General features: G+C 71.7%; 54 protein-coding genes, 1 tRNA gene and 2 pseudogenes (1 of these 57 cut by a window edge). 39 read left to right on the top strand and 18 right to left on the bottom strand.

Annotated features, from left to right (window positions below):
- The 15 genes from J7E93_RS11510 to J7E93_RS11440 all read left to right on the top strand — a co-directional run.
- Positions 1-283 carry the 3' end of a spermidine synthase gene (locus J7E93_RS11510; RefSeq protein WP_251066401.1) on the top strand. 1,469 nt of this gene lie to the left of the window's left edge, so the window shows 283 of its 1,752 coding nt (coding positions 1,470-1,752); its start codon lies beyond the left edge, outside the window; the stop codon is at positions 281-283.
- A gap of 197 nt (positions 284-480) precedes the next feature.
- Complete coding sequence (locus J7E93_RS11505; protein WP_215068108.1) at positions 481-1,542, top strand: SRPBCC domain-containing protein; 1,062 nt, start codon at positions 481-483, stop codon at positions 1,540-1,542.
- A 20-nt stretch (positions 1,543-1,562) separates the two neighbouring features.
- Entirely contained in the window at positions 1,563-2,354 is a 792-nt protein-coding gene (locus tag J7E93_RS11500) for an aldose 1-epimerase (RefSeq protein WP_215068107.1), read from the top strand.
- 24 nt (positions 2,355-2,378) lie between these two features.
- Positions 2,379-2,927, top strand: a complete 549-nt coding sequence (gene pyrE / locus J7E93_RS11495) for an orotate phosphoribosyltransferase (RefSeq protein ID WP_215068105.1) — start codon at positions 2,379-2,381, stop codon at positions 2,925-2,927.
- Positions 2,928-3,142: 215 nt separating this feature from the next.
- A complete protein-coding gene (fbaA, locus tag J7E93_RS11490) occupies positions 3,143-4,165 on the top strand; it encodes a class II fructose-bisphosphate aldolase (protein ID WP_215068103.1) in 1,023 nt (340 codons plus the stop codon).
- A 76-nt stretch (positions 4,166-4,241) separates the two neighbouring features.
- Positions 4,242-5,408: a MalY/PatB family protein gene (locus J7E93_RS11485; protein ID WP_308368349.1), complete on the top strand. Its 1,167-nt coding sequence runs from the start codon at positions 4,242-4,244 to the stop codon at positions 5,406-5,408.
- Positions 5,409-5,668: 260 nt separating this feature from the next.
- Complete coding sequence (locus J7E93_RS11480; RefSeq protein WP_215068098.1) at positions 5,669-7,159, top strand: MFS transporter; 1,491 nt, start codon at positions 5,669-5,671, stop codon at positions 7,157-7,159.
- 25 nt (positions 7,160-7,184) lie between these two features.
- Entirely contained in the window at positions 7,185-7,598 is a 414-nt protein-coding gene (locus J7E93_RS11475) for a DUF3151 domain-containing protein (RefSeq protein WP_215068096.1), read from the top strand.
- Between the two features lie 354 nt (positions 7,599-7,952).
- Positions 7,953-8,756, top strand: coding sequence for a DUF3152 domain-containing protein (locus tag J7E93_RS11470; protein WP_308368346.1), 804 nt, complete (start codon positions 7,953-7,955; stop codon positions 8,754-8,756).
- A 107-nt stretch (positions 8,757-8,863) separates the two neighbouring features.
- On the top strand, positions 8,864-9,712 hold the full coding sequence (locus J7E93_RS11465; RefSeq protein ID WP_215068092.1) for a tryptophan 2,3-dioxygenase: 849 nt from the start codon (positions 8,864-8,866) through the stop codon (positions 9,710-9,712).
- Positions 9,705-10,904, top strand: coding sequence for a kynureninase (gene kynU / locus J7E93_RS11460; protein ID WP_215068090.1), 1,200 nt, complete (start codon positions 9,705-9,707; stop codon positions 10,902-10,904). The genes J7E93_RS11465 and kynU overlap by 8 nt, the downstream gene beginning before the upstream one ends.
- A gap of 108 nt (positions 10,905-11,012) precedes the next feature.
- On the top strand, positions 11,013-11,882 hold the full coding sequence (locus J7E93_RS11455) for an alpha/beta hydrolase (RefSeq protein ID WP_215068088.1): 870 nt from the start codon (positions 11,013-11,015) through the stop codon (positions 11,880-11,882).
- A 175-nt stretch (positions 11,883-12,057) separates the two neighbouring features.
- Positions 12,058-13,383, top strand: coding sequence for a sensor histidine kinase (locus tag J7E93_RS11450; RefSeq protein ID WP_215068086.1), 1,326 nt, complete (start codon positions 12,058-12,060; stop codon positions 13,381-13,383).
- On the top strand, positions 13,380-14,039 hold the full coding sequence (locus J7E93_RS11445) for a response regulator transcription factor (protein WP_215068084.1): 660 nt from the start codon (positions 13,380-13,382) through the stop codon (positions 14,037-14,039). The genes J7E93_RS11450 and J7E93_RS11445 overlap by 4 nt, the downstream gene beginning before the upstream one ends.
- A gap of 95 nt (positions 14,040-14,134) precedes the next feature.
- Complete coding sequence (locus J7E93_RS11440) at positions 14,135-15,349, top strand: cytochrome P450 (RefSeq protein ID WP_215068082.1); 1,215 nt, start codon at positions 14,135-14,137, stop codon at positions 15,347-15,349.
- Positions 15,350-15,370: 21 nt separating this feature from the next.
- Here J7E93_RS11440 and J7E93_RS11435 read toward each other — a convergent pair.
- Together J7E93_RS11435 and J7E93_RS11430 are read right to left on the bottom strand one after the other, a co-directional pair.
- Positions 15,371-15,708, bottom strand: a pseudogene (locus tag J7E93_RS11435) (ABC transporter permease); the annotation flags it as partial.
- Positions 15,709-15,793: 85 nt separating this feature from the next.
- Complete coding sequence (locus J7E93_RS11430) at positions 15,794-16,591, bottom strand: diacylglycerol kinase (RefSeq protein WP_215068080.1); 798 nt, start codon at positions 16,589-16,591, stop codon at positions 15,794-15,796.
- A 142-nt stretch (positions 16,592-16,733) separates the two neighbouring features.
- Here J7E93_RS11430 and J7E93_RS11425 point away from each other — a divergent pair, with 142 nt between their 5' ends.
- Positions 16,734-18,017, top strand: coding sequence for an adenylosuccinate synthase (locus tag J7E93_RS11425; protein ID WP_215068078.1), 1,284 nt, complete (start codon positions 16,734-16,736; stop codon positions 18,015-18,017).
- A gap of 79 nt (positions 18,018-18,096) precedes the next feature.
- Here J7E93_RS11425 and J7E93_RS11420 read toward each other — a convergent pair whose 3' ends face one another.
- Entirely contained in the window at positions 18,097-18,927 is an 831-nt protein-coding gene (locus J7E93_RS11420) for an oxidoreductase (RefSeq protein WP_215068076.1), read from the bottom strand.
- An 87-nt stretch (positions 18,928-19,014) separates the two neighbouring features.
- Here J7E93_RS11420 and J7E93_RS11415 point away from each other — a divergent pair, with 87 nt between their 5' ends.
- The 3 genes from J7E93_RS11415 to J7E93_RS11405 all read left to right on the top strand — a co-directional run bounded on the left by J7E93_RS11415 (position 19,015) and on the right by J7E93_RS11405 (position 20,947).
- Positions 19,015-19,911: a LysR family transcriptional regulator gene (locus J7E93_RS11415; RefSeq protein WP_215068074.1), complete on the top strand. Its 897-nt coding sequence runs from the start codon at positions 19,015-19,017 to the stop codon at positions 19,909-19,911.
- A gap of 167 nt (positions 19,912-20,078) precedes the next feature.
- Positions 20,079-20,615 carry a DUF6232 family protein gene (locus J7E93_RS11410; RefSeq protein WP_215068071.1) on the top strand — a complete coding sequence of 179 codons (537 nt, stop codon included), beginning with the start codon at positions 20,079-20,081 and terminating at the stop codon, positions 20,613-20,615.
- A complete protein-coding gene (locus J7E93_RS11405; RefSeq protein ID WP_215068069.1) occupies positions 20,612-20,947 on the top strand; it encodes a hypothetical protein in 336 nt (111 codons plus the stop codon). Before J7E93_RS11410 ends, J7E93_RS11405 begins: the two co-directional genes overlap by 4 nt.
- Positions 20,948-21,008: 61 nt before the next feature.
- Here J7E93_RS11405 and J7E93_RS11400 read toward each other — a convergent pair whose 3' ends face one another.
- Positions 21,009-22,862 (bottom strand): serine/threonine-protein kinase, encoded by a 1,854-nt coding sequence (locus J7E93_RS11400; protein ID WP_215068067.1) that lies wholly within the window; start codon positions 22,860-22,862, stop codon positions 21,009-21,011.
- Positions 22,863-23,125: 263 nt separating this feature from the next.
- On the opposite strand from J7E93_RS11400, the gene J7E93_RS11395 reads away from it, so the two are divergent.
- Positions 23,126-24,070, top strand: coding sequence for an NADP-dependent oxidoreductase (locus tag J7E93_RS11395; RefSeq protein ID WP_215068065.1), 945 nt, complete (start codon positions 23,126-23,128; stop codon positions 24,068-24,070).
- A 265-nt stretch (positions 24,071-24,335) separates the two neighbouring features.
- Positions 24,336-25,223: a glycoside hydrolase family 19 protein gene (locus J7E93_RS11390; protein ID WP_215068063.1), complete on the top strand. Its 888-nt coding sequence runs from the start codon at positions 24,336-24,338 to the stop codon at positions 25,221-25,223.
- A 75-nt stretch (positions 25,224-25,298) separates the two neighbouring features.
- Here the strand turns inward: J7E93_RS11390 and J7E93_RS11385 are convergent, their stop codons facing one another.
- From J7E93_RS11385 to J7E93_RS11375, 3 genes are all read right to left on the bottom strand, one after another.
- Positions 25,299-25,613 carry a hypothetical protein gene (locus J7E93_RS11385; protein ID WP_215068061.1) on the bottom strand — a complete coding sequence of 105 codons (315 nt, stop codon included), beginning with the start codon at positions 25,611-25,613 and terminating at the stop codon, positions 25,299-25,301.
- A gap of 261 nt (positions 25,614-25,874) precedes the next feature.
- Positions 25,875-26,336: a MarR family winged helix-turn-helix transcriptional regulator gene (locus tag J7E93_RS11380; protein WP_215068059.1), complete on the bottom strand. Its 462-nt coding sequence runs from the start codon at positions 26,334-26,336 to the stop codon at positions 25,875-25,877.
- Positions 26,333-26,959, bottom strand: a complete 627-nt coding sequence (locus J7E93_RS11375; protein WP_215068057.1) for a DJ-1/PfpI family protein — start codon at positions 26,957-26,959, stop codon at positions 26,333-26,335. The genes J7E93_RS11380 and J7E93_RS11375 overlap by 4 nt, the downstream gene beginning before the upstream one ends.
- 226 nt (positions 26,960-27,185) lie before the next feature.
- Here J7E93_RS11375 and J7E93_RS11370 point away from each other — a divergent pair, with 226 nt between their 5' ends.
- From J7E93_RS11370 to J7E93_RS11360, 3 genes are all read left to right on the top strand, one after another.
- Positions 27,186-28,547 (top strand): aspartate aminotransferase family protein, encoded by a 1,362-nt coding sequence (locus J7E93_RS11370; RefSeq protein ID WP_215068055.1) that lies wholly within the window; start codon positions 27,186-27,188, stop codon positions 28,545-28,547.
- A 69-nt stretch (positions 28,548-28,616) separates the two neighbouring features.
- The gene (locus tag J7E93_RS11365; RefSeq protein WP_215068053.1) at positions 28,617-29,318 is read left to right on the top strand and encodes a GntR family transcriptional regulator; all 702 of its coding nucleotides are present in this window, start codon (positions 28,617-28,619) and stop codon (positions 29,316-29,318) included.
- Between the two features lie 135 nt (positions 29,319-29,453).
- Positions 29,454-30,104 carry a hypothetical protein gene (locus tag J7E93_RS11360; protein WP_215068051.1) on the top strand — a complete coding sequence of 217 codons (651 nt, stop codon included), beginning with the start codon at positions 29,454-29,456 and terminating at the stop codon, positions 30,102-30,104.
- 106 nt (positions 30,105-30,210) lie between these two features.
- Here J7E93_RS11360 and J7E93_RS11355 read toward each other — a convergent pair whose 3' ends face one another.
- Positions 30,211-30,933, bottom strand: coding sequence for an SLATT domain-containing protein (locus J7E93_RS11355; RefSeq protein ID WP_251066414.1), 723 nt, complete (start codon positions 30,931-30,933; stop codon positions 30,211-30,213).
- A gap of 271 nt (positions 30,934-31,204) precedes the next feature.
- On the opposite strand from J7E93_RS11355, the gene J7E93_RS11350 reads away from it, so the two are divergent.
- From J7E93_RS11350 to J7E93_RS11320, 7 genes are all read left to right on the top strand, one after another.
- On the top strand, positions 31,205-31,540 hold the full coding sequence (locus tag J7E93_RS11350) for a YbaB/EbfC family nucleoid-associated protein (RefSeq protein ID WP_215068248.1): 336 nt from the start codon (positions 31,205-31,207) through the stop codon (positions 31,538-31,540).
- A gap of 55 nt (positions 31,541-31,595) precedes the next feature.
- Entirely contained in the window at positions 31,596-32,195 is a 600-nt protein-coding gene (recR, locus tag J7E93_RS11345) for a recombination mediator RecR (protein WP_215068047.1), read from the top strand.
- 56 nt (positions 32,196-32,251) lie between these two features.
- A complete protein-coding gene (locus J7E93_RS11340) occupies positions 32,252-32,929 on the top strand; it encodes a DUF5063 domain-containing protein (RefSeq protein WP_215068046.1) in 678 nt (225 codons plus the stop codon).
- A 244-nt stretch (positions 32,930-33,173) separates the two neighbouring features.
- The gene (locus J7E93_RS11335) at positions 33,174-34,445 is read left to right on the top strand and encodes an aspartate kinase (RefSeq protein WP_215068044.1); all 1,272 of its coding nucleotides are present in this window, start codon (positions 33,174-33,176) and stop codon (positions 34,443-34,445) included.
- Positions 34,446-34,455: 10 nt separating this feature from the next.
- Positions 34,456-35,544, top strand: a complete 1,089-nt coding sequence (locus J7E93_RS11330) for an aspartate-semialdehyde dehydrogenase (protein WP_215068042.1) — start codon at positions 34,456-34,458, stop codon at positions 35,542-35,544.
- A gap of 278 nt (positions 35,545-35,822) precedes the next feature.
- Entirely contained in the window at positions 35,823-36,509 is a 687-nt protein-coding gene (locus tag J7E93_RS11325) for a SigE family RNA polymerase sigma factor (RefSeq protein ID WP_215068035.1), read from the top strand.
- Positions 36,506-37,726 carry a hypothetical protein gene (locus tag J7E93_RS11320; protein ID WP_251066397.1) on the top strand — a complete coding sequence of 407 codons (1,221 nt, stop codon included), beginning with the start codon at positions 36,506-36,508 and terminating at the stop codon, positions 37,724-37,726. Before J7E93_RS11325 ends, J7E93_RS11320 begins: the two co-directional genes overlap by 4 nt.
- A gap of 147 nt (positions 37,727-37,873) precedes the next feature.
- On the opposite strand, the gene J7E93_RS11315 is transcribed toward J7E93_RS11320, so the two are convergent.
- A complete protein-coding gene (locus J7E93_RS11315; RefSeq protein WP_215068033.1) occupies positions 37,874-38,614 on the bottom strand; it encodes an SURF1 family protein in 741 nt (246 codons plus the stop codon).
- A 23-nt stretch (positions 38,615-38,637) separates the two neighbouring features.
- Positions 38,638-40,470, bottom strand: a complete 1,833-nt coding sequence (locus J7E93_RS11310) for a prolyl oligopeptidase family serine peptidase (RefSeq protein WP_215068031.1) — start codon at positions 40,468-40,470, stop codon at positions 38,638-38,640.
- A 62-nt stretch (positions 40,471-40,532) separates the two neighbouring features.
- Here J7E93_RS11310 and J7E93_RS11305 point away from each other — a divergent pair, with 62 nt between their 5' ends.
- Complete coding sequence (locus tag J7E93_RS11305; RefSeq protein ID WP_215068029.1) at positions 40,533-41,366, top strand: bifunctional 2-polyprenyl-6-hydroxyphenol methylase/3-demethylubiquinol 3-O-methyltransferase UbiG; 834 nt, start codon at positions 40,533-40,535, stop codon at positions 41,364-41,366.
- 49 nt (positions 41,367-41,415) lie between these two features.
- Here J7E93_RS11305 and J7E93_RS11300 read toward each other — a convergent pair whose 3' ends face one another.
- Complete coding sequence (locus J7E93_RS11300) at positions 41,416-41,679, bottom strand: hypothetical protein (RefSeq protein ID WP_215068027.1); 264 nt, start codon at positions 41,677-41,679, stop codon at positions 41,416-41,418.
- A 117-nt stretch (positions 41,680-41,796) separates the two neighbouring features.
- The gene (locus J7E93_RS11295) at positions 41,797-43,098 is read right to left on the bottom strand and encodes a serine/threonine-protein kinase (RefSeq protein ID WP_215068244.1); all 1,302 of its coding nucleotides are present in this window, start codon (positions 43,096-43,098) and stop codon (positions 41,797-41,799) included.
- Between the two features lie 303 nt (positions 43,099-43,401).
- Here J7E93_RS11295 and J7E93_RS11290 point away from each other — a divergent pair, with 303 nt between their 5' ends.
- A complete protein-coding gene (locus J7E93_RS11290; RefSeq protein WP_215068025.1) occupies positions 43,402-43,911 on the top strand; it encodes a hypothetical protein in 510 nt (169 codons plus the stop codon).
- A gap of 63 nt (positions 43,912-43,974) precedes the next feature.
- Positions 43,975-45,561 carry a flotillin family protein gene (locus J7E93_RS11285; RefSeq protein ID WP_215068023.1) on the top strand — a complete coding sequence of 529 codons (1,587 nt, stop codon included), beginning with the start codon at positions 43,975-43,977 and terminating at the stop codon, positions 45,559-45,561.
- A 47-nt stretch (positions 45,562-45,608) separates the two neighbouring features.
- Here the strand turns inward: J7E93_RS11285 and J7E93_RS11280 are convergent.
- From J7E93_RS11280 to J7E93_RS11270, 3 genes and pseudogenes are all read right to left on the bottom strand, one after another.
- Positions 45,609-46,857 (bottom strand): annotated as a pseudogene (locus J7E93_RS11280) (SulP family inorganic anion transporter).
- A 166-nt stretch (positions 46,858-47,023) separates the two neighbouring features.
- Positions 47,024-47,097, bottom strand: a tRNA-Pro gene (locus tag J7E93_RS11275).
- 126 nt (positions 47,098-47,223) lie between these two features.
- Complete coding sequence (locus J7E93_RS11270; RefSeq protein ID WP_215068021.1) at positions 47,224-48,162, bottom strand: metallophosphoesterase; 939 nt, start codon at positions 48,160-48,162, stop codon at positions 47,224-47,226.
- Between the two features lie 162 nt (positions 48,163-48,324).
- Here J7E93_RS11270 and J7E93_RS11265 point away from each other — a divergent pair, with 162 nt between their 5' ends.
- On the top strand, positions 48,325-48,789 hold the full coding sequence (locus tag J7E93_RS11265; RefSeq protein WP_215068019.1) for a GatB/YqeY domain-containing protein: 465 nt from the start codon (positions 48,325-48,327) through the stop codon (positions 48,787-48,789).
- An 82-nt stretch (positions 48,790-48,871) separates the two neighbouring features.
- Here the strand turns inward: J7E93_RS11265 and J7E93_RS11260 are convergent, their stop codons facing one another.
- Positions 48,872-51,121, bottom strand: coding sequence for a transglycosylase domain-containing protein (locus tag J7E93_RS11260; protein WP_215068017.1), 2,250 nt, complete (start codon positions 51,119-51,121; stop codon positions 48,872-48,874).
- Between the two features lie 416 nt (positions 51,122-51,537).
- Here J7E93_RS11260 and J7E93_RS11255 point away from each other — a divergent pair, with 416 nt between their 5' ends.
- Positions 51,538-51,882 (top strand): WhiB family transcriptional regulator, encoded by a 345-nt coding sequence (locus tag J7E93_RS11255; RefSeq protein ID WP_026058363.1) that lies wholly within the window; start codon positions 51,538-51,540, stop codon positions 51,880-51,882.
- A 26-nt stretch (positions 51,883-51,908) separates the two neighbouring features.
- Here the strand turns inward: J7E93_RS11255 and J7E93_RS11250 are convergent, their stop codons facing one another.
- Positions 51,909-53,240, bottom strand: coding sequence for an ArsA family ATPase (locus J7E93_RS11250; protein WP_308368369.1), 1,332 nt, complete (start codon positions 53,238-53,240; stop codon positions 51,909-51,911).
- Positions 53,241-53,593: 353 nt separating this feature from the next.
- Complete coding sequence (locus J7E93_RS11245) at positions 53,594-54,556, bottom strand: ArsA-related P-loop ATPase (RefSeq protein ID WP_215068015.1); 963 nt, start codon at positions 54,554-54,556, stop codon at positions 53,594-53,596.
- Between the two features lie 71 nt (positions 54,557-54,627).
- On the opposite strand from J7E93_RS11245, the gene J7E93_RS11240 reads away from it, so the two are divergent.
- From J7E93_RS11240 to J7E93_RS11230, 3 genes are all read left to right on the top strand, one after another.
- Positions 54,628-54,786, top strand: coding sequence for a DUF4177 domain-containing protein (locus J7E93_RS11240; protein ID WP_003967454.1), 159 nt, complete (start codon positions 54,628-54,630; stop codon positions 54,784-54,786).
- A complete protein-coding gene (locus J7E93_RS11235) occupies positions 54,783-55,250 on the top strand; it encodes a RidA family protein (RefSeq protein ID WP_215068014.1) in 468 nt (155 codons plus the stop codon). Before J7E93_RS11240 ends, J7E93_RS11235 begins: the two co-directional genes overlap by 4 nt.
- A gap of 231 nt (positions 55,251-55,481) precedes the next feature.
- A partial coding sequence (locus tag J7E93_RS11230) for a hypothetical protein (RefSeq protein WP_251066395.1) occupies positions 55,482-56,413 on the top strand: 932 nt, incomplete at its 3' end.

The raw sequence follows: 56,413 nt of genomic DNA, 5'->3' as shown, positions 1-56,413 counted from the left end.
TCGCCCCTACAGCGCGAGCGGCAGCGGGGCGGCGCGCGCCGCGGGACCCGAGCGTGCCCAGGGCTCCGGCGGTACGGACACGGGGCGGGGGGACTGGGGCTTCCTCCTGGCGGTCCGCGGGCCCTACCCTCCCGCGCTGGGTCTCGCCTTCGACGCGCCGCGCCTGTGGTCGCTCACGGAGGAGGGCCTGATGGCCGGGGCGTACGCCGCGGAGCGCACGCGGGCCGCGCTGGCGGCCGAACCGCCGCCGTCGACACTGGTCCACCCCCGGTACAGCGGCTGACGGAAGAGGCGGTCGGGCGGCGGGCACGATCGGTCACGGTGGCCCGTCACGGTGGCCCGTCACGGCGGCCGGTGACGTCGGTCGGTGACGGCGGCCCGTGACGGCGGCCCGTGATGGCGGTGCCTTCGGGGGGTCGAGGTGGCCGGAGGCGCACAAACAGGCGACGCGGGGGCCGGGTCTGAGTAGGCTCGGCTTCCATGGAGCATGAGGTGTTCGTTCCGGTTCCGGCCGAGGTCCTGCGCGAGACGCTGACGGACCCCGCACAGGTGGCGCGCTGCGTCCCCGGTCTCCAGCAGGACGCCGACGTGGCGGCGGGCCCCCTCTCCGGCCGTCTGAGGCTCCGGGTCGGCGGCCACACCATCACCTACCGGGGGGCCCTGCGGCTGACCGATCGCGAGGGTGTCGTCGCCGTCGAGGGCAACGGCGACGAGGTCCGTGGCAAGGGGTCGGTCACGCTGTCCCTGGCGATCGAGCTCACCCCCGTGGCGGACGGTACGACCCTCGCCTTCAGCGGTGCGCTGACATCGGTGGGCCGTCTCACCGAGCTCTCCGAGGAGGCGCGGGAGTCGGCGGCCGTGCGGCTGCTGGAGAAGTTCGCGGAAGGGGTCGCCTCCCTCGCCGGCGGCGACGCCGGGCCGGAGACCAGGACGGACGCCGGGGCCGGGACCGAGGCGGACACCGGGGCCGGGGCCGGGGCCGGGACCGAGGCGGACACCCGAGCCGAGGCGGACACCGGGGTCGGGACCGAGGCGACCGGCGAGACCGAGTCCGCCGCCACCGGGACGAAGGACGAGACGGCCCTCGACGCGGACGCCGGCACCGCCATGGCCGACCAGGCCGACCAGGGGGACCACGTCGACGAAGCCGACGAAGCCGATGAAGCCGACGAAGCCGACAGCGACAGCGACGGGGTCGACGACGGCGTCGAGGAACCTCACCGCCCGTCGGTCTTCGACACGCCCGTCCCTCCGCCCTCCCTCGACCCCGCGATCGACCCCTTCCCCGGCAGCGAATTCGACGACGCGCCGGTGGAGTACCCCGCCGAGCCGCCCGCCGCCGAAGCCGCCCACGCCCGGCGGACCATGATCGGGCGGAGCGCCGAGGAGGTCGACCACGCCCCGCCGCGCGGGCGGTACGCCCCCGTCCCGGCACCCGAGTCCTCCACCGCGGGCGCCACCCTGCGCTGGATCGCTCCCGCCGCCGCGCTCGCGCTCGCCTCCGCGGTCGTCGTCGGCCGTGCCCTGCGCCGTCGGCGCTGATCCCGTCTAGGGTCGGGGACGTGAGCAAGAAGACGCGACTGACGGCGGGCGACGCCGAGTTGACCATCAACCCCGACAACGGCTGCCGGATCGAGAGCCTGCGCATCGGCTCCACCGAGCTGCTGCGCCAGGGCGAGCGATACGGATGCTTCCCGATGGTGCCCTGGTGCGGGCGCACCGCGAACGGGCGCTTCCAGGACGGCGCGACCAGCCATCAGCTGCCGCTCAACTCGCCCCCGCACGCCATCCACGGAACCGGCCGTGACACCGCGTGGAAGACCGTCCGCGCCGACGCGCGCGAGGCCGCCTTCACCTACGACCTCGCGGCGCCCTGGCCGTACACCGGCCGGGTCACGCAGACCTTCGCCCTCGCCGAGGACTCGCTCACCCTCCAGCTGGGGGTCGAAGCCGACGCCGACTCCTTCCCGGCGCAGGCCGGCTGGCACCCCTGGTTCCAGCGGAACCTGGGAGACGGCGGTAAGGACGTGCTCATCGACTTCACCGCCGACTGGCAGGAGGAGCGCGGCGCCGACCACCTCCCCACCGGCCGCAGGATCGGCCCCACCCCCGGCCCGTGGGACGACTGCTTCGGGATGCCCGACGGCGTCGACGTCACCCTCACCTGGCCGGAGCAGCTGGAGCTGAAGGTGACCAGCCGCGCCCCCTGGGTGGTGATCTACGACGAGCAGGAGGCGGCCGTGTGCGTGGAGCCGCAGTCCGGCCCGCCGAACGGTCTCAACACCGCGCCGCGTTATGTCACGCCCATCGACCCTCTGGAGATCACGGCGACCTTCGCCTGGCGCAGGCTCTGAGCGGGCGGCTTTAAGCTCGTGTCCATGACTGACGTACGCGCTGACCTGCTCCAGCAGATCAAGGACAAGGCCGTGGTGCACGGCAAGGTGACCCTCTCCTCGGGTCTGGAGGCCGACTACTACGTCGATCTGCGCCGGATCACGCTGGACGGCGCCGCCTCGCCGCTGGTCGGCCAGGTCATGCTCGACCTCACCGCCGACCTGGACTTCGACGCGGTGGGCGGTCTGACGCTCGGCGCCGACCCGGTCGCGACCGCGATGCTGCACGCCTCCGCCGCGCAGGGCAAGCGCCTGGACGCCTTCGTCGTCCGCAAGGCCGCCAAGGCGCACGGCATGCAGCGCCAGGTCGAGGGCCCGGACATCAAGGGCCGCCGTGTCCTGATCGTCGAGGACACCTCCACCACCGGCGGTTCCCCGCTGACCGCCGTCGAGGCGGCGCGGGCGGCCGGTGCCGAGGTCGTCGCGGTCGCCACGATCGTGGACCGTGCCACGGGCGCGGGCGAAAAGATCAGCACCACGGCGGGCGTGCCGTACCTCTACGCCTTCGCGCTGGACGAGCTGGGTCTCGCCTGACCGACGCGAAGTCGTGACGTAGCTCCCGGGCGGTTCGCGAATCGCCTGTGACCTGCGGCTTTGGTGGGGGGCGGAGTGCTTCACGTGAAACGCTCCGCCCCTCCGTCATGGTGTCCGCAGAAGAGTCTGGAAAGATGGGGCCCGACGATGACGTCGCCCCAGGTCAGGGTTCAAGCAACGCCACGCACACACCGCACATCACAAGGAGCGGACGAATGCCCATCGCAACCCCCGAGGTCTACAACGAGATGCTCGACCGGGCGAAGGCAGGCAAGTTCGCCTACCCGGCCATCAACGTCACCTCGTCCCAGACCTTGCACGCTGCGCTGCGCGGCTTCGCGGAGGCCGAGAGCGACGGCATCATCCAGATCTCGACCGGTGGCGCCGAGTTCCTCGGCGGCCAGTACAGCAAGGACATGGTCACCGGCGCTGTCGCCCTGGCCGAGTTCGCGCACATCGTCGCCGCCAAGTACGACATCACGGTCGCGCTGCACACCGACCACTGCCCGAAGGACAAGCTGGACGGCTATGTCCGCCCGCTGCTCGACATCTCCGCCGAGCGCGTCAAGGCCGGTCGCAACCCGCTGTTCCAGTCGCACATGTGGGACGGCTCCGCCGAGACCCTCGCCGACAACCTGGCCATCGGCCAGGAGCTGCTGGCCAAGGCCGTCGCCGCCAAGATCATCCTTGAGGTCGAGATCACCCCGACCGGCGGCGAGGAGGACGGCGTCACCCACGAGATCAACGACGAGCTCTACACGACCGTCGACGACGCGATCCGTACCGCCGAGGCCCTGGGCCTGGGCGAGAAGGGCCGTTACCTGCTGGCCGCCTCCTTCGGCAACGTGCACGGCGTCTACAAGCCGGGCAACGTCGTGCTCCGTCCCGAGCTGCTGAAGGACCTGCAGGCGGGCGTCGCCGAGAAGTTCGGCAAGGCCTCCCCGTTCGACTTCGTCTTCCACGGCGGCTCCGGCTCCACGGCCGAGGAGATCGCCACCGCGCTGGAGAACGGCGTCGTGAAGATGAACCTGGACACCGACACCCAGTACGCCTTCACGCGTCCGGTCGCCGACCACATGTTCAAGAACTACGACGGCGTCCTCAAGGTCGACGGCGAGGTCGGCAAGAAGTCGACCTACGACCCGCGCACCTGGGGCAAGCTGGCCGAGGCGGGCATGGCCACGCGTGTGACCGAGGCGTGCGCGGCGCTGCGCTCGACCGGTACGAAGCTGAAGTAAGCGCGTTTCGCGGAACGGGCCCGGCACCATCGCCATCGCGATGGTGCCGGGCCCTTCGAATGTCTGGAGGCTGCGAGTGACGACGTACGACTTCGACCGGGAGACCGACCGGCGCGGCACCTGGTCGGTCCAGTGGGACGACATCGCGGACCGCTTCGGCGTCGGTGATCTGTTGCCCTTCACCATCTCCGACATGGACATCGCCTCCCCGCCGGAGGTCCTGGCCGCGCTCCGCGAGCGCGTGGAGCACGGCGTGTTCGGCTACACGGACTGGCGGCTCGGAGAGTTCCGGGAGGCGATACGGCACTGGTACGCAACCCGGCACGACACCGCGCTCGACGTCTCGGCCCTGGTGTACGCCCCCTCGGTGCTGAGCCAGCTCTCGCAGCTGCTCCAGATGTGGACGGAGCCCGGCGACGGGGTGGTCGTGCACACCCCGACGTACGACGGCTTCCGCAAGGCCGTCACCGGCCTGGGGCGGGAGCTGCGCGGCGTGCCGATCGGGGACACCGAGGCGCTGGAGGCGGAGCTGGCGCGTCCGGACGCGGCGATGCTGCTGCTCTGCTCGCCGCACAATCCCACGGGCCGGGTCTGGCGGGAGGACGAGCTGGCGGAGTTCGCCCGGCTGGCCGAGCGCCACGGTGTCGCGGTCGTCAGCGACGAGATCCACGCCGACCTGGTGACGGACGGCCACCGCCATCTGCCGTTCAGCCGTTTCGCCGGGACGGGGCGCGGCCGGCAGTGGGCGCTGATCACGTCGGGCACGAAGTCCTTCAACTTCCCGGCGCTCACCGGCTCGTACGGGATCATCGGCGACCCCGACGAGCGCGAGACGTTCGTCCGGCGGATGGAGACGGGTGAGGGCCTCGCCTCTCCTGCGGTGCTCTCGCTGACCGCGCACATCACCGCGTACCGGCAGGGCGGGCCGTGGCTGGACGAGCTGCGGGCGTATGTGGCGGGGACGATGCGGCTGCTGGCGGAGCGGTTGGCCGACGGCCTTCCGGGCGTCGAGTGGACGCCTCCGCAGGCCGGTTATCTCGCCTGGATCGACCTGCGGCCGCTGGGCATCGACGAGGCGGCGCTCCAGCGGGAGCTGGTGGAGACCGAGAAGGTCGCGATCATGCCGGGCGGGGTGTACGGCTCGCCGGGGTTCGTCCGGCTGAACGTCGGATGTCCCCGGAAGAAGGCGGAACGGGGCGTGGAGGCGCTGGTGCGGGCGGCCGGCAGACTCCGGACGACCTGACGGTCCCGCCCGGTCCCGCCCGGCCCGAGCGAACGGCCGGGCTCGGCGCACGCCCGTTCCCGACTGACGCCCGGCCGGTGACGCCCGGCCCCGTACGCCCGGTGACGCCCGGCCGGTGACGCCCGGCCCCGTACGCCCGGTGACACCCGGTCCCGTACGCCCGGTCCCGCACGCCCGGTGACGCCCGCCCGGTCCCGCCCGGCCGGTTCCGGTAGCGCTTCGCGTGTGCACGGGGGCGTTCGGCGGGGACGATGGCAGGCATGGACATCAGGCTCGCCTCGGGGACGGGGCGGTGGATCCTGTTCACCACCGTCCTCGGTTCCGGGATGGCGCTGCTGGACTCCACCGTCGTCAACGTCGCCCTGCCCCACATCGGGGAGGACCTCGGAGCCGACCTGGCCGCCCTTCAGTGGACCGTCAACGGCTACATGCTCACCCTGGCCGGTCTCATCCTGCTCGGCGGGGCGCTGGGCGACCGCTACGGGCGGCGGCGGGTGTTCGTGGTCGGGGTGGTGTGGTTCGCCGCCGCGTCGCTGCTGTGCGGGCTCGCGCCGAACGCCGGTGTCCTGATCGCAGCCCGCGCGCTCCAGGGCGTCGGCGGTGCGCTGCTCACCCCGGGGTCGCTCGCGCTGATCCAGGCGAGCTTCCATCCGGACGACCGGGCCAGGGCCGTCGGTCTGTGGTCCGGGTTCGGCGGGGTCGGCGCGGCGATCGGGCCGTTCGTCGGCGGCTGGCTGGTCGACGGGCCCGGCTGGCGCTGGGTGTTCTGGCTGAACGTGCCGCTGGCCCTGCTGTGCGTGCCGGTGGCGCTGTGGCACGTCCCGGAGTCGCGGGACGAGGCCGCCCACGGCCGGTTCGACGTCCTCGGCGCCGTGCTCGGGGCGGCGGCGCTCGCGCTCGTCACCTATGCGCTGATCGGGGAGGCGTGGTGGGCGGGGGCGCTGGGGATCCTGGTCGGCGCGGGGTTCGTCGCCGTGGAGCGGCGTCGGCGGGCGGGCGCCATGATGCCGCCGTCGATCTTCGCGTCCCGGCAGTTCACGGCGGTCAACCTGGTCACCCTCTGCGTGTACGCGGCGTTCAGCGGTTTCTTCTTCCTTGCCGCGCTCCAGCTCCAGGTGGTCTCCGGCTACTCGGCGCTGGGCGCGGGAACGGCGCTGCTGCCCACGACGGGGCTGATGCTGCTGCTGTCGGCCCGGGCGGGAGAGCTGGGGGAGCGGATCGGACCGCGGATCCCGCTGACCGTGGGGCCACTGCTGTGCGCCGCCGGGATGCTGCTGATGCTGCGGGTGGAGGAGAACGCCTCGTACGTACGGGATGTGCTGCCGGCGCTGCTCGTGCTGGGTCTGGGGATGACGGCTCTGGTCGCGCCGCTGACCTCGACCGTGCTGGCGTCGGTGGAGGTGTCCAGGGCGGGGCTGGCGAGCGGGATCAACAACGCGGCGGCGCGGGCGGCCGGGCTCCTCGCGGTGGCGGCGCTGCCGATGCTGGCGGGGATGGGGCCGGAGGCGTACCGGTCGGCGGGCGAGTTCGGGGAGACGTTCCGGCGGGCGATGCCGATGTGTGCGGGCCTGCTGGTCGCGGGCGCGGTCCTCGCCTGGGCGACGGTACGGGCGCAGGCCACGCCGGCGTCCTGCCATCCCGGGTGCCGGGTGCACTGCGGGGTGACGTCGCCGCCGCTGGACCCCGGCGAGCGGGACCGGCTCGCCGGCCGGCCGGAGGGGATCCACCCGCCCGGCCCGGGCGATCGGTGAGTCGCCGCTGAGGCAGACTGGCCCCATGGCCATCCACGAGAACCTGCTGGGGGGACCGCCCCCCACCCACCTCCCCGACGATCCCGAGCCGCGTGAGCTGCTCGCCAACGGCACGGCGCCGGCGAACGTCGCCGCGAAGTACCCGACCTCCTCGCTGGCCTGGGCCCAGCTCGCCGACGAGGCGTACGAGGGCGGCCGGGTCATCGAGTCGTACGCCTACGCCCGTACCGGCTACCACCGCGGCCTGGACGCGCTGCGCCGCAGCGGCTGGAAGGGCCACGGCCCGGTGCCGTGGGAGCACGAGCCGAACCGGGGCTTCCTGCGGGCGCTGCACGCGCTGGCGCGGGCGGCGGGGGACATCGGCGAGAAGGACGAGTACGAGCGCTGCTCGACGTTCCTGCGCGACTCCTCCGAGACGGCCGCGCAGACCCTCGGCTGACGCACGACCGGCATGCGGTCGGCTCACGCACGACCGGCACGCGGTCGGCAGACGCCCGGCCGCCACGCCGCGCCGACACGGTCGGCACGCGGTTCCACTCCCCGGGGCGCGACGGCTCCCGGGGGTGGAAACCGGTCATAGTTCGGCGGGTGTTCGAGGGCGTTCGAAGCGGCGGTTACGATCCTCCGGACCGTTTGTTGTATCGAATCCGCCGGCACAGAGGCCCCACCCTCTCCCCCCACACCGGCCGACGCAGGGGAGAAGTCTGTCTTGGGCAAGCGTGCCGCCGCACCCACAGGACGGCGCCGACCGCAGAGCCGTCGACGCGGAAGGGGCCGGTCCCGACGGCGTCCCGTGGCCCGCCTCGCACTGCCGGTGCTCGCGCTGATCGCGCTCTCCCTCGGTGGCGGCGCCGCCCTCGCCCACTTCCACGGCGGCGGGGACACCGGTTCCGCCGAAGCGGCGGTCCCCACGGCCGATCCGGTCACCGTGGCCCCCGCCCCCAGCCCCAGTGCCACGACACCCAGGCCGAAGCCGACGCCGAAGCCGCCGAGGCCCACGTCGAAGCCCACCCCGAAGAAGACCACCGTCCCCGCCTCCGGCGCCGGGACGTTCACCACGGCCCAGTCCTCCGGCGACGCCGTCGGCACCGGTGGCTCCCTGCGCCGTTACCGCGTCCAGGTCGAGGACGGCATCGACCTCTCCGCCCGCCAGGCCGCCGCCGAGATCCAGCAGATACTGGCCCACCCCCGGGGCTGGGCCGCCCACGGCCGCGGCCGCTTCCAGCTGGTCTCGGAGAACGCCGACTTCGTCATCCGTATCGCGACCCCCACCACCGCCGACAGGCTCTGCCTCGCCAACGGCCTCAACACCCACGGCGAGCTGAACTGCGAGACCACCTCCGGCGTCGTGGTGAACCTCAAGCGGTGGATGGTCGGCTCCCCGACGTTCGCCGGAACGCCCGCCGAGTACCGGCATCTGATCATCAACCACGAGGTCGGCCACGAGATCGGCATCCGGCAGCACATGGGCTGCCCCGGCCCGGGCATGCTCGCGCCCGTGATGATGCAGCAGATCAAGGGACTCAACGGCTGTCGCTCGAACGCGTATCCGTATGACGAAGACGGTAGCTACATCAGCGGTCCGATCGTGTCATGATGCGGTTGGGTCATGCGTGACGAAGCGCGGGCCCGAGGGGACCGGGGCTCCACTGCCACACGGAAGGAGCGGACCGCTACCCGGTAGTACGTATCGAGGAGACAGCGATGTCCACCTTCCCCGATGCCTCCGGAGCCGGTTCGGTCGATGACCCGAACCTCGACTTCGCGGGCACGACGCCGTACGAGGACTACGTACAGGCGGACGTTCTCACCCACCTCCAGCACCTGCGCTCCGACGATCCGGGCGAGATGGTCTTCCTGGTCACCACCCAGGTCATGGAGCTGTGGTTCACCGTCATCGTCCACGAGTGGGAGACCGCGAGCCGCGCGCTGCGCGAGGACCGCGTCCCCGTCGCGATGGACGCGCTCAAGCGGTCCGTGCGCGAGCTGGAGGCCCTGAACCACTCCTGGCGGCCGCTCGCCCAGCTCACCCCCGCGCAGTTCAACGCCTACCGCGGCGCCCTCGGTGAGGGCTCCGGCTTCCAGTCGGCGATGTACCGGCGGATGGAGTTCCTGCTCGGCGAGAAGTCCGCGTCGATGCTGGTGCCGCACCGGGGCGCGCCCCGGGTCCACGCGGAGCTGGAGAAGGCGCTCCAGGAGCCGAGCCTGTACGACGAGGTGCTGCGGCTCCTCGCCCGGCGCGGTCTGCCCGTACCGGCCGCCGTGCTCGACCGGGACCTGGCGAAGAAGTACGAGCCCTCGCCCGAGATCGAGGAGATCTGGGCCGGCATCTACGCCGAGCCCGACCAGAACGGCGAACTCGTCCGCCTGGGCGAGGCGTTGAGCGATGTCGCCGAGCTGGTCTGGCGCTGGCGCAACGACCACCTCGTCGCCACCCGGCGGGCCATGGGCTCCAAGACGGGCACCGGCGGCTCGGCGGGCGTGGCCTGGCTGGAGAAGCGGGCGCAGAAGAACGTGTTCCCCGAGCTGTGGACGGCCCGTAGCCATGTCTGAGACCGTACGCGAGAAAGCGCTCCGGCTGGACGCGGACGACCGACTGGCCAAGCTGCGTGAGCGGTTCGCCCTCGACGAGGCCGTCTACCTCGACGGGAACTCGCTCGGCGCGCTGCCGGCTCATGTGCCCGCCCGCATGGCCGATGTCATCACCCGTGAGTGGGGCGAGCTGCGCATCCGTTCCTGGGACGAGAGCGGCTGGTGGACCGCGCCGGAGCGGATCGGCGACCGGATCGCCCCGCTCGTCGGCGCCGCCCCCGGGCAGGTCGTGGTCTCCGACTCCACCAGCGTGAACGTCTTCAAGGCCGTCGTCGGCGCCGCGCGGCTGGCCGGTGACGACCGGGACGAGATACTCGTCGACGCGACGACCTTTCCCACGGACGGGTACATCGCCGAGTCCGCGGCCCGGATGACCGGCCGCCGGATCGTGCCGGTCGCCCCCGCCGACGTGCCGGACGCCGTGGGTCCGCGCACGGCCGTCGCGCTGGTCAACCACGTCGACTACCGCACCGGCCGGCTGCACGACCTGCCCGGCATCACGGCGGCGGTCCGCGCGGCGGGCGCGCTCGCCGTCTGGGACCTGTGCCACAGCGCGGGCGCGCTGCCGGTCGGACTGGACGCGCACGGTGTCGACCTGGCGGTCGGCTGCACCTACAAGTACCTGAACGGCGGCCCCGGTTCGCCCGCGTACCTGTACGTCGCCGAGCGCCACCAGGCGACTTTCGACTCCCCGCTGCCCGGCTGGAACTCGCACACCGACCCCTTCGGGATGACCCCGGGGTACGAGGCGGCGGCGGGCGCGCTCCGCGGCCGCGTCGGCACGCCCGACATCCTCTCCCTGCTGGCGCTCGAAGCGGCGCTCGACGTGTGGGACGGGGTGGACATCGAGGACGTGCGCGCCAAGTCCCTCGCGTTGACGGACTTCTTCCTGGAGTGCGTACGGGAGTACGTGCCGGCCGGACGGGTCGAGTCCCTGACGCCCGGGGCGCACGCCGAGCGGGGCAGCCAGGTCGCCCTGCGCTGCACGGAGGCGCCCGCCGTCATGGCGGAGTTGATCCGGCGCGGAGTGGTAGGCGATCTGCGCCGCCCCGACGTGCTGCGGTTCGGTTTCACCCCGCTGTACGTCGGCTTCGCCGATACGGAGCGGGCGGCCAGGGTCCTCGCCGAGGTCCTCACCGGCCGGGGAGCATAGGGGGTACGCCGGCGGTCCGATGATCGCTTGATCTGCGGGGGCTCCACTCCTGGTACCGTCCCCGCAGGTCAGGCCAATTCGGCCCCGTCCCCGAGAGGTTGGAACAGCATGCCGGACCCTGCCGCGCGCGACGCAGCCGAAGAAGCATCGGCCTTCTCGCACCCGGCCGTCGCCCCGGACGCGTCCGCCGCGTACGGCGAACACCCCGACCAAGTCGTCGACTTCTACGCTCCCCGCGGTGGCCGGCAGCGGGCCCCGCTCGTCGTCGCGCTGCACGGCGGTGCCTGGCGGGCGCCGTACGACCGGCGGCATCTGACTCCTTTCGTGGACTTTCTCGCCCGCCGGGGCTTCGCCGTCGCCAACGTCGAGTACCGGCGCGGCGGTTCCCTCCCCCGGCAGGGTGCGACCGGGCCGGTCGCCGGACGGTGGCCCGAGACCTTCGACGACGTGGCCGCCGCGCTGGACGCCGTACCGCGGCTGGTCGCCGAGCATCTCCCGCAGGCCGACCCGCGCCGGATCGTGCTCACCGGCCACTCCGCGGGGGGTCACCTGGCCCTGTGGGCGGCCGCCCGCCACGTCCTGCCTCCCGACGCGCCCTGGCGGCTGCCCTCCGCGCCCGCACTGCGCGGCGTGGTCGCGCTGGCGCCGATCGCCCACTTCGACCGGGCCGTCGAGCTCGGGGTGTGCGGTGGGGCGGTGACCGAACTGCTCGGTGGAGAGGGCGAGTTCGACGTACGGGCACGGCATGCCGACCCCGCGCTGCTGCTGCCCACCGGAATCGCGACCGTGGTCGTCCAGGGCCGGGAAGACGTGGTCGTCCCGCAGGCGGTCGCCGAGGCCTATGTGGACGCGGCGGCGAAGGCGGGGGAGACGGTGGGCCTCACGCTCCTGCCGGACGTCGGGCACTTCCCGCTGATCGATCCGGCGGCGGACGCGTGCGCGGTGGTGGCGGAGGAGATCGCGCAGCTCGCGTTCTGAAGGGCTGAGCGCGGGACCTGGCTCAGGGGCTGAGCGCAGGGACCTCGGCTTGCGACAGACTCGGGGCCCGGAACAGATCGCCCTCGGTGGCCGCGGGCGCGCCGCGTAGTACCTGGGACGGACGCGGAAGGATCCCCATCCATGGGGACGACCGCGTCCGCCCGCCCCCCGTACCTTGACGTACGTGACCCAGCCCCAGACGCACGACGCAAAGAGCCGAAGCCCCGAGTTCCGCCTGGCCCAGGGCGCGCTCGGCGGGCTGCGCGAGGATCTCTTCCACAACCCCTTCGCCTACCGTCCGCTGCTGCCGATGGCGGTCGACGGGCGGCTGACCCGCCGCCTGCCGGAGCGGATACGCACCGGAGCGAGGTGGACCCCGCACGCCGTGGTCGCCGCCGGCGCCCTCTTCGTGTTCCTGATCGGTGCCACGGTGGCCGAAGGGTCGCCGCCTCCGGTGATGGCGGTGTACGCGTTCGCGCCCGCGCTGATCGTGCTGCTCACCCTCGTCCGCCCGGTGCTCGCCTTCTGGGCCTCGCTGGCCTCCACGCCGTTCCTCGGCTTCATGGGCAGCCACGGGGACGGCTGGCCCTGGGCGCCGAACTCCTTCGCCGCGCACCTCCTCGTCCTCACGGTCGTCGCCGCCCGCACCCGGCCCCGTGCCGCGGGCTGGATGTGGCTGCTGACCGCCGGATACGCGATCTTCGCCGAGTTCTTCCTCACCCGCGGCTACGGAACCGACGCCCCGCAACTCCTCTTCATAGCGGCCCTCGCCCTGCTCGTCGTGACCGTGCTGCAGGTCCGTCGCGAGGCGGAGCAGACCGTCACCGCCCAGCAGACCGTCACGGCCCAGGAGCGCTCCCGCCGCACCCTTCTGGAGGAGCGCACCACCATCGCCCGCGAACTGCACGACGTGGTCGCCCACCACATGTCGGTGGTCGCGATCCAGGCGGAGGCCGCCCCGTATCGGGTGGAGAACCCGCCGCCGGAGCTGGAGCAGGCGTTCGTCACCATCCGTGAGAACGCGGTGGCGGCCCTGACCGAGCTGCGGCGCGTCCTCGGCGTCGTACGGGCGGAGGACTACGAGGCGCCCGACGCCCCGCAGCCCACCCTCGCCGACCTGGAGCGGCTGGTCGCCAACGTGCGCGAGGCCGGCCTCGACGTCACGAAGACGGTGACCGGCGCGGTGCGGGAGCTGCCGCAGGGCGTCGAACTCTCGGCGTACCGGATCATCCAGGAGGCGCTGAGCAACGTACTGCGGCACGCGCCGGGCGCCGAGGCGAAGGTGGAGGTCAGTTACGTCCTCGGCGGTCTGGGGCTGCGGATCGTCAACGGTCCGGCGCGGGGTCTCGTGAAGGCGTCGCCGGGCGCCGGGCACGGCATCACCGGCATGCGGGAGCGTGTGACGATGCTCAACGGAGAGATGACGGCCGAGCCGACCGAGGACGGCGGCTACGAGGTGACGGCGTTCATCCCCGTGACCCGCGAGGAGTCCGAGCAGTGATCCGTGTGCTGATCGTCGACGACCAGATGATGGTCCGCGAGGGCTTCTCGGTCCTGCTGGGCGCGATGCCGGACATCGAGGTCGTCGGCGAGGCGGTCAACGGCCGCGAGGCGGTCGCCCAGGTCGCGGCGCTCCACCCGGACGTGGTCCTGATGGACATCCGGATGCCGGAACTGAACGGCATCGACGCGACCCGCGAGATCGTGGCCGCGGACGCGGACGCGAAGGTGCTGGTCCTGACCACCTTCGACCTCGACGAGTACGTGTACCAGGCGCTGCGCGCCGGGGCCTCGGGCTTTCTGCTGAAGGACGCCTCGGCGCGCCAGCTCGCGGAGGGGGTGCGGGTGGTGGCGGCCGGCGAGGCGCTGCTCGCGCCGACCGTGACGAAGCGGCTGATCACCGAGTTCGCGAAGGCGGCGGAGACACCGCGGCCGCCGGCGTTGTCGCAGGTGGGGGAGTTGACCGAGCGGGAGACGGAGGTGCTCGTGCTGATCGCGCAGGGCCTGTCGAACGCGGAGATCGCGGACCATCTGGTCGTGGCCGAGTCGACGATCAAGACCCATGTGAGCCGGATCCTGGTGAAGCTGGGGCTGCGGGACCGGACGCAGGCGGCGGTCTTCGCGTACGAGGCGCGGCTGGTGCAGGTCGGAGGGTAGAGCGGGTCGGGGGTGGTGCGGGGCCGCACGGCGGCGCCCGTCGGCGGGGCAACCCGGCAGGGGCGGGCGGCGGGCAGGGCGGGTAGCGTCCGGTCATGGACGTTCCCTTCGCCCCCTGGTCCCCGGAATTCGTCGCCGACCCGTATCCCGCCTACGCCGAGCTGCGAGCGACGGGGCGCGCCCACTGGTACGCGCCCACGAAGCAGTGGCTGATCCCGCACTACGAGGACGTGTCGGCGCTGCTGCGGGACCGGCGCCTCGGCCGTACGTACACGCACCGCTTCACCCACGAGGAGTTCGGCCGCGAGGCGCCGTCCGCCGCCCACGAGCCGTTCCACACCCTCAACGACCACGGTCTGCTGGACCTGGAGGCCCACGACCACACACGGATCCGGCGGCTGGTCTCGAAGGCGTTCACGCCGAGGACGGTGGAGAACCTGGCGCCGACGGTGGAGCGGCTCGCCGGGGAGCTCGTGGGCGGTCTCGTCGCCCGGGGCGGCGGGGACCTGCTCGCGGAGGTGGCGGAACCCCTGCCGGTAGCCGTGATCGCGGAGATGCTGGGCATCCCGGAGGAGGACGAGGAGCGGGGGCGGCTGCGGCCCTGGTCGGCCGACATCTGCGGGATGTTCGAGCTGAACCCCTCCGAGGAGTCGGCGCGGCGGGCGGTCCGGGCCTCGATCGAGTTCTCGGACTATCTGCGGGAGCTGATCGAGCGGCGGCGCAAGGACCCGGGGGACGATCTGATCTCGGGACTCATCGGTGTGGAGGAGCTCACCGAGCAGGAGATGATCTCCACCTGCGTGCTGCTGCTGAACGCGGGGCACGAGGCGACGGTGAACACGACCGTCAACGGCTGGTGGACGCTGCTGACGCATCCGGAGCAGCTGGCGGCGCTGCGGGCGGCACCCGGCCCTGCGGACGGAATGTTGTCCACAGCTGTGGAAGAACTTCTGCGCTACGACACCCCGCTGCAGATGTTCGAGCGCTGGGTCCTCGACGACATCGAGATCGGCGACCGGGTGATCCCGCGAGGCTCGGAGGTCGCCCTCCTCTTCGGCTCGGCCAACCGCGACCCCGCCCGCTTCGGCGACACGGCCGACACGCTGGACCTGGCCCGCGCCGACAACCCGCACATCACCTTCGGCGCAGGTATCCACTACTGCCTGGGAGCGCCGCTGGCCCGGCTCGAACTGACGGCGCTGTTCGGCGAGTTGCTCCGCCGGGCCCCGGCGCTGCGGCTCGCGGCGGAGCCGCGGTGGAAGCCGGGGTACGTGATCCGCGGCTTCCATGAGCTGCTGGTGGAGGTGTGACCTTCCCCCGCCCCGGGAGCGTCAGATCAGTACGTCCCGGCGCCGCAGCCCCGCCAGGCCCGCCGTGACGAGCGCCACCGCCAGGCCCGCCGTGACGAGCGCCACCGCCAGGGCCGTCAGGACCAGTACCGGACCCCACGCCATCTCCTGGCCGGGGAGCCTCGGCAGGTGGCCGAAGGGGGAGGGGTTCAGGACCGACCGGGGCAGGTCCAGCGCCGGGCCGATCCAGCCGAGGCCAGGGACAGGCCCGCCACGCCCCACGCGGCGACGGCGGCCTTGGGGAAGGCGCCCCAGAGCAGGACGGCGAGTCCCGCGAGGGTCCAGATCGCGGGGAGCTGGACCAGCGAGGCGCCGAGGACCGAGTTCCTCCAGAAGGAGATGCTCGGGATGATGGACCGCCGACGCGCCCGCAAGGAGGCGAAGGGCGCCTCCTAGGGACCCGGCCTAGCGTTTCGGCAGCGTCAGCCCCCACGCCTCCGGCCGGACCGACCAGGTCCGGCGGCGGACCGGGCCCGAGACCACGGAATCGGCCCGGTAGCGGAAGTCCGGGCCCGAGACCGTGAAGCTGTGCGCGCCCGTGTGGAAGGCCGGCGAGGACGGCGGATGGACCGTGATGTCCGCCACTCCGTCGAGCGAGCGGACCGTCACCCCCTCCACCGGTGCGTCCACGTCGTTGAGCAGCACGCCGTCCGCCTCCACCCGCAGCCGGTGCGTGCGGACCGCGAAGGGCGCGGGGGCCGGCCGGACCAGGGTCCGGACCAGGGAGCGGCAGGTGTCCCAGACGGTCGGCGGTGCGGCCGCCGCGACCCGTACCGCCGGGATGCTCAGGTCGCCCAGGACGACCCCGTCGCTGTCGTCGACCAGCAGGTCCCGCCGGCGTACGACCCCGTCGAGGACCGCCCGGGCGGCCGCCACCGCGTTCTGCGGCACGCCGAGCGCGTGGGCCACTTCCAGGGATCCCGGGGAACCGATCGGCACGAGGGAGAGCGCCCCGTCCGCGAGCTCACGCTCCCGGTGCAGCAGCGTCACCGTGCGGAGCAGACTGCGGTCGTCACCGACCACCACGAGGCGCCGGGAGCCCCGCCGCGCAAGGGCCCGGGAGAATTCTTCCGGGCTGTCCGGCAGGCAGATCTTCGCTTCGGCTCCCCCACACAGCACATCTTTCGCGATCCGTACGGACTCGCCGTCACTTCGGCGGGCGACCGGGTCGATGACCACCAGCAGCTGGTCGTGAGCCGACACCTCGGTCCTTCCTCGGGTAGCATCTTTGTGCAAGAGCCCCTTGCGCTATTGCGCCAGGGGCTTCGTCTATTCCGGGGCACACCGGTGAGGCGGCGGACGCCCGCTGACCTTGACATGCCCCGCCCGGAAGGGGTGTACGCCTGTGCCCGCACTTGTGCTGCTCGGTGCTCAGTGGGGTGACGAGGGCAAGGGAAAGGCCACCGACCTCCTCGGTGGATCCGTTGACTATGTAGTGCGTTACCAGGGCGGCAACAACGCCGGCCACACCGTCGTCGTCGGCGACCAGAAGTACGCGCTGCATCTTCTCCCTTCCGGAATCCTCTCCCCGGGGTGCACCCCGGTGATCGGAAACGGTGTCGTCGTCGACCCGGCGGTCCTGCTCTCCGAGCTGAGCGGGCTGAACGAGCGCGGCGTCGACACGTCCAAGCTCCTCATCAGCGGCAACGCGCATCTCATCACGCCGTACAACGTCACACTCGACAAGGTGACGGAACGGTTCCTCGGGAAGCGCAAGATCGGCACGACCGGCCGCGGTATCGGCCCGACCTACGCGGACAAGATCAACCGCGTCGGCATCCGGGTCCAGGACCTGTACGACGAGTCGATCCTCAACCAGAAGGTCGAGGCGGCGCTGGAGGGCAAGAACCAGCTCCTCGCCAAGCTGTACAACCGCCGCGCGATCGACGCCGCCCAGATCGTCGAGGAGATGCTCCAGTACGCGGAGCAGATCAAGCCGTACGTCGCCGACACCACCCTGATCCTCAACCAGGCGCTGGACGACGACAAGGTCGTGCTCTTCGAGGGCGGCCAGGGCACCCTGCTCGACGTCGACCACGGCACATACCCCTTCGTCACCTCCTCGAACCCGACCGCGGGCGGCGCCTGCACCGGCGCCGGTGTGGGCCCGACGAAGATCAGCCGGGTCATCGGCATCCTCAAGGCGTACACCACCCGCGTCGGCGCCGGCCCGTTCCCGACGGAGCTGTTCGACGAGGACGGCGAGGCGCTGCGCCGCATCGGCGGCGAGCGCGGTGTCACCACCGGCCGTGACCGTCGCTGCGGCTGGTTCGACGCGGTCATCGCCCGCTACGCGACCCGCGTCAACGGGCTGACCGACTTCTTCCTCACCAAGCTCGACGTGCTGACGGGCTGGGAGCAGATCCCGGTCTGTGTCGCGTACGAGATCGACGGCAAGCGCGTCGAGGAGCTGCCGTACTCGCAGACGGACTTCCACCACGCGAAGCCGGTCTACGAGATGCTCCCGGGCTGGTCCGAGGACATCAGCAAGGCCAAGACCTTCGCCGACCTGCCGAAGAACGCGCAGGCGTACGTGAAGGCCCTGGAGGAGATGTCGGGCGCTCCGATCTCCGCGATCGGCGTCGGCCCCGGCCGGACCGAGACGATCGAGATCAACTCGTTCCTGTAAGCGGTGACGCGTTCCCGCAGGCGGTGACGTGGAAGGGCCCGCACCCCGGTCTTCCCGGGGTGCGGGCCCTTGCTCGTCGTCAGGCGTCCAGCTGGGTGTTCCGGCCGACCTTCTCCCAGGCCGCGAGGTCCCCGCGGACCTGCTCCAGGTGCGCGTAGATCGTGTCGATCGAGTCCTCGCCGAGTGCGAGCCGCAGCGGCGTCTCCTCCGCGTCGAGGGCCGCCAGGACCGCCGCCGCCGCCTTCGCGGGGTCGCCGGCCTGGGTGCCGCTGCCGGTCTCCACGTAGCGGCGGGTCGCACCCACCGTGTCCGCGTAGTCGGCGATCCCGTCCTCGCTCAGGCTGTGGTTGCCGAACAGGCTCGTACGGAAGGCGCCCGGCTCCACGATCAGGACGTCGATGCCGAGCGGGCGCACCTCGGCGGCCAGCGCCTCCGACATCCCCTCCAGGGCGAACTTGGTGGCGCTGTAGGCACCGAAACCAGCCATCGACATCTGCCCGCCCACGCTGCTGAGCTGCACGATCGCCCCCGAGCGGCGCGCCCGCATGTGCGGCAGGACCGCGCGGGTCAGCGCCGCCGGGCCGAAGACGTGCACGTCGAACAGCGAGCGCAGCTCGGCGTCGCCGGTCTCCTCGACCGAACCGACGTGGGTGCGGCCGGCGTTGTTCACCAGGACGTCGATACGGCCGTGGCGCGCCGCGATGTCACCCACGACCGCGTCGATCGCCGCCGTGTCGGTGACGTCGAGGGCGACAGCCTCGACCTGGTCGGGGTGGGCGGCCACCAGGTCGTCCAGCGTCCCCACGCGGCGGGCGGCGGCCACGACGACATCGCCGGCCCCGACGGCGGCCTCGGCGAAGGCGCGTCCGAAGCCGCTGTTCGCGCCGGTGATCAGCCAGACCTTGCTCATGCCCGTACTCCCTCGTTCGTTCTCGCGGTGTCACAACAAGCGTGCGGGACAAGGGTGTTGCCCGTCCAAGGTTCATCGTGATAACCCATGGTTATGGACGTGCACGGGCGGGACCTGAGGTACTTCGTCGCCGTGGCCGAGGAGCTCCACTTCACCCGGGCCGCCGAGCGGCTCTACGTCTCCCAGCCGGCGCTCAGCAAGCAGATCAGGGCCCTGGAGCGGCAGCTCGGCGTGGTGCTCTTCGACCGCGACCGGCAGGGCGTGCGTCTGACCCCGGTCGGTACGGCCCTGCTGCCGCACGCCCGCGCGGTGCTCGCCGCGGGGGAGGAGGCCTGGGCCGTGGTCCGCGGCGCCAAGGAGGCCGCGAGCAGCACGCTGGTCGTCGGGATGAGTACGAGCCCCGGCCGGGGCGGTCTGCTGCCCGCGATCCGCTCCCGCTTCACCGAGGCGCATCCCGGAGCCCGGCTGAAGCTGCGCCAGGTGGGCTGGGAGGACCCGACGGCCGGTCTCGCCGACGGGACGAGCGATGTCGCCTTCGTCTGGCTGCCGTTGGCCGGATCCGAGCGGTACCGCTGGGTGGTGGTCGCCACCGAACCACGGCTGGTCGCGCTGCCCGAGACCCACCCGCTGGCCGGCCGCGAGAGCGTCGACTTCGCCGAGCTGCTCGACGAGCCGTTCCTCGCCCTCCCGGCGGCCACCCCCGAACTGCGCGACCACTGGCTGGCCCTCGACGCCCGCGACGGGCGCCCCCCGGTGGTCGGCGCCGAAATCGCCAGTACGGACGAGACGTACGAGGCACTCGTCGACGGCCTCGGCGTCTGTCTGGTGGCCGCGGGCAACGCGCCGCTGCTCACCAGGGGCGGGGTCGTCACCCTGCCCGTCCACGGCCTGACACCGACCCGGTTCGCTCTCGCCTGGCGCGCCGACGACACCCGTGGACTCGTCCGCGCCTACGCGAAGGCCGCGGCCGAAACCCGCTCCTGAGCCGCCAACCGGCTTGTGGTGTCGGTGGGGCGCGTGCTTAATGGCTCTTCATCGCGTGACAAGGGCCCACGTCAGGGGGAGAGATGGACGAGACCACAGGGACACCGCTGCCGCCACCACCGCCACCGCCACCGCCTCATGCTCCGCCCGCTCCGGCGGCCGGGTACGTGAGCGGTATCGACGTGCGGGTCAGCAAGCGGCTGCTCTGGGTCGGCGGAGCCTGCTACCCGCTGCAGAACATCGCCCGCGTCTACACCTTCATGCTGCACCCGCGGCGCAAGGACGCCGTCGTCCGCTGTCTGAAAAGGATCGCGTTCACGGTCCTCACGGCGATCGGTCTCAGCCTGATCGCCGCGATCTCGCGCTTCGACTCCGGTGACGGCGAGGGGGTTCTCGACTTCGTCTGGGTCTGCGCCGTCGGCTTCCTGCTCTACGCCGTCGGGGACATGATCTCCGTACTCATCGCGAAGTCCCACTTCGTCCTCGCCTGCGAGACCTCCGGCCCCTCGATCGCCCTGGTCACCTCCCGGAACCCGGGCCAGCTGCACGAACTCGTCCGCTCCATCGCCCACGCGATCGAGAATCCGGAGGCGGAGTTCCAGGTACGGGTGGAGACCCTGACGATCAGCCCCAGCAACTACTACTTCGGGGACAACGTCAACATGTACGGCGGCAACGGCAACACCGGAGTGAGCAACTCATGAGCGGCGACCACTACTACGGGCCCACCGTCAACATGTACGGAGGTCAGGGGAACCAGGGCATCGTCAACTACGGGACGACACCCTCCCCGACCCTGGACTCGGCCGTCCAGGAACTGCTCCGGCTCCTCCAGGACCTGCGCGCCCAGGTGCCTCCGCTCGCGGCCCAGTCCATCGACGAGGCGCTCCCGGCCCTCGCCCCCGCCGCCGACGTACCGCCGAGGGAACGCCACCGCGCCCTCATGGCGGTCGCGGGCATCGCGGCGACGGCGGGCGCGATCGGCCAGCCCGTCCTCGACTCCGTCCGCGCCCTCCTCGAACTGCTGGGAGCCTAGGTCGTGTCCGTAAACCCTCGCCCCGCCCTTCGGGCGGACGGCGGTGCTTTGCGGACACTCCTCAGCGGCGGTAGTACTCGCCGGGCTCCGCGTCGGCCATCGGGTAGAGGCGCAGGCGCTCGCGGCCCTCGAAGCGGTCGATGATCAGGTAGCCGGACGTGCCGGTGGCTTCGCAGTCGCGGTCGGAGGATTCCGGGTCGGAGGTCGTAGGGCCGATGATCAGCGGGGTGCCTGCGCCGGCGAGGAGGGCCGTCGAGGTGCAGCTGACGGAGTCGGCGGTGGCGTTGCCCTCGTCGTCCTGGCGGGGGAAGCCGCGCAGGAAACTGATCAGGGGGGCGCCGATCGGGCCCTGGGTGATCGTCACCTCGTCGGTGTAGCGGTCGACGTCGGGGCCGAAGACCTCGGGGTCGGGTTCCGTCTTCCAGGAGCCGACGAACGCCGTCGGCACGATGTTCGCGCCGGTCCGCGCCTTGCGGAAGGTGGCCTTCGCGGCCCCCGAGGTCCACTCCAGGACGTCGGGGGAGCGCAGGGTGAGCGTCTGATGGGCGGCCGGGACGCAGCGCTGGGCGGGGATGCTGGTGGTCACGTCGGACTCGCCCAGGACCACCTTGTCCTCGTCGGCCGACACGAGGCGGGAGCGCCCCATGCAGAGCCGCTCGTCGTTCACCTGGACGTAGACGGCGGTCTTCGCGCCGGCCGCCCCCTGGCTGATCTCGATCCGGGCCGTCTCCCGGGGATGGTCGGAGGAACCGCGCTGGACGCCCTCCCAGGCCCCGATGAACGCGGCGGGGACGATCCCGGCCGGGCGTGCCGACACGTCACCGGTCTGGCCGCGGGGGCGGTTCTTCTGCTCGTCGGTGCCCGTGGAGGGGTCCGGCCAGAAGACGTACGTCACAGAGGCCGCCACGGCCATGGCGAGCGCGGCGGCGGCCGCGATCAGCCCGGTGCGGCGCGGCCGGGGCGGCTTCGGGGCCGGTACGGGTGTGGGGTCGCCGCCCGCCGCGTCGGCGCTGGTCGCCTCCGCCGCGGCCTCCGCCTCCAGGAGCTGGGCCGCGTGGCGGCCGAGGCGGGTCAGGACCTCGGCCGGCAGCCACGGGTCGGGGACGGTGATCGCCGCGACGAGCTCGCCCGCAGAGGGCCGGGCGGCGGGGTCCTTGGCGAGACAGGCCCGTACCAGACCGCTGAGCTCGGGCGCGAGGCCGGTCAGGTCGGGCTCGTCGTGGGCGATGCGGAACATCGTGGCGTGGACGCCGCTGTCCGCCGTACCGAACGGGGAGCGGCCGGTCGCCGCGTACACGAGGACCGAGCCGAGGCAGAAGATGTCCGAGGCCGGAGTCAGTTTCTCGCCCCGGACCTGCTCCGGGGACATGAAGCCGGGGGAGCCGACCACCGCGCCGGTGCTGGTCAGCCCGCCGTCGGTGACGGTGTCGACGGCGCGGGCGATGCCGAAGTCGATGATCCGGGGGCCGTCGACCGTCAGCAGGACATTGGAGGGCTTGAGGTCGCGGTGGACGAGCCCGGCCTGGTGTACATAGGTGAGTGCCGCCGCGAGTCCGGCCGCCAGCGCCCGTACGGTCGTGGCGGGCAGCGGCCCGAACTCGTCGCCCACCACGGCCCGCAGCGACGGTCCGGCGACGTAGCCGATGGCCACCCAGGGTGCTTCGGCCGCCGTGTCGGAACCGAGCACCGGGGCCGTGCCCGTGCCGCCGACCCGCTCCAGGGCGGCGACCTCACGGGCGAACCGGCGCCGGAACTCGTCCTGCGCCGCCAGCTCCGTGTGCACGACCTTCACCGCGACCGTCCGGCCGCCCGACGAACGCGCCAGGAACACCCGGCCCATCCCGCCGACGCCGAGTCGGCCGAGCAGGCGGAACGGACCGATGCTGACCGGGTCTTCCGCGTTCAATGGCTCCACGTCGAAAGAGGATGCCAGACGGCCCCCGCCGGTTCTCACCCTTGTTCCCGGCCTTCACCGCGGATCCGCGGACCCTTGGGCGTAGCGAGGCGGGGTTCCGGCGACGGATGACCGCGCGGGTACGGACGCCCGTGCGGGGCAGGGGGCGGTGCCGCGCGCCGCCACCAGGGGTTCTCCGTTCGTTCAGGTGGCCGGACAGCGGTTGCCGGGGGTGGGGAGCGTGGGTGTAATGGCGACGAGGGGGCCCGTCGGAGAGGAACCCCATGCGTGTCGTCGAAGTGACCGCCTACGGCGGCCCCGAGGTTCTGCGGATGGCCCGCCGGCCCGAGCCCGAGCCCGGCGAGATCCCCGGTCGGGTACGCGTGCGTCTGAAGGCGGCCTCCGTGAACCAGGAGGACCTGAAGATCCGCTCCGGTGGGCGGGCCGCCGCTCTCGGTGACCTCATGCCGCCGTTCGTCCTCGGCTCCGACTTCGCGGGCACGCTCCTGGACCCGGTGGCCGGGCTGCCGGCGGGAACCCGCGTGGCCGGGTTCGTGCCCTGGATGGAGACGGGCGGCCAGGGCACCTATGCGGAGATCATCCTGGTCGAGCCGGAGTGGCTCGCCCCGATCCCGGACGACGTGGACTTCACGGCGGCGGCGTCGCTGCCGCTGTCCTCCCTGACGGCTCGACAGGCGATCGACCACATGGGGCTCCCTTCGGGCTCGACCGTGCTCGTCACGGGCGCGAGTGGCGTGGTGGGGCGGTTCGCGGTGCAGCACGCGGTGGCGGACGGCCTCCGGGTGGTCGCTCTCGGCCTCCCGGGCGACGAGTACGAACTCGGTGTGCTCGGCGCCGGGCACGTCCTGCCCGTGCCCCGGGGCGCGCCGGCGGACGTGATCACGGACGCGCTGACGTCCGTCCCGGAACAGGTGGACGGCGTCTTCGACGCGGCGCTGATCGGCGACCCCCTGCTGCCGACCCTGAAGGACGACGGTGTCTTCGTCTCGGCCTTGCAGGAGCGGATGCCCGTCACCGAGCGGGGCATCTCGGTCTCGGCGGTGCGGGGCAGGCCGGACCGCGCGCGGTTGAAGGAGATGCTGGAGCAGGTGGCGGCCAGGAAGCTGATGACCCGGGTGGCGGACGTCATGCCGTTGGAGGAGGCGGCGGAGGCCCACCGCAGGGTGGAGGCGGGCCATCGGCCGGGCCGTCTCGTCCTCCTGATCTGAGCCGGGACCGAAGCCGCCGTCGGGCGGGAGACGACACCCGTGTGGTCCAGCGGGGTGCCGTCCCCCGCCCGACCGCTGAACCGGGCCGGCGCCGCACCTGATGGAGCCGCGGCCAAGACCGAACGGGCCCTGCCGACATTTCCGTTGGAGCGCACACCCGACCGATGACGAAGCGGACGGGCGGGTGTCACAAAAGCTGGTCTAGACCTTGACAGGTCCAGACCAAGGGCGCTTGGCTGGCCTTCCCCCACGGAAGGACCAGCGCATGCTGCGACGCCTGCTCATCCTCATGTCGGCTCTCTGTACCGCCGTCGGACTCGCCGTGTTCCTGCCCGCCACCACGGCCGGCGCGGCGCCCGCCTGTGTGACGGCATGGAACTCCTCCAGCGTCTACACCGGCGGCATGACCTCCTCGTACAACGGCCACAACTGGTACGCGAAGTGGTGGACCCAGAACGAACGCCCCGGCACCTCCGACGTCTGGCGCGACGAGGGCACCTGCGGCGGCGGTACGACCCCGACGCCCAGCCCCTCCGGATTCGTCGTCAGCGAGGCCCAGTTCAACCAGATGTTCCCGAGCCGGAACTCCTTCTACACGTACAGCGGCCTGACGGCTGCCCTCGGCGCGTACCCGGCCTTCGCGAACACCGGCAGCGACACCGTGAAGAAGCAGGAGGCCGCGGCCTTCCTCGCCAACGTCAGCCACGAGACCGGCGGCCTGGTCCACATCGTCGAGCAGAACACCGCCAACTACCCGCACTACTGCGACAGCGGCCAGCCGTACGGCTGCCCCGCCGGCCAGGCCGCCTACTACGGCCGCGGCCCCATCCAGCTCTCGTGGAACTTCAACTACAAGGCCGCGGGCGACGCTCTCGGCATCGACCTCCTCAACAACCCCTACCGCGTCGAGCGTGAGGCGGCCGTCGCCTGGAAGACCGGCCTCTGGTACTGGAACACCCAGAACGGCCCCGGCACGATGACCGGTCACAACGCCATGGTCAACGGCGCGGGCTTCGGCCAGACGATCCGCTCGATCAACGGCGCGCTGGAGTGCGACGGCAAGAACCCGGCGCAGGTCCAGAGCCGGGTGAGCAAGTACCAGCAGTTCACCCAGATCCTGGGCGTGCCGACGGGCGCGAACCTGTACTGCTGACATCCCTTTACGCCCCGGGTGGACGCGCCGGTTCCCGGGACCCTCGGCACAGGGCCCCGGGAACCGCTGTGTTCGTCAGTACTTGTTGACGAAGCCCCACCAGCTCGCGCCGCTCCTCTGGCAGTAGCCCGAGGTCGCGGGCGTGCCGGCGATGTGGCGCTGGACACCGGTATTGCACTGCGCCTCGGTCGAGTACGACGACAGGCAGCGGTAGCCCGCTCGGGGCGCCGGTGAGGTGGGCGGGGGCGGGCAGGACATGATCACGACATCGGACACCGACGCCTGTCCCGGCGTGGACGCTGCGGGAGCGGCCTGCGCCGGAGCGGCCATGGCGCCCAGCGCGAGCACGGCACCCACCCCGGCGCTCGCGAACAACGTGCGAACCATCATGCTGAGTGACTCCTCCGTCGCTTGGGTCCCGGGGTTCCGGGGCCCGACGGGGCGCCACTCTGGTCGCCTGACGGGAGCGGGCGAAAGGCCCTTCGCCGTCCGGGACATGTACGCCGGTGTCCCGGACGCGGCTCGGACCTGTTCGGGACACCTTCTGTACGTCAGCCCTGCGGGTTCGTGCACCCGCTGCTGCTGCGCAGCGCCGTCTGCGAGCTGCTCTCCGGATGACACCATGCCGGCCAGGCCCGCATGGGTTCACCCTCACGTTACGGAGATGTCCTCCGCCACCCTCTCCAGCGCCGCCGACAGCCGTTCCAGGACCCGTACCGTCTCCTCGAACGCCTGGAGCCCGCCCAGCTCCTCCGTCAGGCGCGCCGCGAGGTCCGCGTGGCCCGGGTCGATGCGGCTGATCGCCGCGCGGCCCTCGGGGGTCGGGGTGAGGAGCTTGGCGCGGCGGTGGGCGGGGTTCGGTTCGTACGCCGCGAGGCCCTGGTTCACCAGGAGGTCGGCGATCCGCTGGACGCTCTGGCGGGTGATGCCCATGACCCGGGCGATCCCGGCGACGGGCAGGGGCTCGCGCAGGACGGCGCCCAGGACCTGCCACCAGGCCGCCGTCAGACCGGCCGGTTCGGCCAGCTTCTCGGACACGGCGAGAAACTGGCCGTTCAGGCGGAACACGCCGAGCGCGGTGCGGGAGAGGGCGTTCTGCTGCTCACGGCTCACGAGCCGTCTTCTTCTTCGGCGTTGAGGGTCTCGTACGCGGCCGGGTCCGAGTCGTGGAAGAGGCGGTACCAGGCGTCGAGCTTCTCGCCCTCGAAGGCGCCCATGTTTCCCAGCACCTCGCGGGCGAACGCCACGGGTTCGGTGGGTCCGGCCGTGATCAGGTCGCCGGTGCCGTCACCGCCCTTGTCCGTGACCGCGTCCGTGTCGACGTAGTGCTCGCCGCCCTTGTAGCCGGTGGCGGCGAGGTAGAAGGAGACGGCGCTCGTGTGCGCGCGGTCGTCGAGGAGGCCCTCGCGGGCGAGGCCGGCGGTGGCGCCGCAGATCGCCGCGACCGGGACACCGGAGTCGAGGAGCGTGCGGGCCTTGGCCGCGAAGGGCGCGAGTTCGTCCCCGGTGTCCCAGAGGTCGCCCCCCGGGAGGATCAGGAGCGCGGTGTCCTCGGGCCGCAGCTCTTCGAGGGCGAGATCCGGGGTGATGCGCAGGCCGCCGATGGTGGTGACCGGCTCGGTGGTGGGGCCGACCGTACGGATCTCGTAACCGGCGCGGGCGAGCCAGGCGGTGGCGTGGCCGGTCTCCCAGTCGGCGAGGGCGTCGTAGACGGCGAGGTGGACGGTGCGGGACATCGTGGGCTCCTGAGGTGGTCGGGTGCCGTTCGTGCCTGATCGGTGGCGCCGTGTCGGTGCCGTGTCGTGCCGTTCCATGCCTTATGACAGAAGGCTGTCATTACGACAGCTTACTGTCAAGAGTCGAAATCCGGAATCCTCTGCCCACAACGTGTCGCGTCGGGGTCGGTCTCGGTGGACAAGATGGTCATGGCCGCTCCGACCTGCGCATCCTTACCCTGGCCCCATGACCCCTCATGTCGAACCCGACCCCCAGACCGGCGCTGCCGTGAAGGCCGCCGACCGTGCGCACGTGTTCCACTCCTGGTCCGCCCAGGGCCTGATCGACCCGCTCGCCGTCGCCGGCGCCGAAGGTTCGTACTTCTGGGACTACGACGGCAACCGCTACCTCGACTTCACCAGCGGCCTCGTCTACACCAACATCGGCTACCAGCACCCCAAGGTCGTCGCCGCCATCCAGGAGCAGGCCGCGAAGCTCACCACCTTCGCGCCCGCCTTCGCCATCGACGTACGCTCCGAGGCCGCACGCCTCATCGCCGAGCGCACCCCCGGTGACCTGGACAAGATCTTCTTCACCAACGGCGGCGCCGAGGCCGTCGAGAACGCCGTCCGGATGGCCCGTCTGCACACGGGCCGCCACAAGGTGCTCTCCGCCTTCCGCTCGTACCACGGCGCCACCTCCACCGCGATCAACCTGACCGGTGACCCGCGCCGCTGGGCCTCCGACACCGGCTCCGCCGGCGTCGTGCGCTTCTGGGCGCCGTTCCTCTACCGCTCGCCGTTCTACGCCGAGAACGAGCAGCAGGAGTGCGAGCGCGCCCTCGCGCACCTGGAGGACACCATCGCCTTCGAGGGCCCGGCCACCATCGCCGCGATCATCCTGGAGACCGTCCCCGGCACCGCCGGCATCATGACCCCGCCGCCCGGCTACCTCGCCGGCGTCCGCGAGATCTGCGACAAGTACGGGATCGTCTTCGTCCTCGACGAGGTCATGGCCGGCTTCGGCCGTACCGGCGCGTGGTTCGCCGCCGAGCACTTCGACGTCGTGCCCGACCTGATCACCTTCGCCAAGGGCGTGAACTCGGGGTACGTACCGCTCGGCGGTGTCGCCATCAGCGCCGAGATCGCCGCCACCTTCGACAAGCGGCCCTATCCGGGCGGTCTCACCTACTCCGGGCACCCGCTGGCCTGCGCCGCCGCCGTCGCCACCCTCCAGGTCATGGAGGAGGAGAAGGTCGTCGAGCACGCCGCCCACATCGGCGAGACCGTCCTCGGCCCCGGCCTGCGCGAGCTCGCCGAGCGTCACCCCTCGGTCGGCGAGGTGCGCGGCCTGGGCGTGTTCTGGGCGCTCGACCTCGTCAAGAACAAGGAGACGCGCGAGCCGCTCGTCCCGTACAACGCGGCCGGTGAGGCCAACGCCCCCATGGCGGCCTTCGGCGCGGCGGCCAAGAAGCACGGCCTGTGGCCCTTCATCAACATGAACCGGACCCACGCCGTCCCCGCCTGCAACGTCTCCGAGGCCGAGGCCAAGGAGGGCCTCGCCGCCCTCGACGCGGCGCTGAGCGTGGCCGACGAGCACACCGCGTAACGCGTACGCGGGGGTTTCCCTCCGTCTGGTCTAGGGTGTCCCGGAACCGGACGGAGGGGGCCGACCATCATGCCCGCGAGCGGAGCTGTCACCCGCAACACCCTGCGGCAGCAGATCGCGGACGCGCTGCGTGACGAAGTCCTCGCTGGGCGTCTGGGGCCGGGGGAGGAATTCACCGTCAAGCAGATCGCCGAGCAGTACGGCGTGTCCGCGACCCCCGTGCGCGAAGCCCTCGTCGACCTCTCCGCGCAGGGGCTCCTCGACTCCGACCAGCACCGCGGCTTCCGGGTGCACCAGTTCTCGGTCGACGACTACCGCGGGATGGTCGAGGCCCGCATGCTCGTCGTCGACGGCATCTTCCGCCGCCAGGTCTCCGCCCCACCCTCCGCCTCTTCAGAGCCCGACGTGGGGCGCGGGGTCGCGCTCGTCTCGGTGCGGCGCCGGGGCGAGGCGGCGGTACGGGCGGCCCGCGCCGGGGATCTGGACATCCTCATCGGGTACGACATCCGCTACTGGCGCGAGTTGGCACGGCTGGTCTCCGCCAACGACTACATCGCCGACTTCCTGCACCGCCTCCGCGTCCAGGCGTGGGTCTTCTCCGTGCCGTATCTGCGCTCCGACCGGGATGTGGTCGGCTGGCTGTGGAGCGGGCACGTGGATCTCGTCGACGCGCTGACGCTCGGCGACGCGGACGCGGCGATCGCGGTCGTACGGGAGTACAACACGCAGTCGCTGGAGTGGGCGGACCGGCTGGAGCGGCTCGCCCGGTGAACCACCGGGCGAACCCGCGAGGTGAACACGGCGGGTTGACCGGGGGCGCCGAGGGGCAGGTCACCAGCGGGTGTGCGACGCCGACCGCGCCGACTACCCTGGCCGTCCCTGCAACTGACGGAGAGCGAGCCTCCCTTGGCCTGTGACCTGTGGCTGGTCCCCCTCGTCGACGTGCTGTGCCACAGCCCCGACAACCCCTTCGCCGAAGAGATCGCCGCCTACGACCAGGCCCTCACCGAGGCCGGAATGCCCACCGTCCCCGTCTTCGCCTACATGCCGGGGCTCTCCGGTGATGTGGCGCCCGTCGCCGGGTTCGACTACGACGCCCTGCACTTCCTTCGCCGTGCCTACCTGCTGCGGATGTGCGGTCTCGCCGTCGAACCGGTCGACGAGCTCGGTGGTGACTACGAACAGCTCCTGGAGATGTTCGAGGCGACCGCCCAGCAGTCCCACCTGGTCTGGCACTACGACCACGCCGGCGCGTACGTCCCGGTGGACTTCCCGGCACCGCTCTTCAACGACGAACTGCTCGAGGGCGGTGGGCCGCTGGGCTCCTCGCACGGGCTGCTGCGTGAGCTGGAGTTCGTCGCGCCCTCGATCGGGATCGACCCGGCCAACCCGCCGGCCGCGCCGCTGCCGCCCGAGCGGCCGACCGCGCTAGAGGAACCGGCCGGACCCATCGCGTACGACGACAGTCCCTTCGCGCGCGAGCGTCATGTGTGGCTGGGGCTGCACGCGGCGGCCACGAGGAGCCTCGGGCAGGGCTCGATGATCATCCTCAGCTGATCCGCGCCCGTTCGCCGCTGATTCGTCCCCGCGGCGTGCTGCCCCGTGCTGCCCCCGTGCCGCCGCGGTGCTCCTGAGGCCCGCCCCCGGGTCCGGGGGCGGCCCTTCAGCGGGGCTCCGGCGGCCTCTGGCGCGGCATGTTCGGGCGGGTGCCCGGCGGCAGCGGGAAGCGGGCCGATGCGGGTGGGCCGCCCTCCGGGCGGGACGGGCCCGCGCCCACCGACTGGAGGGCCAGCGTCGCCGGGCCGGAGCGGAACTCCACCATCCAGTCCGCCGTCTCCGCCCGCACCAGCTCCGTCACGTCCTCCGAGAACCGGCGCAGCACCCCCAGGCACCGCTCCGCCGCCTCGCTCGCCGTCCCCTCCGTCGGCCCGAGGACCTCGCGGACGCTCTCCGAGGCCCAGTCGAACTGCAGTGCCTGCAGTCGGCGCTGCACGGCCTGCGCGGTCGCCACGTCCCTTATCCAGCCGGACGTCAGCCCGAAGTACCGGTCGCACGCCATGCACGCGGCACCGAGCAGCAGGGAGAGGTACCCCCACCCGGCCGCGCCGTCCGCGACCCCCGTGAGGTCGAGCAGCGGCAGCGCCGCGCCCGCGATGACGCCGAGCGCCGTACCGATCCGCAGCACACGTGCGCAGCGGCGCTTCCATACCCGGTCGGACAGGTACCACTCCGCCGTACGCAGCGCGTTGGACTCGACCCAGCGGTACAGCTCGTCCAGACGCTCCGCGGGCTCGCCCCAGTCGCCGAGCGGGAACGGCGTCCCGGTCAGATCGCGGCTCGCGGCGGCGCCTCCGGGCTGTCCCGCCGGCGGGTGCGGCGGCTGCATCTCCGGCTGCTGGCTCACCGGGGCACTCCTCTGTTCAGCTCGGCGCTCATGTCCTTCTGTGACCTGCGGTGCACGTGGTGCCTGCCCTTCCTACCGCCGAATGGTGGGCTGTGGACCCGGAATCCCGGTATTTCCGCCCGCAAGGGGGCCTTGATCAGGTAGAGGAGCCCGCAGTTTCTCACTCGAAAGAGTTGTGCGGCAGCGGCGGCATGGACCACGTAGGCTCGGCGTACCGAACAGTCGTCAGCGAAGACACCAGGAGTGAGTGACCGTGATCCCCGGTGGTGGCCAGCCCAACATGCAGCAGCTCCTCCAGCAGGCCCAGAAGATGCAGCAGGACCTCGCGCGCGCCCAGGAGGAGCTCGCCGCGACCGAGGTCGAGGGGCAGGCGGGCGGCGGCCTGGTGACGGCGACGGTCACCGGCTCCGGCGAGCTGCGCGGCCTGGTGATCGACCCCAAGGCCGTCGACCCGGAGGACACCGAGACGCTGGCCGATCTGGTGGTGGCCGCGGTCCAGGCCGCCAACGACAACGCGCAGCAGCTGCAGCAGGCCAAGCTCGGCCCGCTGACGCAGGGCCTCGGCGGAATGCCGGGCCTGGGCTTCTAAGCCGCCCCGGCAGCCACTACCGTAAGAATCAAGCACTCCCCGGAAGGGCGTTCCGTTGTACGAAGGCGTGGTTCAGGACCTCATCGACGAACTGGGCAGGCTGCCCGGCGTCGGTCCCAAGAGCGCGCAGCGGATCGCCTTCCACATCCTCCAGGCCGAGCCGACGGACGTGCGCCGTCTCGCGCACGCGCTCCTGGAGGTCAAGGAAAAGGTCAGGTTCTGCGCGGTCTGCGGCAACGTGGCGCAGCAGGAGCAGTGCAACATCTGCCGCGATGCGCGCCGGGACCTGTCGGTCATCTGTGTGGTCGAGGAGCCGAAGGACGTCGTGGCGATCGAGCGGACGCGTGAGTTCCGCGGGCGCTACCACGTGCTCGGCGGCGCGATCAGCCCGATCGAGGGCGTCGGCCCGGACGACCTGCGCATCCGTGAGCTGCTCACGCGGCTCGCGGACGGCACGGTCACCGAGCTGATCCTGGCGACCGACCCGAATCTGGAGGGCGAGGCCACCGCGACGTACCTGGCGCGGATGATCAAGCCCATGGGACTGAAGGTCACGCGTCTCGCGAGCGGTCTCCCGGTCGGCGGCGATCTGGAGTACGCGGACGAGGTCACGCTGGGCCGTGCCTTCGAGGGGCGGCGCCTGCTAGATGTATGACGACAGGGCCGACACGGCTCGTGCGCTCACTCGTGAGCACAAGGGAGGCACCCTCGATGTCTGACGCCACGCTGCACTCCATCACGCAGGATCCGGACGACTTCGCGGTCCAGATCGCCGACTCGATCGAGTCCTTCATCGTGGCCACCACAGAAGTGGCCAAGGGCGACGAGCCCGACAGTGCGGTGCCGTTCCTGCTCCTGGAGATCTCCCAGCTGCTGCTCGCGGGCGGCCGCCTGGGAGCGCACGAGGACATCCTTCCGGACGAGCGGTACGAGCCGGACACGGGCCCTGACGTGGACGTCGACGAGCTGCGGATGCGGTTCGCGGTGCTCCTGGAGCCGGTGGACGTCTTCTCGGAGGTCTTCGACCCTTACGAGCCGCGCAAGGCGCCGGTCCCCTGCCGGATCTCCGACAACCTCGCCGACATCGTCACGGACCTGCGCCACGGCCTGGCGCACTACCGGGCCGGCCGGACGACCGAGGCGCTGTGGTGGTGGCAGTTCTCGTACTTCTCCAACTGGGGACCGACCGCGTCCGGGACGCTGCGTGCCCTGCAGTCCCTGGTCTCCCACGTCCGCCTCGACCAGCCGCTGGCGGAGCTGGACGGCCTCGACATCGACGAGGACCTGGCGGAGGACGACCTGGCGGAGGAGGCGGGCCGGGTCATGGCGCAGGAGATCGCGGCGCCGCTGGGCCTCGGAGCCCTGAAGGGCTCGCTGAAGGGATCCTGAGGGTTCCTGCGGGGTCCCGGGCCACCTGTGTGCGGGGCCCACGTCCTGTGACCCCTCCCACACCTTCGCGTACCGCGCTCTCCTCGGGGCAGGGGGTCGACCACGGGCAGTCCGGGCCAGCGGCCGTGATCACGTTCTGAGCGGGACATCTCAGGATGTGATATACGGTCGGCGATTCCGGGCTGCTCGTTAGACTGAGCCGACCGCAGTGATGACTGCGGCAGAGACCGAGCGAGGAGCGCACGTGGGCCTTGTCGTGCAGAAGTACGGAGGCTCCTCCGTTGCCGATGCCGAGGGCATCAAGCGCGTCGCCAAGCGGATCGTGGATGCCAAGAAGAACGGCCACCAGGTGGTCGTCGTGGTTTCCGCGATGGGCGACACGACGGACGAGTTGATCGATCTCGCCGAGCAGGTATCCCCGATCCCTGCCGGGCGTGAATTCGACATGCTGCTGACCGCGGGAGAGCGGATCTCCATGGCCCTGCTGGCCATGGCGATCAAAAACCTGGGCCACGAGGCCCAGTCCTTCACGGGCAGCCAGGCCGGTGTCATCACCGACTCGGTCCACAACAAAGCGCGCATCATCGATGTCACGCCGGGCCGGATCCGTACCGCCCTCGACGAGGGCAACATCGCGATCGTGGCCGGCTTCCAGGGCGTGTCCCAGGACAAGAAGGACATCACCACGCTGGGGCGTGGCGGTTCCGACACCACGGCCGTGGCGCTGGCCGCCGCGCTCGACGCCGAGGTCTGCGAGATCTACACCGACGTCGACGGTGTGTTCACGGCCGACCCGCGCGTGGTGAAGAAGGCGAAGAAGATCGACTGGATCTCCTTCGAGGACATGCTGGAGCTCGCCGCCTCCGGCTCCAAGGTGCTGCTGCACCGGTGCGTCGAGTACGCACGCCGTTACAACATCCCGATCCACGTCCGTTCGTCCTTCTCCGGGCTGCAGGGCACGTGGGTCAGCAACGAACCGCAAGGGGACCGCAAGGTGGAGCAGGCCATCATCTCCGGTGTCGCCCACGACACCTCCGAGGCGAAGATCACCGTCGTCGGCGTGCCGGACAAGCCGGGCGAGGCAGCGGCCATCTTCCGGGCCGTCGCGGACGCCGAGATCAACATCGACATGATCGTGCAGAACGTGTCCGCCGCCTCCACCGGTCTGACGGACATCTCCTTCACCCTTCCCAAGGCGGAGGGCCGCAAGGCCATCGACGCCCTGGAGCGGGCGAAGGGCGCGATCGGCTTCGACTCGCTGCGCTACGACGACCAGATCGGCAAGATCTCGCTGGTCGGCGCCGGTATGAAGACGAACCCGGGCGTCACCGCCTCCTTCTTCCAGGCGCTGTCCGACGCGGGTGTGAACATCGAGCTGATCTCGACCTCCGAGATCCGTATCTCGGTCGTCACCCGTGCGGACGATGTGAACGAGGCCGTCACCGCCGTCCACACCGCCTTCGGTCTGGACAGCGACTCGGACGAGGCCGTCGTCTACGGCGGCACCGGCCGGTGACGTGCCGCCGATGAACCGCAAGCCGACGCTCGCGGTCGTGGGAGCGACCGGAGCCGTCGGCGCGGTCATGCTCCAGCTCCTGTCGCAGCACGCCGACGTCTGGGGCGACATCCGACTCGTCGCCTCCCCCCGCTCGGCCGGCCGCAAGCTGGCCGTGCGCGGGGAGGAGACCGAGGTCCTCGCGCTGAGCGAGGACGTCCTGGAGGGCGTCGACCTCGCCCTCTTCCTCGCGCCCGAGGACGTGGCGGCGCAGTGGGCGCCGATCGCCGCGGCCAAGGGCGCGGTGGTCGTGGACACCTCTGTGGCGTTCCGGGCGGATCCGGACGTGCCGCTGGTGGTCCCCGAGATCAATCCCCACGCGGTACGGGTACGGCCGCGCGGGATCGTCGCGAGCCCCGGCTGCTCCACGCTGGCGCTGATCGTCGCCGTGGGCGCCCTGCACGCCGAGTTCGGCGTCGGGGAGCTGGTGGTGACCGCCCAGCAGGCCGCGAGCGGCGGCGGGCAGGCGGGTGTCGCCGCCCTGCGGGAGCAGCTGTCGCTGGTGGCCGGGACCGAGCTCGGCAACCGTCCCGGTGATGTGCGGCGGGCCGTCGGCGACGCCACCGGGCCCTTCCCCGGGCCGGTCGCCCTCAACGTGCTCCCCTGGTCCGGGACGCCGATGGAGGACGGCTGGTCCTCCGAAGAGCTGCGCATCCGCGCGGAGACCCGCAAGATCCTCGGCCTTCCCGGCCTGCCGGTCGCCGCCACCTGCGTGCGCGTACCGGTGATGACGGCGCACTCCGTCTCCGTCCACGCGCGATTCGAGCGCCCGGTCACGGTGGCGCACGCGCACGAGATCCTGGCGACCACGCCGGGTGTGGTGCTCTACGACGATCCGGCCGCGGGCGGCTTCCCCACCCCCGCCGACGTCGTGGGCACGGACCCCACCTGGGTGGGGCGGGTCCGCCGCTCGATGGACGACGAGCGGGCGCTCGAGTTCTTCGTCTGCGGCGACAACCTGCGCAAGGGCGCGGCGCTGAACGCCCTGCAGATCGCCGAGTCCGTCATCCGGCCGGATCGGGGAGATCGAGCGGAGCGTCCGGAAATCGGCGTCGGCTGACCGTTCGTTTTGTAGGATCGGTGAAGTCCCTGTGATCAAGTCACCAGCAAAACGCTCTTGAACTGGGGCGATGCCATGTTCGAGGATGCTTTTCCCCCTTACTGCAACCGGTAGTTGGGCGGGGTGCGTCTCTGCGGGCGCCTATGCGGTGTGCCGCACGACGTGCGGCGAAAACGGGGCATTGGGGAAGAGCGTGTGCGCATGAGGGCGAACTGCACACCGTCAAAGACGGTGGCGTACGCGTACAACCCTGACGGGGGGAAGCGTGTCCAACAGGCGTGGCAGAGGTACTCGACATCGCAGCGGTGGTCCCGCTCCGCGGCGTGCGCCCGCTCAGGCGCCCGCGTCCGGCCGGCGGCATGCCGGTGATCGCCCCCATGCCCGCCAGAACCCGGACGGCCGGGGTGACCGGCATCCCGTCGCCGCGCGCGGGCGCTGACGACACCATGGCCTCCGACGCCACCACGGCCGCGGGCACCACCGTCGACCATCTGACCGAGACCTACCGCGCGCACTACCGCTCACTGCTCGGTCTCGCCGCGCTGCTCCTCGACGACACGGCCTCCTGCGAGGACGTGGTCCAGGAGGCGTTCATCCGCGTCCACTCCGCCCGTAACAGGGTGAGGGACCCGGAGAAGACGCTCGCCTATCTGCGCCAGACGGTCGTCAACCTCTCGCGCTCCGCGCTGCGGCGCCGCATCCTCGGTCTCAAGCTGCTCTCCAAGCCGATGCCGGACATGGCGAGCGCAGAGGAGGGGGCGTACGACCAGCTGGAGCGGGACGCGCTCATCAAGGCGATGCGCGGGCTCCAGCGGCGGCAGCGCGAGGTGCTGGTCCTGCGGTACTTCGCGGACATGACGGAGGCCCAGGTCGCCGAGACGCTGGGCATATCCCTGGGTTCTGTGAAGGCGTACGGCTCGCGTGGCATCGCGGCGCTGCGCGTCGCGATGGAGGCGACGGCATGAGCTCCGACGGCATGAGCTCCGGCGGCATGAGCTCCGGCGGTACGGAACCCGGCGGTACGGAACCCGGCGGTACGAGTGGGCTGCCCGACGGCGAACGCGACGACATGGGACACGAGATTGTGAACGACGGGCCGGACAAGGCGAGGGCCGAGGACCGCCCAGGAGGCGACGGCCCCCTCGGGGACGAGGAAGGGCAGGGCCTCTTCGCCGGCGAGGAGCCGGCGCTGCGGCGCCTGCTCCAGGGCGCGGTGGCGGACCTCCAGCCCTCCGAGGGCGCGCTCGACCATCTGCGCCGTGCGGTGCCCGCGCGGCGCGCACGCAAGCGGCAGGCCCTCGTCGGCGTCGCCGCGGCGGCGGTGCTGATCGGCACCGCGGTGCCGGCGTTCGTGCACGTGGCCAACTCGGGCGGCATCGTCGCCGACCAGCCGGTGAACGCCGGTCACGGCCAGCAGGCGCAGGGCGGTACGGGCACCGGCGCCGAGACCGGTGTCGAGGGCGGCGAGAAGACCGCGGCCACGCCGACCGGCGCCGCGAGCCCGAGCCAGGGCGAGGTCGCGGGCGGGGGCCGGCCCACCGAGGCCGTGACGGACAAGACCGGCGGCGCGGGCTCCGACGCGACGGAGCCGGCGGAGTCCCTGCCGGAGTCCTCGCCGGTGTGCGAGGCGGGCCAGCTCGGCGTCAGCTCCGTCCAGGCGGGCAGCCCCGACGCGGAGGGGAAGGTCTACGGCACCTTCCGCATCGCCAACATCTCCGGCACGGACTGCGTGGTGAGCGGCGCCGGCAGCGTCGGCTTCCAGACGCACGGAGCGGCGGACCCGTCCAAGATCTCGGTCGTGGAGCACGCGGCCGGAGACCCGGCGAGCGGACTGCCCGACCCCTCGCAGGAATCCCCCACGCTGGTCCTGAAGCCGGACAACGCCTACGAGGTGCGGTTCGCCTGGGTGCCCACGGAGACCTGCCCGACCACGGGCACCTCCCCGGACCCCAGTACGACCCCCGACGGCGGTGGCACCTCGGCAGGGAGCGCGGGATCGAGCGGCACGGACTCGACGGGCGAGAACACGGCGCCCCAGCTGGTCACCGAGGACGGGACACCGGCGGACGGCTCCGTCGCCGTCAGCCACACCGCGGAGCCGGGCAGCCCCGCGGCCGCGACGACGATCCCGAACGCCTGCGCCGGAACGATCTACCGCACCGGAGTGCTGGACGCGTCGTAGCCGCGCCCCCCGCGCACCCGCGCACGTCGTCGCGCACCCGCGCACGTCGTCGCGCCGCGCACACTCCGCGCCGCGCCCACCCGCGCCCGCCGCTCCGGGAGCGTGAGCGGCCCGGGCGCGGGTCCCGGCGTGCGGCGGCCGAGCCCCCTAGAGCCCCAGGGCCTCGTCCCGCTCCGCCTCGGCCTCGCGGCGCAGAAGCCGGAACCACATGAAGACCACGAAGCCCGCGAAGACGAACCACTCCGCGGTGTACCCGAGGTTCTGGAAGGCCTTCAGGTCCAAGGAGGTCCCGGCCGCGGCGGTCGCCGGGACCGGCGTCAGGCCGGCCGGGGAGTCGACGAGGGTGACCCAGGCGTCGTAGACCTTGTCCGGCACCAGGTTGATCAGCGCCCCCGCACTGATCATGCCGAGCTGCCCCTCCGGAAGCCCGCCCGCCGCGTGCACGCCCTTGCTGCCCGCGCTCTCCGAGGCCTGAAGGGCGCCCACCACGGTGACCTCGCCGGACGGCGGGGCCGGGGCCTTCGCACCGGCCGGCAGCCAGCCCCGTACCACCGGCAGCGAGGTTCCGCCGTCCGTCTTCAGCAACGTCAGGACGTAGCTGCCGGCGCGGCCGTCCAGCTCACGGTCCGGCACCAGGAACTGCTCTCCGTACCGGCCGCTCGCCTCCGCGTGCCGGCCCGAGGTCTCCTTGTCCACCGGCAGGAGCTTCTCCAGCGGCTCGGTCCTCAGCGTGCCCGGGTCCGGGGCCCGCTCCGCCTCCCGGTGGGAGTCGACGCGGTCCTCGAACTTGCCCATCTGCCAGGTCCCCATGAACAGGCAGAAAGGGATCGCCAGCAGGACGAAGACATTGATCCCCCACCAGCGGGGCGTTTTCAGGAACCGGTACACCCCTCCACGGTACGCAGTCCGCCTCACCCCCCGACCGGCCGGGTCCCCAGGTGCCGCGCGGCGAACTCCAGCTCCAGACGCACCTGCTTGATCCGCTCCTCCACCACCAGCGAGCCGTGGCCCGCGTCGTACCGGTAGACCTCGTGGACCGCGCCGCGGGCCGCCAGCCGGTCGACGTAGTTGTCGATCTGGCGGATCGGGCAGCGCGGGTCGTTGACGCCCGCCGAGATGTACACCGGGGCCGTGACCTTGTCGACGTACGTCAGCGGGGAGGAGGCCTCGAAGCGGTCCGGGACCTCCTGCGGCGAGCCGCCGAAGAGCGTGCGGTCCAGCGCTTTCAGAGCCTCCATCTCGTCCTCGTACGCCGTCACGTAGTCCGCGACCGGCACGGCGGCCAGCCCCAGCGACCAGGCGTCCGGCTGGGTGCCGAGCCCGAGCAGCGTCAGATACCCGCCCCAGGAGCCGCCCGACAGGACCAGCTTCGCCGGGTCCGCCAGACCGGAGGCCACCGCCCACTCCCGGACCGCGGCGACGTCCTCCAGCTCGATCAGGCCGACCCGGTGCTTGAGCGCGTCCGTCCACTCCCGGCCGTACCCGGTCGAGCCGCGGTAGTTGACCCGGACCACCGCGTAGCCGTGGTCCAGCCAGGCCGCCGGGCCCGACGCGAAGGCGTCGCTGTCGTGCCAGGCCGGGCCGCCGTGCACCTCGAAGATCGTCGGGAAGGGCCCTTCCCCGGTCCCCGGACGCTGTACGAGCGCGTGGATGCGGCCGCCGGGCCCCTCCACCCACACGTCCTCCACCGGCACCGAGGCGGGCGCCTTGGCGCCCGGCGGGTCGAGGACGACCCCGCCGTCCGTCGAGCGCACCACCGGCGGCAGCGCGGCCGACGACCAGAGGTACTCCACGGTGCCGTCCGGGCGGACCGTGGCGTCCGACACCGACCCGGCCGGGGTCTCCACCCGCACCAGCGCGCCGGTCGCGATGTCGTACCGCCACAGCTCGCTGCGCGCCTCGAAGCTGTGGACGATCAGCAGCCCCATGCCGTCCGCGTACCACTCCGCCGACACGTCGCCCGGCAGGTCGAGGCGGAGGTCGGTCTCCCGGCCGGTCGCCACGTCCCACAGCAGCGGCTCCCAGCGACCCCGCCGCTGGTGTCCGACGAGCAGCCGGGTGTCCCCGTCCACCGGCGCGAAGCCCAGCACCGCGAGGCCGAGCTCCTCGGTGCCTCCCTTGGTGTCGTCCAGCTCGGCGACCACCGAGGAGTCCTCCGCCCGCAGCACCCGCAGGGCGGAGTGCATGGCGTCGCCGTGCTCGGTGTGCTCCACGGCGATCAGGGTGCCGTCGTGCGAGAGGTCACCGACCCCGGCCGACTCTCGGTGCCGGTAGATCTCCACGGGCGCCGCTCCGTCGCGCACCAGGTGGATCGTGGAACCCTCCTCGTCCGTGGAGCGGCCGACGACCACCGTGCCGTCGCGGCCGATGGCGAGTCCCGCCGGGTAGGAGGGCGCGAGCCCCGGCACCGCGGGCTCGTCCGCTCCGCCCTCGAAGGGCTGGCGCATCCACACCCCGAACTCGTCGCCGTCCTTGTCCGAGAACCACCAGATCCACCGGCCGTCGGGCGAGAGGGTGCCGTCCGTCGTGCCGTTCGGCCGGTCCGTGACCTGCCGCTGGCCGCCGCTCGTCCGGTCCCAGGCGTACAGCTCGTACGTGCCCGTCGCGTTGGACACGAACAGGGAACGGTCCGGCGCCTCCTCGGCCCACTCGGGCAGGGACACGCGGGGCGCCCGGAACCGCTGCTCCCAGACGGGGACGCCGGCGTTGTCGTCGATCGCGTTGTTCTCGGTCATGGCCCCCATGATGCTCCGAACCGCCGACAATCCGTTCGCCTCGTCCGCAACCTGTGGATAACCTCCCGGGCATGTACTCACCGACCCCCGACGACTGGCGCGAGGCCAACCGCGTACGCTGGGACGAACGCGTGCCCATCCACGCCGCCAGCGAGTTCTACGACCTCGACGCCTTCCGCGCGGGCAAGGAGGCGCTGCGGGACTTCGAGCTGGCGGAGGTCGGCGACGTCACGGGACGCTCCCTGCTCCACCTCCAGTGCCACATCGGCCTGGACACGCTCTCCTGGGCCCGCCGCGGCGCCTCGCACGTCGTCGGCCTGGACTTCTCCGAACCCGCCGTCGAGACGGCCCGCTCACTCGCCGCCGATATCGGACTCCCCCCGGACCGGGCCGCGTTCGTGGCCGCCGACGCCTACGACGCCGCCGAGGCCGTCCCCGACTCCTCGTACGACATCGTCTACACCGGTATCGGCGCGCTGTGCTGGCTCCCGGACATCGACCGCTGGGCGGAGACCGCCGCCTCGCTCGTCGCTCCCGGCGGATTCCTGTACGTCGCCGAGTTCCATCCGCTCGCCGACTCCCTGGACGACGAGACCGGGACGCGTGTCGTCCACGACTACTTCACCCGTGACCCCTGGGTGGACACCACGCCGGGCACGTACGCGGACGCCGAGGCCGCCACCGTCCACAACCGCAGCGTGGAGTGGGTGCACCCGGTGGGCGAGGTCGTGACGGCGATCGCGAGGGCGGGGCTGCGGATCGAGTTCCTCCACGAGCACGACATGTCGCTCATCCCGCGGTACGGGACGTTGAAGCGGCAGGAGGATGGGTACTACCGGTTCCCGGCCGACCGGCCGCGCGTCCCCCTCATGTACTCGATCAAGGCGTCCCGCCCGGCGTCCTGAGCCGTCGAGCCCGATCGCGGCCGGGCCGGGAACGCGGCGGGACCGGGGGTCAGCTTTCGGAGCCGTCCGGCGGCGAACCGGCTCCGCGTTCCCGCGTGGACGACGGATCGGCCGTCCTCGACAGGCGGTTGCGGACGACGGCGGTGCCGATGGCGCCCGCCAGGGCGGCGGCCCCGAGGCCCAGGGCGAGGGCGGACGGGCCGGAGTCGGAGACGGCCTCGGCGGGGACGGTGGACGCCGCCTCGGCCGCGGTCCGCAGCGGGTGCAGGTCGAGGGCTTTCAGGTCGAAGGGGCTCAGGTCGAAGGGGCGCATGTCCCCAGGGGAACGGACCGGTGCCCCCGGGGCCACCCGGCGGACCCCGTTCGGGTCAGAACGCGGGTCGGCCCGTCACGACCTGGCCGGCGGGAAAACCCCTGGGCGGGACACGCCTCAGGAAGCGCTGGTCGCCGTCGGGTGGGTCGAGGGTGTCTCGGCCGAGCTGTCCTTGGGCGCGAGCCACGCCATGCCGATGAGCAGGAAGACCACGAAGGCGATCCCTCCGGCCACGGCGGCCGTCTTCCTCGGACGGCGCCGGGAGAGGGCCGCGAGGCCGGTCTCGCCACGGCGGGCCTGCCGGGGGTTCTGCGGTCTCGCCGAGGAGCGCGCCGAGGGTCTGCCCTGCGGGGTGGTGGGCGCGGACCGGGAGTGTGACGGCGGCGGGGTGTGACCGTGCGGCTGCTGGTGGGACGGCTGACGGTGCGACGGCTGGTGCTGCTGGTGCTGGTGTGCGGGCGCCTGCGGCTGCTGGTGCGACCGGTGGTGCTGGTGATGTGCCGGTCCGTGCGACTGCCGCTGATGAGACGTCTGATGCGACGTCTGACGAGACGTCGGGTGTGACTGCTGGTGTGACTGCTGATGCGACGGCTGGTGCGGCAGCGAGTGACCGCGCCAGGCCCCCGAGGCGAACCAGTCCGCGATCGCCTGTGCCGGAGGACGCTGTTCGGGCTGCTTGGCCAGCAACGTCAGCAGGTACGCCTCGAACGCGGCCGGCAGGCCCACACCGAGCTGCCGCGGCGGAGCCGGAGGCGTGTCGATGTGCTGGTACAGCAGCGCCGTCGCGGTGTCGCCCTGGAAGGGGGGCCGCCCGGTGAGGAGTTGGTACAGCACGCAGCCCAGCGAGTACACGTCGGAGGCCGGTGACGCCGGCTGTCCCAGCGCCCGTTCGGGTGCGAGGTAGAGGCCGGTGCCGACGATCTGGCCGGTGGTGGTGAGCGCCGCCGAGGGGTCGTCGACGAACCGCGCGATGCCGAAGTCCGCGAGCTTCACGGTCCCGTCGCCGTCGAGCAGCAGGTTCCCCGGCTTGATGTCCCGGTGCACCACGCCTTCCCGGTGCGCGGCGGCCAGCCCCGCGGCCGCGTGCGCGGCCACCACGGCGACCCGCTCCGGCGGCAGCACCTGAGGCGCCCCCGCGTCCCCGGCGAGGCTGCTTCCCTCCACCAACTCCATGACGAGGAACAGCTTTCCGTCCCACGTGCCGAAGTCGAAGACCCCCACGACATGCGGGTGGCTCAGCCGCGCCGCGGTCTGCGCCTCCAGCCGGAACCGCTCGGCGGCCGACGGGTCCGTCTCGTGACCCAGCATCAACTTCACGGCCACGGACCGCCCGAGCACCTCGTCGGTGGCCTGCCACACCTCGCCCATGCCGCCACGGCCGACACACATGTGAAGCCGATATCGGTCCGCGACCAGCACCTGAGACCCAGCCTTTCGACGGTCAGCCAACCTGATGACGTTCCAGAGTAGAGCCGCCTGATCCACACCCCGTCCCCGGAGGGCCGCCCGAACCGTCCGGAAGCCGCCACGAGCAGGTGATCTCCGCCGCATCACCCCCTGCACCCCGCGTCGAGAACGCCTCAGGCGGCCGGCGGGCAGCCGCGCGAAGGCCGTGCGTCAAAGCCGCGTAAAGACTGCCGGGCGCAGGCAATGTACGCGTCGGGGCGCGGTGACACGCTTTCCCCGTCCGGCGAGAACGCCGGCAGCGCGGGGGAGGTGCTCATGGGATTGTTTCTCGGTCTCGGCATGGCGGGCATCGTGCTGCTGGCCGTCTCGCTGGTGCTCGACGGAGTTCTCGAGGGCGTCTTCGACGGAGCTCTGGACGGGCTGTTCGACGGCTGGTTGTCGCTTCCGGTGATCGCGGGCTTCGTCTCGATGCTCGGCTTCACGGGGGCGATCGTGCTCGGGTCCACCGGACTCGGGCCCGGAGCGGCGACCACCGCGGGAGCCGTCGCGGGGGCGGGCGCCGGCTGGCTGACCTGGCGGCTGAGCCGCGCCCTGATGCGGGACGGCGGCGGAGACGCTCCGCACCAGGACGACCTCGTAGGGTCGGCCGGCACGGTGGTGACCGCCATTCCGCCGAGCGGCTACGGCGAGGTCCTCCTCCGCCTGGCCGGACAGCCGGTGAAGTACGCCGCGACCGCCGACGGCCCGCTGGAGCGTGGCGCCGAGGTGTGGGTCACGGCGGCACCGTCCGCCACCTCGGTCCGTGTCCGGGCCGTCGAGCGCTGATCGAACCTTCCACGTCGTTCCCATCGCCACCGATGCCCCCTCGGGGGAGGCAGGGGGTCTCTCATGAGTCCCGTGGTCACCGCGGTCGTCGGAGTCGTCGTACTCCTCGTCCTGCTCGGCCTCGTCGTCGTCACCCGCTACAAGGTCGCCGGCCCCAGCGAGGCGTTCATCATCACCGGCCGGCGGGGCAAGAAGTCCACCGACCCGGACACCGGTCAGGTCTTCACGGACAACAGCGGCCAGAAGGTCGTGGTCGGTGGCGGCGTGTTCGTCGTCCCCTTCGTCCAGCAGCGCTACACCCTCGACCTGTCCAGCCGCCACATCCCGGTCGCGGTCCGCGGCGCGGTCACCCTGCGCGGCATCAAGGCCCATCTCGAAGGCGTCGCGATCGTCAAGGTCGGCGGCAACGAGGACGCCATCCGGGCCGCCGCCCAGCGTTTCCTCCAGCAGCAGGACGGCATCGTCGGCTTCACCCAGGAAGTGCTCTCCGGCGCGCTGCGCGCCATCGTGGGCCGCATGTCGGTGGAGGACATCATCCGCGACCGGGCGGCGTTCGCCGGGCAGGTCGCGGAGGAGGCCGAGGCGAGCCTGTCCGGCCAGGGCCTGGTCCTGGACGCCTTCCAGATCCAGGACATCACGACCGAGGGCTCCTACCTGGAGGACCTCGGCCGGCCGGAGGCCGCCCGCGCCATGCAGGAGGCGGACATCGCCGAGGCCAACGCCCGCCAGGCCGCCGAACAGGCGCGTCTCAAGGCCGAGGAGGAGATCGCCGTCGCCCAGCGGACGCTCTACCTCCGCCAGGCCGAGATCAAGGCTGAGACGGACGCGGCGGCCGCCCAGGCCAACGCGGCCGGTCCGCTGGCCGAGGCCCACCGCCAGCAGCAGATCCTCTCGGAGCAGGAGAAGGTCGCCGAGCGTCAGGCCGCCCTGACCGACCGCCAGCTCGACACCCAGGTCCGCAAGCCGGCCGACGCCCGCCGCTACCAGGCCGAGCAGGAGGCGGAGGCCAAGCGCGTCGCCCGGGTCAAGCAGGCCGAGGCCGAGCGCCTGGCCTCGATCGCCGCCGCCGACGCGGAGGCGGAGCGGGCCCGGCTGACCGGCGAGGGCGAGAAGCAGCGCCGTTCGGCTCTCGCCGAGGCCGAGGCCATCGAGGGGGCCAAGCGCGGTGAGGCCGAGCGGGCCCGGCGTGCGGCCATCGCCGAGGCCGTCCGCCTCGAAGGCGACGCGGAGGCCGCGGCCATCGCCGCCAAGGGCTCGGCCGAGGCCGAGGCCATGCGGAAGAAGGCCGAGGCCTTCGAGCGCTACGGTGACGCGGCGATGGTCCAGATGCTGGTCGAGGCGCTGCCGGAGGTCGTCGCCAAGGCCGCCGAACCGCTGAGCGCCATCGACCGGATGACCATCATCTCCACCGACGGGGCGAGCAAGCTCTCCCGTACCGTCACCGACAACGTCGCCCAGGGCATGGAACTCCTCGGCGCCACCACCGGGATCGACCTGGCGCAGCTGCTCAAGGGCCTCACGGCCGGAAAGCCGTCCGCCGCCGAGCCGTCCGCCGGAAAGCCGTCCGCTGCCGCGGAACCGTCCGCCGCGGAGCCGTACGCCGCGGCCGGTCCGTCGGCCTCCCACGAGAAGATCGAGATCACCGGCTGACCACGACCGCCGCGCCGGGCCCGCTTCGCGAGAAGCGGGCCCGCCGGTCACTTCCCGGCGGAGAGCTCGCCGCTGAGGTTGCCGCTGAGGTTGCCGTGTATGCGCGCGCTCTGCGCGTTCAGACCGGTGATCTCGACGCGCTTGCCCCGCTGTGCGTACCGGTGCTCGATCGCGTCCAGCGCGGCCACGGAGGACGCGTCCCAGATGTGGGCCGCGGAGAGGTCGATCACCACCGTGTCGGGGTCGCCGGCGTAGTCGAACCGCCCGACCAGGTCGTTGGAGGAGGCGAAGAACAGCTCGCCGGTCACGCGGTACACCACCTGGCCGCCGTCCGGGTCGAGGACGGAGGTGACGTCCGCCAGATGTGCGACGCGTCTGGCGAAGACGACCATCGCCGTGAGGGAGCCCACCACCACGCCCACGGCGAGGTTGTGGCTGAAGACCAGCACACCACGGTGACGACCATGACGACGATCTCACCGGCCGGCATCCGCTTGAGGGTCTTCGGCGCGACGGAGTGCCAGTCGAAGGTCGCGAAACACACCATGACCATCACGGCGACGAGCGCGGCCATCGGGATCTCGGAGACGACCGGCCCCAGGGCGAGGCACAGCACCAGCAGGAACGCGCCCGCGAGGAAGGTGGAGAGCCGGGTGCGGGCCCCGGACACCTTCACGTTGATCATCGTCTGGCCGATCATCGCGCAGCCCCCCATCCCGCCGAAGAACCCGGTGACGATGTTGGCGACACCCTGCCCGATGGACTCCCGGGTCTTCGAGGACCGGGTGTCGGTGATCTCGTCGACCAGCTTCGCCGTCATCAGCGACTCCATCAGCCCGACGAGGGCCATGGCCAGCGCGTACGGCGCGATGAGGAGCAGCGTGTCCAGGGTGAACGGCACGTCGGGCAGCCCGGGCACCGGCAGTGAGGAGGGCAGCGCGCCCTTGTCGCCGACGGTCGGGACGGCGATGCCCGCGGCCACGGTGATCACGGTGAGGACGACGATGGAGACCAGCGGGGCCGGGACCGCCTTCGTGATCTTCGGGAAAAACACCATCAGCGCCAGGCCGGCCGGCCACCGACCACGGAGATCACCACGGCCATCGTGAACGAGGCGAACAGCCCGATCGCCGGGTCGACCCCGGCGATGATCGAGAACGAGATCGCCTCGGGAACGAGGGCCAGCGCGACCACCAGGCCGGCCAGCACCTCGGTACGGAAGACCTTCGGCGAGAGCCAGGCGGGCCGTGTCGGACGACCCTGACCGGGGCCACGGAGCCGCGCGAACAGGGACACGGGGGAAGCGGACGAGGGGGAGGAGGGCGAGGGGGAGGAGAACAAGGGAGTACGGACCTCGGGCTCGGGCGCACCCGGACCGGCGGACGGGCACGCGGAGAAGGGAGGGACGCAGGAAGGGCCTGATCCGTAGTACGGATCAGGCCCTCGACCTGGTCTTACGAAGTCGGGGTGGCGGGATTTGAACCCACGACCTCTTCGTCCCGAACGAAGCGCGCTGCCAAGCTGCGCTACACCCCGATGTCACTGCTCTGTTGTTCACGTCGCGGCGACATCGATTACTTTAGCCCACCCACGCGCTGAGACGAAATCCGGTTTTCGCGTCCTCGCACCGCAGGTCGGACGCGGTCCGGGGAGACGAACCGCTCAGTCGCGCGCGGTCAGCGTCAGCAGGGTCGCCTCCGGCGGGCAGGCGAAGCGGACCGGGGTGTACCTGTTCGTGCCGCAGCCCGCCGAGACGTGGAGGAACGAGGTCCGGTCCGCCACGGTGTGCGTGGACAGGCCCTTCACCCGCTCCGTGTCCACGTCGCAGTTGGTGACCAGCGCCCCGTAGAAGGGGACGCACAGCTGACCGCCGTGCGTGTGTCCCGCCAGGATCAGCTCGTACCCGTCCGCCGTGAAGGCGTCCAGGGTGCGCAGGTACGGGGCGTGGACCACGCCCATCGAGAAGTCCGCCGACAGGTCCGGGCCGCCGGCCACCCGCTCGTACCGGTCCCGCTTGATGTGCGGGTCGTCCAGGCCGGTGAAGGCGAGCTCCAGGTCGGGCAGCTTCAGCCGGCCGCGCGTGTTGGTCAGGTTCACCCAGCCCGCCGCGTCGAAGGCGTCCCGCATGCCCTCCCACGGGTTGTGGATCGCGCCCACCACCGGCGCGTTGCCGTTCAGCCCGTGGCGGCCCTGCGCCTTCTCCATCAGATAGCGGGCGGGGTTGCGCAGCCGCGGGCCGTAGTAGTCGTTGGAGCCGAAGACGTAGACGCCCGGGAACTCCATCAGCGGGCCGAGCGCGTCCAGGACCTCCGGGACCGCGTTCGTGTCCGAGAGGTTGTCGCCGGTGTTGACGACGAGGTCGGGCCGCAGCCCCGCCAGCGACTGCAGCCACGCCCGCTTCTTGCGCTGACCGCAGACCATGTGGATGTCGGAGACCTGAAGGACCCGCAGATCGCGCATCCCGCGTGGCAGGACCGGGACCGTCACCCGGCGGAGGCGGAACGAGCGGGCCTCGAAGCCCGCCGCGTAGAGGAGTCCGGCCGCCGCCGTCGCGGTAAGACCTGCCGTGACCTTCAGGGGGATCCCGTACCGTGCGCGCATTCCTCCATCGTCGCAGACGGAGGGGGCCCGGTTGCGGCGCGGGCGCGAAGGCGCGGCCGTGAAGGCGCGGGCGTGAACGCGCGTGCGTGAAGGCGGGGGCGTGAAAGGCACAGGCCTTAAAGCGCGGGCGGCCACGACGCCCCACCTGACACACTGGGGCGCATGACCACGCTCAAGGCCAAGCTTCAGGACGACCTCAACGCCGCCATCAAGGAGCGCGACGAGCTGCGCTCCTCGACGCTCCGGCTCACCCTCGCCGCGATCACCAAGGAGGAGGTCGCGGGCAAGACCAAGCGCGAGCTCTCCGACGACGAGGTGCAGAAGGTGATCGCCAAGGAGGCGAAGAAGCGCCGCGAGGCCGCGGACGCCTTCGCCCAGGGCGGTCGTGCCGAGTCGGCCGAGCGGGAGAAGGCGGAGGGCGTCATCCTCGACGCGTACCTGCCCAAGCAGCTCGGCGACGACGAGCTGGAGCAGATCGTGGCCGCGGCCGTCGCCGAGGCCACGGGCGCGGGCCACGAGGGGCCGCGGGCGATGGGCGCCGTCATGAAGATCGTGAATCCGCAGGTGGCCGGCCGGGCCGAGGGCGGGCGTGTCGCCGCCGTCGTGAAGAAGCTCCTCGCGGGCTGACCTCCGACCTGTACGTATGAGGGCGCCCCCCGATATCGGGGGGCGCCCTCACACATGTGTCCTGCCGACTGCCGACTGCCGGCTACCCGCGGCCTCCGTGGCCTCCTCCGCCGCCGTTCCCCTGGCCGCGGTTGTTCCCGCCGCCGATCAGGTCCGGCGGGATGGTGATCCCGGGGAGCACGTCCCCGTCACCCGGATCGCCGTCACCCGGATCGCCGTCGCTCGGCTTGCCCTTGTCCTTCTCCTTGTCCTCCGGCTTGTCGCCGCGGGGCACGGAGATGGGAGCGAAGGACGGGGTGTCGGAGGCGTCGAGCGCCCCGGTCATCGCGATCCGCCAGATCGGACCGGGGAGGCAGCCGCCGCAGACCTTGTCGTAGTACTCGCCGCCGATGGTGATGTCGTACATCGACATCTTGTCGCCCATGTCGTCACCGACCCACACCGCCGTGGAGAGGTTCGGGGTGTACCCGACGAACCAGGCGTCCTTGCGGTCGTTCGTCGTACCCGTCTTGCCGGCGTTGTCGCGGTCGCTCAGACCCGCCTTCGTACCGGTGCCGTCCTCGACGACGCCCTTCAGCATCTGGTTGATGGTGTCCGCGGTCCGCTCGCTCATCGTCCGCGAGCACTCCGTCTGAGGCACCTTCAGCTTCTTGCCGGCCGCCGTGGTGATCGACTCGATGGCGACCGGGGTGCAGTACGTGCCGCGGTTGGCGAAGGTGGCGTACACGGCCGCCATGTCGAGCGGGGTGCTCTCCTGCGCGCCGAGGGTGATCGAGGGGAGCTCCTCGACCTTCTTGCCGAGCTCGCGCTCGTACCCCATCTTCTTGGCCATCGTGATCGTCTCGCAGAGGCCGGCCATCTGCTCGAGCTTCGCGAAGTACGTGTTGATGGACTTGCCGAGGGCGCTGGTCATGTCCCAGGTGCCCTCCTCGGACTTCATCTCGTTGCCGATCTCCCAGTTGGCGTAGCCCGCCTGCTTGCCGTCGCAGCGGGTGTACGCGCTCTCCGGGATGTTGATCTTCCACGGCGTGGAGAACGACTGGGCGGGGCTGAGCCCCTTCTCCAGCGCCGCCGCGGCAGTGATCGGCTTGAACGTCGAACCGACCTGGAAGCCGTAGGTGGTGCCACCCATCTTGCTGCCGACGGCGAGGTTGAGCGTCGTCTGGTGCTGCTTCTGGTCCAGGCCGTACGGGCGGGACTGGCCCATCGAGAGGATCTTGCCGCTGCCCGGCTGGACCTGGACGACGGAGGCGGCGACCTTGTCGTCCTCGTTGATCTTCGCGACGGCGGCCGCGTTGGCGGCCTCCTGCGCGCGCGGGTCGAGCGTGGTCCTGATGGTCAGGCCACCGAGGTTCCACAGCTTCTGCCGCTCCTCGACCGTCTTGCCGAAGACCGGGTCGTTGAGGATGGTCTTGCGGACGTAGTCGCAGAAGAAGCCGGCGCCGTCGACGGCGGTGATGCAGCCGTTCTTCGGGGACTTCACCTTCAGCTTGACCGGCGTGGCCTTCGCCCGGTCCGCCTCGGCCTGGCTGATGTCCTTCACGTCGGCCATCCGCTGCAGCACGACGTTGCGGCGCTTGGTGGCTTCCTGGAGGTCGTTGACCGGGTCGTAGCGGCTCGGCGACTGGACGAGGCCGGCCATCATGGCGGCCTCCTCCAGCTTCAGGTCGGCGGCGGGCTTGGAGAAGTAGCGCTGGGCCGCCGCCTCGATGCCGTACGCCTGCTGCCCGAAGAAGGTGATGTTGAGGTAGTTCTCGAGGATCTTCTTCTTCCCCAGCTCCTCCTCGACCTGGATCGCGTACTTCAGTTCGCGCACCTTGCGGCCGATGGTCTGCTGGGTGGCCTGGGCGACCTTCTCGGGGTCGTCGCCCGCCTCCTCGACGAAGACGTTCTTCACGTACTGCTGGGTGAGCGTGGACGCGCCCTGGGCCACGCCGCCGGACTGGGCGTTGCGGTTGATCGCGCGCAGCACACCCTTGAGGTCGATGGCCCCGTGCTCGTAGAAGCGCGAGTCCTCGATCGCGACGATCGCCTTCTGCATGTACGGCGAGATCTTCTCGATCGGCACGACCTTCCGGTCGCGCGAGTACACGGTGGCGAGGTGGCCGCCCTGTGAGTCCAGGATGGTGGTGCGCTGACTCAGCGGCGGTGTCTTCAGGTTGGACGGGATTTCGTCGAATCCCTCGACCGTGCCCTTGGCGGCCAGTCCGAGTGCTCCGGCCGCGGGCAGGGCGATGCCCGCCAGCACGGCTCCGGAGAGCACGCTGACACCGAGGAACTTGGCGGCCTGCTGGGTCCCGGTCAGACCACCGCCCGAGCGCTTCTTTGCCATGGGGGCAGCCTACGTTCTCAATCGCCGGACACGCGTATATGCCTTGGCCTAAGCTGCTCTCAACTGTCACAGCAGTGTGGTTCTGCATCAAGGGCCGGGCGTGACATCGGCATGAAAACCCATGACCCCGAAGCGTGGGACACCATGCCCGATTCCGCCCCATGCGTCACCCGCCGTCCCAAGTGGCTCCGCCACAGCGGGGTGAACTGTGTTGATTTGCCGGTTTCGACACACATGTCCTCCGGTCACTCCCCTGGGTGATCTGCCGCGTACGCATAGTCCGTTCGGGCCATTCAAGATTGGGCCCGAAGGGGGTGTTGCGCTGTGCCCACCTTCCGTAACGTCACCAACTGGCAGCGGTGAATATGCCGCTACCGCCGTGGGGGAGCCTCGATTCGGGAGAGGACGGCGCCGGTATGGGCTGGGTAGCTGACTGGAGTGCGCAGGCGGCCTGCCGCACTACCGATCCGGATGAACTTTTCGTGCAGGGAGCGGCGCAGAACAGGGCGAAGGCGGTGTGCACCGGATGCCCGGTGCGGACCGAGTGCCTGGCCGACGCCCTGGACAACCGCGTGGAGTTCGGCGTGTGGGGCGGCATGACGGAGCGCGAGCGCCGTGCCCTGCTGCGCCGGCGGCCGACCGTCACCTCGTGGCGGCGCCTCCTCGAGACCGCGCGTACGGAGTACGAGCGGGGAGCGGGCCTGCTGCCTGTGGCGATGGAGGACGACGCGACGTACGAGGCGTACGCGGCGGTGGGCTGAGCCCCGCCGGACGCCGTACGTACAGCTCAGGCAGAGGGCCTACGCCCGGCCGTGAGCCGGTCACCGATGGCCCGCAGCCCTGCGAGATCGTGTACGTCGCCGGGCAGGGCGGCCACTTCGGCGACCGCCACCTCCGGGTGGAGCGCGGTGAAGCGGTCGCGCGTGCGCTGTTCGCGCGCGAGCACCTGCATCCGCTCGGCATGCAGACGCAGAAGTCCCGCGGTCAGTTGCTGAATGTCCGGTGCGTCGCGGTCGTGCGCGGCTGTGGGGGCAGCCTGGGGTTCGTGCGCGTGCGTGAGCGCAGGGTCGTTCTGTGGTGCTCGCTCTTGCGCTCGCTCTTGCGCTCGCTCTTGCTCTTGCTCGGGAAGTGCGGCGGCGGTGGCGATGTCTGACGACTCGGGGGAAGTGGCGCGGGCGCCACGCTCACCAGTCTTCCCGCCCCCCTGATCCGCCATGCACCCCTCGTCAAGATTTTCTGCCGCGGCCCGCGCCCGTTCGGCCGACAGCCGGGCGGCGCCACTGTCGTGGACGCGGTTGAGGACGAGACCGGCCAGCGGCATCTCCTCGGCGGCCAGCCGCTCCACGAAGTACGCGGCCTCGCGCAGCGCGTCCCGCTCCGGCGTGGCGACCACCAGGAAGGCCGTACCCGGGGCCTGGAGCAGCTTGTACGTCGCGTCCGCCCGGGTCCGGAAGCCGCCGAACATCGTGTCCATGGCGGCCACGAAGGTCTGCACGTCCTTCAGGAACTGACCCCCCAGCAGCTTTCCCAGGGTCCCCGTCATCATCGACATGCCGACGTTGAGGAACTTCATCCCCGCCCGGCCGCCCATCTTCGCCGGCGCCATGAGCAGCTTGATGAACTTCCCGTCCAGGAAGGACCCCAGCCGCTTCGGCGCGTCGAGGAAGTCGAGCGCGGAGCGGGACGGCGGAGTGTCGACGATGATCAGGTCCCACGCGTCGCGGGCCCGTAGCTGCCCGAGCTTCTCCATCGCCATGTACTCCTGCGTACCGGCGAAACCGGCCGACAGCGACTGGTAGAAGGGGTTCTCCAGAATGGCCCGGGCCCGCTCGGCGTCGGCGTGCGCCTCGACGATCTCGTCGAAGGTCCGCTTCATGTCGAGCATCATGGCGTGCAGTTCCCCGCCGTCGGAGCCCTTGATGCCCTCGACCTTGCGCGGGACGTTGTCGAGCGAGTCGATCCCCATCGACTGCGCGAGCCGCCGCGCCGGATCGATCGTCAGGACGACGACCTTGCGCCCCCGCTCGGCCGCGCGGACCCCGAGGGCGGCCGCGGTCGTCGTCTTGCCGACGCCGCCGGCGCCGCAGCAGACGATGATCCGGGTCGCCGGGTCGTCGATGAGCGGATCGAGTTCGAGCGCGGGCGCGGAGTCGAGACCGTTCGAGGGCGCGGAGTCGAGGCTGTCCGAGGGTGCGGAGTCGAGACCGTTCGAGGGCGCGGAGTCCAGGCTGTCCGTGGGTACGGAGTCGAGGCCGTTCGAGGGTGCGGAGCCGAGGCCGTCCGTCGGTGCGGCGCCGGAACTCTTCGCGGGTACGGAACCCTTCGCGGCTGCGGAACCGGGCCCCTTCGCGGGCGCGGAGCCCCGACCCTTCGCGGGCGAGGAACCGCCGTCATCGCTGTGCCCGCCACCGGGGCCTACTGCCCGCCCGGGTGCGGCGCCGGAACCCTTCGCGTCGGCAGGTTCTTTCTCCGTCACGCGTCCACCCCTTGTTTGCGCAGTTCCTTCGCCAGCCGGTACATGCCCGCGATGTCCGCCCCGTCCCCCAGGAAGGGCAGTTCGTACGCCGGTACCCCGAGCCCCGCCAGGACCGCCCGCTGCTCGCGCTCCAGCTCCACGCGCTGCGCGTGCTCCGCGGCCTGTTCGAGGAGCGGCTCGACCAGCTTCGTACCGCCGGTGATCCCCGCGGCGGCCAGCGTCTTCGCGACCGCGTCCCGGTGGTCGCCGGAGGCGGCCCGTACCGCCGCCTCGTCGAGGACGTGCGGACGGACCATGTTCACGATGACCTTGCCCACGGGCAGTTCGGCCTCCCGCAGCTCGGCGATGCCGTCCGCCGTCTCCTGGACCGGCATCTCCTCCAGCAGGGTCACCAGGTGCACCGCCGTCTCGGGGGACTTGAGCACCCGCATCACGGCCTGCGCCTGGTTGTGTATCGGGCCGATCCGGGCGAGGCCCGCCACCTCGTCGTTCACGTTGAGGAAACGGGTGATCCGCCCGGTCGGCGGCGCGTCCATGACGACGTAGTCGTAGGTGTAGCCGCCGTGCTTCTCGCGTCGGCGGACCGCCTCGCACGCCTTGCCGGTCAGCAGGACGTCCCGTACCCCGGGCGCGATCGTCGTCGCGAAGTCGATCGCGCCGAGCTTCTTCAGGGCCCGGCCCGCGCTGCCCAGTTTGTAGAACATCTGGAGGTAGTCGAGGAGTGCCCGCTCGGCGTCGATGGCCAGCGCGAACACCTCGCCGCCGCCCGGACCGACGGCGATCTTGCGCTCCTCGTACGGAAGGGCCTCCGTCTCGAAGAGCTGTGCGATGCCCTGCCTGCCCTCGACCTCCACGAGGAGGGTCCGCCTGCCCTCCGTCGCGAGGGCGAGCGCGAGGGCGGCGGCGACCGTCGTCTTACCGGTACCGCCCTTGCCGCTGACGACCTGGAGCCTGCTCACGTCTTCGAGCCTAACCACTGCCGTGCCGCCCTAAGCAGGAGGTGTGTGTGGCAGCGGATACAGTCGGCTCCATGACCAAGTGGGAATACGCGACCGTGCCCCTTCTCGTGCACGCGACGAAGCAGATTCTGGACACCTGGGGCGAGGACGGGTGGGAGCTCGTCCAGGTCGTTCCCGGCCCGAACAACCCCGAGCAGCTGGTGGCCTACCTGAAGCGGGAGAAGGCGTGAGCGCCGTCGAGGCCAAGCTCGCCGAGCTCGGCCTGACGCTGCCTGAGGTCGTTCCTCCGCTGGCCGCCTATCAGCCGGCCGTGCAGTCCGGCGTGTACGTCTACACCTCGGGCCAGCTGCCGATGGTGGACGGCAAGCTTCCGGTGACCGGCAAGGTCGGCGGCGAGGTGACCGCGGAAGAGGCCAAGAAGCTCGCGGCCACCTGCGCGCTGAACGCGCTCGCGGCCGTGAAGTCGGTCGCCGGTGACCTGGACCGGATCAAGCGGGTCGTGAAGGTCGTCGGCTTCGTCGCCTCGGCCGCCGACTTCACCGGACAGCCCGGCGTGATCAACGGCGCAAGCGAGCTGCTCGGCGCCGTCCTCGGCGACAAGGGCGTGCACGCCCGCAGCGCCGTGGGCGTGGCGGTGCTCCCGCTCGACGCCCCGGTCGAGGTCGAGGTCCAGGTGGAGCTCGTCCAGGACTGACCCGGTCCCCGGGCGGCGCGCCGGCTCCCGGCCGACGCGCCACGCACGTGCCACGCCTCACGCACGTGCCACGCCTCACGCACGTGCCACGCTCCATGCACGTGCCACGTTCCACGTGCCTTCGACGTTCCACGTGCCACGTTGACGTTGCGCGTTTCACGGAGAGCCGGTTCCTCCCTCCCGGAGGAATCGGCTCTCGAACATCCGGAGCGCCCGGCATACCATCCGGCCATGGCGAATGGTCAGTGGTACCCACCGGAATGGCCCGACCGCATCCGCGCTCTGGCCGCGGGCGACCTGGTCCCCGCGACACCCAAGCGGGCCGCCACCGTGCTGCTGCTGCGGGACGCGGCCGACGGGCCGAGCGTCCACATGCTGCGACGCCGCGCCTCCATGGCCTTCGCGGGCGGTGCGTACGCGTATCCCGGCGGCGGTGTCGACCCGCGGGACGAGCACCCCGTGCGCTGGGCCGGGCCCTCCCTGGCCCTCTGGGCCGATCGGCTCGGCGTGCCGGACCTCGCGCAGGCACAGGCGATCGTCTGCGCGGCGGTGCGCGAGACGTACGAGGAGGCGGGCGTGCTGCTCGCCGGGGAGACACCGGAGTCGGTGGTCGGCGACACGACCGGCGACGACTGGGAGAAGGACCGGGAGGCGCTGGTCGCCCGAGAGCTGTCCTTCGCGGACTTCCTCGACCGGCGCGGACTGGTGCTGCGGTCCGATCTGCTCGGCGCGTGGGCGCGCTGGATCACGCCCGCGTTCGAGCCCCGGCGCTACGACACCTGGTTCTTCGTGGCCGCGCTGCCGGCCGGTCAGCGCACCCGCAACGCCTCGACCGAGGCGGACCGTACGGTCTGGATCCGGCCGGCGGAGGCCGCGGCCGGGTACGACCGGGGCGAGCTGACGATGATGCCGCCCACGATCTCGACCCTTCGCGGACTCGAGCGCTTCGGTTCGGCGGCCGAGGCCCTGGCCGCGTCCGTGGAGCAGGACCTCACCCCCGTACTCGCGCAGGCGCGTCTCGACGGGGACGATCTGGTCCTGAGCTGGCCGGGGCACGACGAGTTCACCAAGCACATTCCGACGGGTACGGCCGATGCCGCCGAGCCGGTGCAGGCTGTCGACGCTGGCACCGGGACGGGGCCCGGCACCGGCAGCGGCAGCGG

The sequence above is a fragment of the Streptomyces sp. ISL-36 genome (genome assembly GCF_018614205.1).
In the GTDB taxonomy this organism is placed as follows: domain Bacteria; phylum Actinomycetota; class Actinomycetes; order Streptomycetales; family Streptomycetaceae; genus Streptomyces.
Note: the sequence above shows the minus strand (reverse complement) of the source record. Positions and strands in the feature narration are given on the sequence as shown.

Coding starts and splice junctions, on each gene's coding strand:
- J7E93_RS11505 (WP_215068108.1), top strand. CDS start 481: ATGGAGCATGAGGTGTTCGTTCCGGTTCCGGCCGAGGTCCTGCGCGAG.
- pyrE (WP_215068105.1), top strand. CDS start 2,379: ATGACTGACGTACGCGCTGACCTGCTCCAGCAGATCAAGGACAAGGCC.
- fbaA (WP_215068103.1), top strand. CDS start 3,143: ATGCCCATCGCAACCCCCGAGGTCTACAACGAGATGCTCGACCGGGCG.
- J7E93_RS11480 (WP_215068098.1), top strand. CDS start 5,669: ATGGACATCAGGCTCGCCTCGGGGACGGGGCGGTGGATCCTGTTCACC.
- J7E93_RS11475 (WP_215068096.1), top strand. CDS start 7,185: ATGGCCATCCACGAGAACCTGCTGGGGGGACCGCCCCCCACCCACCTC.
- J7E93_RS11465 (WP_215068092.1), top strand. CDS start 8,864: ATGTCCACCTTCCCCGATGCCTCCGGAGCCGGTTCGGTCGATGACCCG.
- kynU (WP_215068090.1), top strand. CDS start 9,705: ATGTCTGAGACCGTACGCGAGAAAGCGCTCCGGCTGGACGCGGACGAC.
- J7E93_RS11455 (WP_215068088.1), top strand. CDS start 11,013: ATGCCGGACCCTGCCGCGCGCGACGCAGCCGAAGAAGCATCGGCCTTC.
- J7E93_RS11440 (WP_215068082.1), top strand. CDS start 14,135: ATGGACGTTCCCTTCGCCCCCTGGTCCCCGGAATTCGTCGCCGACCCG.
- J7E93_RS11420 (WP_215068076.1), bottom strand. CDS start 18,927: ATGAGCAAGGTCTGGCTGATCACCGGCGCGAACAGCGGCTTCGGACGC.
- J7E93_RS11415 (WP_215068074.1), top strand. CDS start 19,015: ATGGTTATGGACGTGCACGGGCGGGACCTGAGGTACTTCGTCGCCGTG.
- J7E93_RS11405 (WP_215068069.1), top strand. CDS start 20,612: ATGAGCGGCGACCACTACTACGGGCCCACCGTCAACATGTACGGAGGT.
- J7E93_RS11395 (WP_215068065.1), top strand. CDS start 23,126: ATGCGTGTCGTCGAAGTGACCGCCTACGGCGGCCCCGAGGTTCTGCGG.
- J7E93_RS11390 (WP_215068063.1), top strand. CDS start 24,336: ATGCTGCGACGCCTGCTCATCCTCATGTCGGCTCTCTGTACCGCCGTC.
- J7E93_RS11385 (WP_215068061.1), bottom strand. CDS start 25,613: ATGATGGTTCGCACGTTGTTCGCGAGCGCCGGGGTGGGTGCCGTGCTC.
- J7E93_RS11375 (WP_215068057.1), bottom strand. CDS start 26,959: ATGTCCCGCACCGTCCACCTCGCCGTCTACGACGCCCTCGCCGACTGG.
- J7E93_RS11370 (WP_215068055.1), top strand. CDS start 27,186: ATGACCCCTCATGTCGAACCCGACCCCCAGACCGGCGCTGCCGTGAAG.
- J7E93_RS11365 (WP_215068053.1), top strand. CDS start 28,617: ATGCCCGCGAGCGGAGCTGTCACCCGCAACACCCTGCGGCAGCAGATC.
- J7E93_RS11355 (WP_251066414.1), bottom strand. CDS start 30,933: ATGCAGCCGCCGCACCCGCCGGCGGGACAGCCCGGAGGCGCCGCCGCG.
- J7E93_RS11340 (WP_215068046.1), top strand. CDS start 32,252: ATGTCTGACGCCACGCTGCACTCCATCACGCAGGATCCGGACGACTTC.
- J7E93_RS11330 (WP_215068042.1), top strand. CDS start 34,456: ATGAACCGCAAGCCGACGCTCGCGGTCGTGGGAGCGACCGGAGCCGTC.
- J7E93_RS11320 (WP_251066397.1), top strand. CDS start 36,506: ATGAGCTCCGACGGCATGAGCTCCGGCGGCATGAGCTCCGGCGGTACG.
- J7E93_RS11310 (WP_215068031.1), bottom strand. CDS start 40,470: ATGGGGGCCATGACCGAGAACAACGCGATCGACGACAACGCCGGCGTC.
- J7E93_RS11305 (WP_215068029.1), top strand. CDS start 40,533: ATGTACTCACCGACCCCCGACGACTGGCGCGAGGCCAACCGCGTACGC.
- J7E93_RS11300 (WP_215068027.1), bottom strand. CDS start 41,679: ATGCGCCCCTTCGACCTGAGCCCCTTCGACCTGAAAGCCCTCGACCTG.
- J7E93_RS11290 (WP_215068025.1), top strand. CDS start 43,402: ATGGGATTGTTTCTCGGTCTCGGCATGGCGGGCATCGTGCTGCTGGCC.
- J7E93_RS11285 (WP_215068023.1), top strand. CDS start 43,975: ATGAGTCCCGTGGTCACCGCGGTCGTCGGAGTCGTCGTACTCCTCGTC.
- J7E93_RS11270 (WP_215068021.1), bottom strand. CDS start 48,162: ATGCGCGCACGGTACGGGATCCCCCTGAAGGTCACGGCAGGTCTTACC.
- J7E93_RS11265 (WP_215068019.1), top strand. CDS start 48,325: ATGACCACGCTCAAGGCCAAGCTTCAGGACGACCTCAACGCCGCCATC.
- J7E93_RS11260 (WP_215068017.1), bottom strand. CDS start 51,121: ATGGCAAAGAAGCGCTCGGGCGGTGGTCTGACCGGGACCCAGCAGGCC.
- J7E93_RS11255 (WP_026058363.1), top strand. CDS start 51,538: ATGGGCTGGGTAGCTGACTGGAGTGCGCAGGCGGCCTGCCGCACTACC.
- J7E93_RS11240 (WP_003967454.1), top strand. CDS start 54,628: ATGACCAAGTGGGAATACGCGACCGTGCCCCTTCTCGTGCACGCGACG.